Origin of the sequence: Umezawaea endophytica (assembly GCF_025061645.1) — a bacterium.
GTDB classification, from domain to species: domain Bacteria; phylum Actinomycetota; class Actinomycetes; order Mycobacteriales; family Pseudonocardiaceae; genus Umezawaea; species Umezawaea endophytica.
Map to the genome: position 1 here is coordinate 24923 of NZ_JANYMP010000035.1, position 57671 is coordinate 82593.

General features: G+C 71.2%; 50 protein-coding genes (1 of these 50 cut by a window edge). 25 read left to right on the top strand and 25 right to left on the bottom strand.

Going from position 1 to position 57671, the window contains the following annotated elements; genetic code table 11:
* Window positions 1–25: 25 nt before the first annotated feature.
* A complete protein-coding gene (locus tag NZH93_RS42850; protein ID WP_259629076.1) occupies window positions 26–766 on the bottom strand; it encodes a TetR/AcrR family transcriptional regulator in 741 nt (246 codons plus the stop codon).
* A 115-nt stretch (window positions 767–881) separates the two neighbouring features.
* On the opposite strand from NZH93_RS42850, the gene NZH93_RS42855 reads away from it, so the two are divergent.
* The gene (locus NZH93_RS42855) at window positions 882–3056 is read left to right on the top strand and encodes an MMPL family transporter (RefSeq protein ID WP_259629077.1); all 2175 of its coding nucleotides are present in this window, start codon (window positions 882–884) and stop codon (window positions 3054–3056) included.
* A 72-nt stretch (window positions 3057–3128) separates the two neighbouring features.
* Complete coding sequence (locus NZH93_RS42860) at window positions 3129–3644, top strand: VOC family protein (RefSeq protein ID WP_259629078.1); 516 nt, start codon at window positions 3129–3131, stop codon at window positions 3642–3644.
* Here the strand turns inward: NZH93_RS42860 and NZH93_RS42865 are convergent.
* Entirely contained in the window at window positions 3624–4709 is a 1086-nt protein-coding gene (locus NZH93_RS42865; protein WP_259629079.1) for a cytochrome D1 domain-containing protein, read from the bottom strand. The two genes, NZH93_RS42860 and NZH93_RS42865, sit on opposite strands and share 21 nt — an antisense overlap.
* 241 nt (window positions 4710–4950) lie before the next feature.
* Window positions 4951–7188 carry a DUF2339 domain-containing protein gene (locus NZH93_RS42870; RefSeq protein ID WP_259629080.1) on the bottom strand — a complete coding sequence of 746 codons (2238 nt, stop codon included), beginning with the start codon at window positions 7186–7188 and terminating at the stop codon, window positions 4951–4953.
* Between the two features lie 170 nt (window positions 7189–7358).
* Here NZH93_RS42870 and NZH93_RS42875 point away from each other — a divergent pair, with 170 nt between their 5' ends.
* The 7 genes from NZH93_RS42875 to ptsP all read left to right on the top strand — a co-directional run bounded on the left by NZH93_RS42875 (window position 7359) and on the right by ptsP (window position 14645).
* Window positions 7359–8351 carry a LacI family DNA-binding transcriptional regulator gene (locus NZH93_RS42875; protein ID WP_259629130.1) on the top strand — a complete coding sequence of 331 codons (993 nt, stop codon included), beginning with the start codon at window positions 7359–7361 and terminating at the stop codon, window positions 8349–8351.
* Window positions 8344–9795, top strand: a complete 1452-nt coding sequence (locus tag NZH93_RS42880) for a sugar ABC transporter ATP-binding protein (RefSeq protein WP_259629081.1) — start codon at window positions 8344–8346, stop codon at window positions 9793–9795. The genes NZH93_RS42875 and NZH93_RS42880 overlap by 8 nt, the downstream gene beginning before the upstream one ends.
* Window positions 9792–10739, top strand: coding sequence for an ABC transporter permease (locus tag NZH93_RS42885; protein ID WP_259629082.1), 948 nt, complete (start codon window positions 9792–9794; stop codon window positions 10737–10739). The genes NZH93_RS42880 and NZH93_RS42885 overlap by 4 nt, the downstream gene beginning before the upstream one ends.
* A 13-nt stretch (window positions 10740–10752) precedes the next feature.
* Complete coding sequence (locus tag NZH93_RS42890) at window positions 10753–11679, top strand: substrate-binding domain-containing protein (protein ID WP_259629083.1); 927 nt, start codon at window positions 10753–10755, stop codon at window positions 11677–11679.
* Complete coding sequence (locus NZH93_RS42895) at window positions 11676–12536, top strand: ribokinase (RefSeq protein WP_259629084.1); 861 nt, start codon at window positions 11676–11678, stop codon at window positions 12534–12536. Before NZH93_RS42890 ends, NZH93_RS42895 begins: the two co-directional genes overlap by 4 nt.
* The gene (gene rbsD / locus NZH93_RS42900) at window positions 12533–12922 is read left to right on the top strand and encodes a D-ribose pyranase (RefSeq protein ID WP_259629085.1); all 390 of its coding nucleotides are present in this window, start codon (window positions 12533–12535) and stop codon (window positions 12920–12922) included. Before NZH93_RS42895 ends, rbsD begins: the two co-directional genes overlap by 4 nt.
* A gap of 91 nt (window positions 12923–13013) precedes the next feature.
* On the top strand, window positions 13014–14645 hold the full coding sequence (gene ptsP / locus NZH93_RS42905; protein WP_259629086.1) for a phosphoenolpyruvate--protein phosphotransferase: 1632 nt from the start codon (window positions 13014–13016) through the stop codon (window positions 14643–14645).
* Here ptsP and NZH93_RS42910 read toward each other — a convergent pair.
* Together NZH93_RS42910 and NZH93_RS42915 are read right to left on the bottom strand one after the other, a co-directional pair.
* Window positions 14613–15494 carry a LysR family transcriptional regulator gene (locus tag NZH93_RS42910; protein ID WP_259629087.1) on the bottom strand — a complete coding sequence of 294 codons (882 nt, stop codon included), beginning with the start codon at window positions 15492–15494 and terminating at the stop codon, window positions 14613–14615. The genes ptsP and NZH93_RS42910 overlap by 33 nt on opposite strands.
* Before the next feature lie 4 nt (window positions 15495–15498).
* Window positions 15499–16308, bottom strand: a complete 810-nt coding sequence (locus NZH93_RS42915) for a helix-turn-helix domain-containing protein (protein ID WP_259629088.1) — start codon at window positions 16306–16308, stop codon at window positions 15499–15501.
* 102 nt (window positions 16309–16410) lie between these two features.
* Here NZH93_RS42915 and NZH93_RS42920 point away from each other — a divergent pair, with 102 nt between their 5' ends.
* A complete protein-coding gene (locus NZH93_RS42920; RefSeq protein WP_259629089.1) occupies window positions 16411–17310 on the top strand; it encodes an SDR family NAD(P)-dependent oxidoreductase in 900 nt (299 codons plus the stop codon).
* Window positions 17311–17322: 12 nt separating this feature from the next.
* Here NZH93_RS42920 and NZH93_RS42925 read toward each other — a convergent pair whose 3' ends face one another.
* From NZH93_RS42925 to macS, 6 genes are read right to left on the bottom strand one after another with little or no spacing between them, the layout of a single operon-like run.
* Window positions 17323–18501 (bottom strand): glycine C-acetyltransferase, encoded by a 1179-nt coding sequence (locus NZH93_RS42925; RefSeq protein ID WP_259629090.1) that lies wholly within the window; start codon window positions 18499–18501, stop codon window positions 17323–17325.
* Window positions 18501–19532 carry an L-threonine 3-dehydrogenase gene (tdh, locus tag NZH93_RS42930; RefSeq protein WP_259629091.1) on the bottom strand — a complete coding sequence of 344 codons (1032 nt, stop codon included), beginning with the start codon at window positions 19530–19532 and terminating at the stop codon, window positions 18501–18503. The genes NZH93_RS42925 and tdh overlap by 1 nt, the downstream gene beginning before the upstream one ends.
* Before the next feature lie 59 nt (window positions 19533–19591).
* Window positions 19592–21043 (bottom strand): SDR family oxidoreductase, encoded by a 1452-nt coding sequence (locus NZH93_RS42935; RefSeq protein WP_259629092.1) that lies wholly within the window; start codon window positions 21041–21043, stop codon window positions 19592–19594.
* A 36-nt stretch (window positions 21044–21079) separates the two neighbouring features.
* Window positions 21080–21691, bottom strand: a complete 612-nt coding sequence (locus NZH93_RS42940) for a DUF1707 SHOCT-like domain-containing protein (RefSeq protein ID WP_259629093.1) — start codon at window positions 21689–21691, stop codon at window positions 21080–21082.
* A complete protein-coding gene (locus NZH93_RS42945; RefSeq protein WP_259629094.1) occupies window positions 21688–22347 on the bottom strand; it encodes a response regulator in 660 nt (219 codons plus the stop codon). The genes NZH93_RS42940 and NZH93_RS42945 overlap by 4 nt, the downstream gene beginning before the upstream one ends.
* Window positions 22344–23501, bottom strand: a complete 1158-nt coding sequence (gene macS, locus NZH93_RS42950; RefSeq protein WP_259629095.1) for a MacS family sensor histidine kinase — start codon at window positions 23499–23501, stop codon at window positions 22344–22346. Before macS ends, NZH93_RS42945 begins: the two co-directional genes overlap by 4 nt.
* Before the next feature lie 163 nt (window positions 23502–23664).
* Between macS and NZH93_RS42955 the strand changes: the two genes are divergently transcribed.
* From NZH93_RS42955 to NZH93_RS42965, 3 genes are all read left to right on the top strand, one after another.
* Window positions 23665–24861 carry a diguanylate cyclase gene (locus tag NZH93_RS42955; protein WP_259629096.1) on the top strand — a complete coding sequence of 399 codons (1197 nt, stop codon included), beginning with the start codon at window positions 23665–23667 and terminating at the stop codon, window positions 24859–24861.
* Window positions 24862–24983: 122 nt separating this feature from the next.
* Window positions 24984–25391, top strand: a complete 408-nt coding sequence (locus NZH93_RS42960; RefSeq protein WP_259629097.1) for a YciI family protein — start codon at window positions 24984–24986, stop codon at window positions 25389–25391.
* Between the two features lie 8 nt (window positions 25392–25399).
* On the top strand, window positions 25400–26545 hold the full coding sequence (locus NZH93_RS42965; protein ID WP_259629131.1) for an RNA polymerase sigma factor: 1146 nt from the start codon (window positions 25400–25402) through the stop codon (window positions 26543–26545).
* On the opposite strand, the gene NZH93_RS42970 is transcribed toward NZH93_RS42965, so the two are convergent.
* On the bottom strand, window positions 26535–27713 hold the full coding sequence (locus NZH93_RS42970) for an AI-2E family transporter (protein ID WP_259629098.1): 1179 nt from the start codon (window positions 27711–27713) through the stop codon (window positions 26535–26537). The two genes, NZH93_RS42965 and NZH93_RS42970, sit on opposite strands and share 11 nt — an antisense overlap.
* A gap of 76 nt (window positions 27714–27789) precedes the next feature.
* Here NZH93_RS42970 and NZH93_RS42975 point away from each other — a divergent pair, with 76 nt between their 5' ends.
* The 3 genes from NZH93_RS42975 (at window position 27790) to NZH93_RS42985 (ending at window position 33768) form a co-directional block, all read left to right on the top strand.
* Window positions 27790–30003 carry a translocation/assembly module TamB domain-containing protein gene (locus tag NZH93_RS42975; RefSeq protein WP_259629099.1) on the top strand — a complete coding sequence of 738 codons (2214 nt, stop codon included), beginning with the start codon at window positions 27790–27792 and terminating at the stop codon, window positions 30001–30003.
* Window positions 30004–30136: 133 nt separating this feature from the next.
* On the top strand, window positions 30137–30982 hold the full coding sequence (locus tag NZH93_RS42980; protein ID WP_259629100.1) for a hypothetical protein: 846 nt from the start codon (window positions 30137–30139) through the stop codon (window positions 30980–30982).
* Between the two features lie 251 nt (window positions 30983–31233).
* Complete coding sequence (locus tag NZH93_RS42985; RefSeq protein ID WP_259629101.1) at window positions 31234–33768, top strand: hypothetical protein; 2535 nt, start codon at window positions 31234–31236, stop codon at window positions 33766–33768.
* 104 nt (window positions 33769–33872) lie between these two features.
* Here NZH93_RS42985 and NZH93_RS42990 read toward each other — a convergent pair whose 3' ends face one another.
* From NZH93_RS42990 to NZH93_RS43025, 8 genes are all read right to left on the bottom strand, one after another.
* Window positions 33873–34715: a GGDEF domain-containing protein gene (locus NZH93_RS42990; RefSeq protein WP_259629102.1), complete on the bottom strand. Its 843-nt coding sequence runs from the start codon at window positions 34713–34715 to the stop codon at window positions 33873–33875.
* Window positions 34716–34846: 131 nt separating this feature from the next.
* A complete protein-coding gene (locus NZH93_RS42995; RefSeq protein WP_259629103.1) occupies window positions 34847–35737 on the bottom strand; it encodes an exonuclease domain-containing protein in 891 nt (296 codons plus the stop codon).
* 372 nt (window positions 35738–36109) lie between these two features.
* Entirely contained in the window at window positions 36110–38200 is a 2091-nt protein-coding gene (gene dnaB / locus NZH93_RS43000) for a replicative DNA helicase (RefSeq protein WP_259629104.1), read from the bottom strand.
* A 448-nt stretch (window positions 38201–38648) separates the two neighbouring features.
* Window positions 38649–39104 (bottom strand): 50S ribosomal protein L9, encoded by a 456-nt coding sequence (gene rplI / locus NZH93_RS43005; RefSeq protein ID WP_106184953.1) that lies wholly within the window; start codon window positions 39102–39104, stop codon window positions 38649–38651.
* A 25-nt stretch (window positions 39105–39129) separates the two neighbouring features.
* Window positions 39130–39369, bottom strand: coding sequence for a 30S ribosomal protein S18 (gene rpsR / locus NZH93_RS43010; protein WP_106184952.1), 240 nt, complete (start codon window positions 39367–39369; stop codon window positions 39130–39132).
* Window positions 39370–39432: 63 nt separating this feature from the next.
* A complete protein-coding gene (locus NZH93_RS43015; RefSeq protein WP_259629105.1) occupies window positions 39433–39936 on the bottom strand; it encodes a single-stranded DNA-binding protein in 504 nt (167 codons plus the stop codon).
* 16 nt (window positions 39937–39952) lie between these two features.
* Window positions 39953–40297, bottom strand: a complete 345-nt coding sequence (gene rpsF, locus NZH93_RS43020) for a 30S ribosomal protein S6 (protein ID WP_259629132.1) — start codon at window positions 40295–40297, stop codon at window positions 39953–39955.
* A 113-nt stretch (window positions 40298–40410) separates the two neighbouring features.
* The gene (locus NZH93_RS43025) at window positions 40411–41415 is read right to left on the bottom strand and encodes a hypothetical protein (RefSeq protein ID WP_259629106.1); all 1005 of its coding nucleotides are present in this window, start codon (window positions 41413–41415) and stop codon (window positions 40411–40413) included.
* A gap of 150 nt (window positions 41416–41565) precedes the next feature.
* Here NZH93_RS43025 and NZH93_RS43030 point away from each other — a divergent pair, with 150 nt between their 5' ends.
* Together NZH93_RS43030 and NZH93_RS43035 are read left to right on the top strand one after the other, a co-directional pair.
* Window positions 41566–42336: a deoxyribonuclease IV gene (locus tag NZH93_RS43030; protein ID WP_259629107.1), complete on the top strand. Its 771-nt coding sequence runs from the start codon at window positions 41566–41568 to the stop codon at window positions 42334–42336.
* Between the two features lie 2 nt (window positions 42337–42338).
* Window positions 42339–43757 carry a glycosyltransferase family 87 protein gene (locus NZH93_RS43035; protein WP_276025128.1) on the top strand — a complete coding sequence of 473 codons (1419 nt, stop codon included), beginning with the start codon at window positions 42339–42341 and terminating at the stop codon, window positions 43755–43757.
* Window positions 43758–43802: 45 nt separating this feature from the next.
* Here the strand turns inward: NZH93_RS43035 and NZH93_RS43040 are convergent, their stop codons facing one another.
* The 3 genes from NZH93_RS43040 to NZH93_RS43055 all read right to left on the bottom strand — a co-directional run bounded on the left by NZH93_RS43040 (window position 43803) and on the right by NZH93_RS43055 (window position 48838).
* Window positions 43803–45365, bottom strand: a complete 1563-nt coding sequence (locus tag NZH93_RS43040; RefSeq protein WP_259629109.1) for a glycosyltransferase family 87 protein — start codon at window positions 45363–45365, stop codon at window positions 43803–43805.
* Window positions 45366–45493: 128 nt separating this feature from the next.
* Window positions 45494–47923: a transglycosylase domain-containing protein gene (locus NZH93_RS43045; protein ID WP_276025129.1), complete on the bottom strand. Its 2430-nt coding sequence runs from the start codon at window positions 47921–47923 to the stop codon at window positions 45494–45496.
* A gap of 510 nt (window positions 47924–48433) precedes the next feature.
* Window positions 48434–48838 carry a DUF5318 domain-containing protein gene (locus NZH93_RS43055; protein WP_259629110.1) on the bottom strand — a complete coding sequence of 135 codons (405 nt, stop codon included), beginning with the start codon at window positions 48836–48838 and terminating at the stop codon, window positions 48434–48436.
* A 164-nt stretch (window positions 48839–49002) separates the two neighbouring features.
* Here NZH93_RS43055 and NZH93_RS43060 point away from each other — a divergent pair, with 164 nt between their 5' ends.
* The 3 genes from NZH93_RS43060 to NZH93_RS43070 all read left to right on the top strand — a co-directional run bounded on the left by NZH93_RS43060 (window position 49003) and on the right by NZH93_RS43070 (window position 51163).
* Window positions 49003–49548 (top strand): PadR family transcriptional regulator, encoded by a 546-nt coding sequence (locus NZH93_RS43060; RefSeq protein WP_259629111.1) that lies wholly within the window; start codon window positions 49003–49005, stop codon window positions 49546–49548.
* A 50-nt stretch (window positions 49549–49598) separates the two neighbouring features.
* Window positions 49599–50690, top strand: a complete 1092-nt coding sequence (locus NZH93_RS43065; RefSeq protein WP_259629112.1) for an inositol-3-phosphate synthase — start codon at window positions 49599–49601, stop codon at window positions 50688–50690.
* 65 nt (window positions 50691–50755) lie between these two features.
* Window positions 50756–51163: a hypothetical protein gene (locus NZH93_RS43070; RefSeq protein ID WP_259629113.1), complete on the top strand. Its 408-nt coding sequence runs from the start codon at window positions 50756–50758 to the stop codon at window positions 51161–51163.
* On the opposite strand, the gene NZH93_RS43075 is transcribed toward NZH93_RS43070, so the two are convergent.
* Window positions 51160–51897: an SDR family NAD(P)-dependent oxidoreductase gene (locus NZH93_RS43075; protein ID WP_259629114.1), complete on the bottom strand. Its 738-nt coding sequence runs from the start codon at window positions 51895–51897 to the stop codon at window positions 51160–51162. The two genes, NZH93_RS43070 and NZH93_RS43075, sit on opposite strands and share 4 nt — an antisense overlap.
* Before the next feature lie 83 nt (window positions 51898–51980).
* Between NZH93_RS43075 and NZH93_RS43080 the strand changes: the two genes are divergently transcribed.
* Window positions 51981–52562, top strand: a complete 582-nt coding sequence (locus tag NZH93_RS43080; RefSeq protein ID WP_259629115.1) for a hypothetical protein — start codon at window positions 51981–51983, stop codon at window positions 52560–52562.
* A 104-nt stretch (window positions 52563–52666) separates the two neighbouring features.
* Here the strand turns inward: NZH93_RS43080 and NZH93_RS43085 are convergent, their stop codons facing one another.
* Window positions 52667–53302, bottom strand: coding sequence for an HAD family hydrolase (locus tag NZH93_RS43085; protein ID WP_259629116.1), 636 nt, complete (start codon window positions 53300–53302; stop codon window positions 52667–52669).
* 67 nt (window positions 53303–53369) lie between these two features.
* On the opposite strand from NZH93_RS43085, the gene NZH93_RS43090 reads away from it, so the two are divergent.
* The 3 genes from NZH93_RS43090 to NZH93_RS43100 all read left to right on the top strand — a co-directional run.
* Window positions 53370–54587: an MFS transporter gene (locus NZH93_RS43090; protein ID WP_259629117.1), complete on the top strand. Its 1218-nt coding sequence runs from the start codon at window positions 53370–53372 to the stop codon at window positions 54585–54587.
* Between the two features lie 62 nt (window positions 54588–54649).
* Window positions 54650–56686 carry a PhoX family protein gene (locus tag NZH93_RS43095; RefSeq protein WP_259629118.1) on the top strand — a complete coding sequence of 679 codons (2037 nt, stop codon included), beginning with the start codon at window positions 54650–54652 and terminating at the stop codon, window positions 56684–56686.
* Window positions 56687–56795: 109 nt separating this feature from the next.
* Window positions 56796–57671: the 5' end (the start) of a PhoX family protein gene (locus tag NZH93_RS43100; RefSeq protein ID WP_259629119.1), read on the top strand. It continues 1209 nt past the right edge of the window; only the first 876 of its 2085 coding nucleotides appear in the window; the start codon lies at window positions 56796–56798; its stop codon lies off the right edge, out of view.

Genomic DNA, 57671 nt, shown 5'->3' on the forward strand with positions numbered 1-57671 from the left:
GGTGCCCTGGCGGCACCCCGCGCCGTCACTCCTCGATGCCCATGGGGATGAAGATGCTCCCCAGCATCGCGTCGAACATCGGCTCCGGGTCGGACACGGCGAACGGGAAGCGCCCGAACACCTCCAGCGCCACGTGCCCGTAGAGCCGCACCCACGCCTGGAGCAGGTGGAAGATCTCGCCCAGGTGCAGTGATTCCTCGTCCACCGGTACGCCGCGAGCGGTCACCGTCTTGATCAGCACCTGCTGGAACGCCCGCAGGTCGGCGTGCAGCACCTCCGGCGGTTCCGGCGCCGCGAGACCGTGCGGGTGCTCGTGCTTGAGGATCAGCCTGCTGGCGACGTCCAGGAAGACCTTGCCGAACTGGTCGCCGACCCGCGGTTCCCCGTCGGTGTCGCGCCGTCCGATGACGTTCTCGGTCGAGGCGAACACCAGGGAGAACTCCTGCGGGTGCGCCAGCGCCCACCTGCGGAAACCCCGGCACACCGCGTAGACCTGCTCGGTGCCGGCGTCCCCGCCCAGTGGTTCGAGCGCCGAGTTCAGCTCGGCCTCCAGGTCCTGGCAGATGTCGTCGCACAGGTGGCGCAGCAGGTCTTCGCGCGAGTCGTAGTAGCGGTACAGCGCCGGGGCGGTGATGCCGACCTCTCGGGCGATGGCACGCAGCGTCACGGCTTCGCGGCCGTGGTTCACCAACAGGGCGCGTGCCTGCCGTCGAATGTCACGCTCGGTCTCCGCACGGAGCCGTTCGCGGCGAGTGGCCTGGGTCATATGTCACCCCATCGGGTTGTTCACGTCTGTACCGTCGGCCAAGTTCAGTGAACGGTGTTTACGAAGTTGACGCTGTTTGCAGAACCGTAACGCCATTCAGCCTAGGAGGACGAACTTGTTCGCGAAGTGGGGCTCGTTGGCCTACCACCGCCGTTGGGTGGTGTTGGTCGCGATCGTGCTGCTCTCCGTCGGAGGCGGCATCTGGGGACTCGGAGTCTTCGACAGGCTGAGCCAGGGCGGCTACGACGCGCCGGGCAGCGAGGCGGCGCGGGCCACCCAGGTCGCGCAGGACGCGTTCGGCCGCCAGGGCGGTGACGTCATCGTCATCTACACGGCGCCGCAGGGGACGACGGTCGACTCGCCCGAGGTCGCGGCCAAGATCGCCAAGCAGCTCGACGGGCTGCCCAGCGACGCGGTCAAGCAGGTGGCCTCCTACTGGAACACCCAGCTCCCGACGTTCAGCACGGCCGACAAGACCAAGGCGCTGGCCGCGCTCACCCTCCAGGCCGGTGACTCGAACGCCCAGATCAAGCAGTACCAGCAGATCGCCGACCAGCTCGCGGTCGACGGGGTCGAGTCGCAGGTCGGCGGCCTGATCCCGACCCAGAAGGCGATCAACGACATCACCGCGTCGGACCTGACCAAGGCCGAGGCCGTGTCGCTGCCGATCGTGCTGGTCCTGCTGATCATCATCTTCGGCGGACTGGTCGCCGCCACGCTGCCGGTGCTCGTCGGCGGCCTGTCGATCATGGGCTCGCTGGGGGTGCTGCACCTCGTCTCGCTCGGCGCCGACGTGAACTCGTTCGCCGTCAACGTCGCCAGCCTGCTCGGCCTGGGCATGGCCATCGACTACGGGCTGTTCATGGTCGGCCGGTTCCGCGAGGAGTTGGCCGCCGGGCGCACCGTCGAGGACGCCGTGCGCCGCACGGTCACCTCCGCGGGCCGCACGGTGGCGTTCTCCTCCACGATCCTGGTCATCGCGCTCGCGGGCCTGCTGCTGTTCCCGCAGGGCTTCCTCAAGTCGCTGAGCTACGGCGGCATGTCGTCCGTCGCCATCGCCGCGGTCGTCTCGCTCACGCTGCTGCCCGCGCTGCTCGGCATCCTCGGCCACCGCGTCGACAAGTTCGCCATGCCGTGGCGCAAGCGCGCCGCCAAGGGCGAGGAGGGGCGCGGCTGGGAGACCCTCGGCAGGCGCGTCATGAAGCGGCCGGTCCTGGTCGCCGTGCCGATCATCGGTGTCCTGCTCGCGCTCGGCGCGCCGTTCCTCGGCGTGAAGTTCGGCGAGGTCACCGAGAAGGTGCTGCCGGAGGGCAACTCCGCCCGCGTCGCCGCCGAGACGATCAACTCCGACTTCAAGGCGCTGGGCGGCAACGGCTTCAAGGTCGTGATCTCCGGCAACCCGGACGCGGCGGCCGTGCAGGCGTACGCGGCGGAGATCGGCGACGTGCCCGGCGTCGACACCGCCCAGATCACCTCGGAGCCGAAGGACGGCGTCTGGGCGCTGGCCGCGGGCCTCGACGGCGGTGACGCGCACTCCGACCAGGCCAAGCAGGCGCTGAAGGACGTGCGCGCGCTGGCCGTGCCGGACGGCTCCGAGGTGCTCGTCGGCGGTCCGACCGCGCTCGTGTCCGACAGCCTGGACGCCATCGCCGCGAACCTGCCGTGGATGGCGCTGCTGCTGATCGGCGCGACGTTCGTGCTGATGTTCCTGGCGTTCGGGTCGCTCGTCCTGCCGATCAAGGCCATGGTGATGAGCGCGCTGAGCCTGTCCGCCACCTTCGGCGTGCTGGTGTGGATCTTCCAGGACGGTCACGGCGCCTCGCTGCTCGGCGTCACGCCCGCGCCGCTGGAGTCCGGCATCGTCGTGTTGATGGCGGCCATCGTGTTCGGCCTGTCGACGGACTACGAGATCTTCCTGCTGTCGCGCATGGTCGAGGCCAGGAGCAAGGGCGCGAGCACGGAGGACGCGGTCGCGACCGGTCTCGCCAAGACCGGTCGGGTGATCACCGCCGCCGCGCTGCTGCTGAGCGTGGTGATCGGGGCGTTCGCGTTCTCGCAGATCACGATCATGCGGTTCGTCGGGGTCGGCATGATCCTGGCGCTCGTGCTGGACGCCACGGTCGTCCGGATGCTGCTCGTGCCCGCCGTGCTCAAGCTCCTCGGCAACGCGGCGTGGTGGGCGCCCGGTCCGCTGCGCAAGGTCCAGGAGCGGATGGCGATCCACGAGGGCGGCGACGTGGACGACGAGGACGAGCCCGTCCGGGAGCGTGAACCGCAGCCGGTGGGCTGAGGCTCAGGGCGTTGAATCCTCAACTACCACGGGGTATTGTGGTAGTTGAGGATTCAACTATAGGAGCCCGCCATGCCGATCCAGCGCCTGAACCACGCCGTGCTCTACGTCCGGGACGTCCCGAAGGCGGTCGCGTTCTACAGCGACGTGCTCGGCTTCAAGGTGATCACCGAGATGGCGGGCCAGGCGGCGTTCCTCCAGGCCGCGGGCTCCACCAACGACCACGACCTCGGCCTGTTCGCCATCGGCCCCCAGGCGGTCGACTCCCCCGCGGGCCGCACGTCCGTCGGCCTCTACCACCTGGCGTGGGAGGTCGACACGCTCGGCGAGCTGCGGGCCACCCGCGCCAGGCTGGTCGAGCACGGCGCGCTCGTCGGCGAGTCCGACCACGGCACGACCAAGGCGCTCTACGCCCGCGACGTCGACGGCATCGAGTTCGAGGTCTGCTGGCTCGTGCCCGCCGACCGGCTCACCGACGAGCTGAAGGCCTTCAAGGGCTCCCGGCGGCTCGACCTGGACGCGGAGGTCGAGGCGTACGGCGCCGACCGCCGCGGCGGTGTCGGGGTGTCAGTTCCCGCGCTGGGCTGAGTCCGGCGCGAAAGCGACCATCGTCGCCTCGAACTCGGTGGCCGTCCCGGTGATCCCCGGCAGGACGACCTCCTCCAGCTCGAACGTCGCCAGCTCGGCGTCGTCCGACCCGTCCAGCACCGTCGTCGAAGACCCGGTGGCCAGGAAGATCCGCCGGTCACCGGGCGCGTTCGACAGCCCCCGCGCGTCGTACGGCAGCGTCCGCAGCAGCGCGCGGGTCGCCGCGTCCACGACCGCGACGGCCCGCTGCCTGGTCAGCGCCACGTACACGCGCGTCCCGTCCGGCGTGACGGCCACGGCCCCGGCGCCCCTGCCGACCTCGACGGACCCGACCACCTCGCGCGCCTGGGCGTCGATGACCGCGAGCGTGGCGCGCGGCTCCCGGCCGAGGTGCAGGACGCTCGCGTAGACGGTCCGGCCGTCCGGGCTCACGGCGAGGTGCTGCGGCATCCCGCCCACCTCGATGACGGCCTGCCGGGTGAGGGTCCGGGCGTCGACCACGGTCACCGTGCCGTCCTGGCTGCCCGCGACGTACAGCAGCCGCCCGTCCGGGCTGATCGTGATGCCCTGGACCTGCCCGCCGACCCTGATCAGGGCCGTGAGGTGGAACTTCCGCGGATCGACCACGGCGATCACGCCGCCGTCCGAGGCGCCGGTCACGTAGAGCCGCGCGCCGTCCGGGGTCATCACGGCCTGCGCGAGCTGGATGCCGGTGCTCAGCCGGTCCACGACGGCGCCGGTGGCCGAGTCGATCGCGCTGATCACGCCCGTCCAGCCGTTGACCACGTAGACGAGGCGGCCGTCCGGGGCGACGGCGGCACCGGTCGTCCGCCCACCGGTGCTGGCGGTGGCGAGGACCTTCCCCCCGACCGTGTCGACGACCTGGACCTGGCCCTCCCTGCCGACCACGTACGCGTGCGGCGAGCGGCCGCTGGACGCCGGGTCGACGGCGGGCGGGGGACCTTCGGCGAACGCTGCGGGCACCGCGGACACCACGACCAACGCGGCGAGGGAGAAGACCGCCGTACCGAATCGGCGGGGTCCGCCCGTGCTCTGCGCCCACATGGCGCGAATGGGAACACCCGCGGGTGGAGCCGTTCCACTTTCGTCCCTCGTCCGGGTGATTTCACAACCCGGACGAGTGGCGAGGACAGAGGGGTTGGCGGTGCGCCCGACGCCGGTCGCTCGGGGGGCGAAACGACCGACGCCGGACCCCTCCCGATGCGTTGCACCGGTTGGTCGAACCCCGACCAACCGAGACTTACCACCAGGGATGCGGAAAAGTAGGCATTTCGGCGTCGAACGGCTACGAATTCGCCGGAATTCGCCGGATCGCCACCAGTTTGGCGTAACGGGTGCCCGCCGTGAGGAGGACCAGGCCCGCACCGATGAACGCGGCGACCCTGGCGATCCCGTCGAGCGCCGCGAGGTCGAACAGCACCAGCTTCGCGACGGCCGCGCCGACCAGCACCAGGCCCGCGATCCGCAGCGGCAGGACGTCGATCCCCCTGACCAGGAGCACCAGCGCGGCGACCGTCCACGACACGGTCACGACCGTGTGCCCGAACAGGAAACCGCTCGGTGTCTGCGACACCAGCAGCGCGGCGCTGAGCACGAACCCGGCGGCGGCGTAGAGCAGGACCAGGCCCGCGGCGACGAGTGCGACGGGGCTCTTCCCCGGATCGGCGAGCACCCCGCGACGGCTGGCCACCCACGGCAGCGCGACCGCGACGAGCGCGAGGACCAGCGCGGTCAGCATCCCGCCCACCAGCGTGCCCGGCGTGCGGAGGGCGAGCCGCGGAGCCTCGGCGAGCAGGCTCGGCGGGATCGCCTGGCCCGCCAGCAGCAGGCCGAGACCGCCGAACACCGCGCCGCCCAGCAGCGGGCCGCGCGAGGCGGTCCGGTCGGCGAGCACGATCAGCAGCAGCGCCTCGAACAGCACGGTGGCCGCTCGCGCGCTGCCGTCGAGTGCGAGGGCCGTGGTCTGGAACAGGCCGAACACGGCGACGACACCGGCCGCCGTGACGTACGGCGCGGGCAGCGACTTCCGGCCGACCGACCACAGGGCGACCATCAGCACGGTGATCGCGCCCGCCATCGCGGTCGCCCACACGCGGTCCAGCAGCGAGGTCGCGAGCAGCGCGGGCACCGGCGACGCGGCGACCATGATCACCGACACGACGTCCTCGGGGCGGCGCCGGACCGAGATGAGCGAGCTGAGCACGCCGACCACCGCGGTCAGCAGGATGATCGCCGCCGTCGGCGCCTGCTCCCCGGCGGGCACCGCGAAGCCGATCGCCAGCACCGAGCCGATCACCGCGGGCGCTCCCGCGGCGATGGCGAGCCACGGCCAGTTCCGCCGCCACTGCACCGGGGCTGCGGCGGTCTTGAGCACCAGCAGGAAGCCGACCAGCAGCGGGGTGAAGCCGCCTGCCAGTACCGGCGCGAGCACCGCGCAGGCGACCACGACGCCGATGGCGAACGTCGGCGAGTCCCAGCGCATGGCCAGCAGCAGGCCGCCGAGCGCGACCGCGAGGCCGACGGCGAGTCCGGCCCACAACGGCAGGAACGAGTAGATCTTGGTCGCCGCCACCACGTCCAGGTACAGCGCGGCGACACCGGTCGCGGCCAGCGCGAACGCACCCGTGCGCGCGGTCTCCGTGCGGTGCAGCCGCAGGCCGATCCCGATCAGGACGACCGCCAGCGCGGCACCGCCGATCACGCGGGGCAGCGGGCCGAGGTAGTCGCGCTGCACGGCCAGTACCAGCAGCAGCACGACGCCGAGCAGCGTCACCACGCCGCCGACCCAGGCGAGCAGCTTGCTGCCCGCGCCGTCCTCGCCCAGCCGCTCGATCAGCGTCTTGCGGGGTACGGGCGGCGGGGTCGGACGGCCCGGCCACGGCTGCTGCGGCGGCGGCGGCCCGGCTGGTGAACCCCACGGCATCTGGCCGGGCAGCGGCTGAGCGGGACCGGCGAACGCGTACGCCGGTTCCTGGACCGGCTGCACGGGGTGGAACGGCCGCGGGGGCGTTGACGGCTGCGAGGGCACGCCCTGACCAGGCGTGGTCGGCACCTGCGGCTGACCCGGCTGGCCCTGTGGCTGCGGCTGACCGGGCTGGGCCTGCGGCTGGGGTTGACCCGGCTGACCCTGACCCGGCTGACCCTGCGGCTGCGGCTGCGGCTGACCCGGCTGACCCTGCGGTTGCGGCTGACCCGGCTGGGCCTGGACCTGTGGCTGGGCCTGGGCGGGGGCCTCGGCCGGGGTCGCCGTCGCGGGCTGGTCGCCCTGGGCGGGTGTGGTCCGGACCTGACCCGGCACGTACGGGGCCTGGGGCTGCGTGGACGCGGCGAGCGCCGCCTTGGCCGCCTCCAACTGGGCGGCGGCGACCTGGGTCTGCGCCGCCGCGCCGATGCCCTGACCCTCGGGGGCCCCGGTGAGCTCCTTGACCTGGAGCCTGCGGAGCTCCATGCCGACGTCACCCAGCTTGCGGCCGAGTTCTCCCAGCTCATCGGCTAGGCGCAACAGCGGGTCTGGTCCAGTCATGCGCTCAGCTTGAGGCCTGGATGTCCGTTTTTGATCCGTACCTCTACTCATCCTGATGACGATGTGATTACCGAGCTGAATCGATGAACTTGACGAACACCCCTGTGTAACCGATTAACTGGGTCATGTAATCGATTCCAGTGCACGAGGAGGTGCGCAGCGTGACGACGATGAAGGATGTCGCGAGCCACGCCGGGGTGTCCACGGCGACGGTGTCGCGCGTGCTCAACGGTCACGCCGCTCCGACCCAGGAGACCCGCGCCCGCGTGCTGGCCGCCATCGAGGAGTTGGGCTACCGGCCGAACGCGCTCGCCCGGTCGCTGCGGACCACCGCGACCAAGACGTTCGGGCTGGTGATCAGCGACCTGGTCAACCCGTTCTTCGCCGAGATCGCCCGCGCCGTCGAGCAGGAGGCGCGCGCCCACGGCTACTGCGTCGTGCTGGCCAACGCCGACGAGAGCGCCGAGCAGCAGACCACCTACGTGCGCACCCTCCTGGACCGCCGCGTCGACGGGCTGCTGGTCTGCCCGGCCACCGACGACGCGGCGTGGATGGACGAGGTCGTCGCGACCGGCCTGCCGCTGGTCCTGCTCGACCGGTCGGTGCCGGGCGCGGACTGCCCGGTCGTCCGGGTCGACGGTGCGGAGGCGCTCGCCGACCTGGCCGCGACCCTGGTCGGGGCCGGTCACGAGCGGGTCGGCGTGATCGCCGGTCCGTCGGACACCAGCACCGGTCGGGAGCGGTTGGCCCAGTTCGGCTCCGCGCTCGCCGAACTGGGCCACCCCGTGCACCCGGACCACGTGGTGCACGGCGACTTCCGCTGGGAGAGCGGCAAGCAGGCCGCGGCGAAGCTCATGGGGCTGCCGGACCGGCCGACCGCGCTGGTCGCGATGGACAACCTGATGGGCCTCGGCGCGCTGGAGCAGGTCCGCGAACTCGGCCTGTCGGTGCCCGGTGACGTCGGCATCGCCGTCTACGACGACCAGCCGTGGTTCCCGCTGCTCGACCCGCCGCTCACGGTCATCGCCCAGCCGACGGTGGAGATGGGCCGGGCCGCCGCGCGCTGCCTGATCGCGCTGATCGCGGACGAGCAGCCGCCGGACGTCGACCTCACCGCCCGCCTGGTCAAGCGCGGCTCGTGCGGGGAGACCGGTCGTGGCTGAGCTGCTGAGGGCGACCGGCGTCACCAAGCGCTTCACCGGCGCGCTGGCGCTGGACGGCGTGGACTTCGACGTCCGCTCCGGCGAGGTCCACGTGCTGCTCGGCGAGAACGGCGCGGGCAAGTCGACGCTGGTCAAGGTCCTCGCGGGCGTGCACCGCCCGGACTCTGGCGAGGTCGTGCTCGCCGACGGCGTGCGGCTCGCGGTGATCTACCAGGAGCTGACGCTCGTGCCGGAGCTGTCGGTCGCGGAGAACCTGTTCCTCGGTCGCCCGCCGCGCCGGTTCGGCGTGGTCGACCAGGCCAGGATGCGCCGGGACGCCGTCGCCCTGCTCGACCGGGTCGGGCTGGCGGTCGACCCGCGGACCAAGCTCAAGCACCTGGGCATCGCCCAGCAGCAGATGGTCGAGATCGCCCGCGCGCTCGACCAGGACGCGGGCGTGCTCGTGCTGGACGAGCCGACGGCCGTGCTCACCGACACCGAGACGGACCGGCTGCTGGAGATCATGGCCGAGCTGCGCGACCAGGGTGTCGGGCTCGTGTTCATCACCCACCACCTCGACGAGATCCGCCGGATCGCCGACCGCAGCACCGTGCTCCGCGACGGTCGCAGCGTCGGCGTGCTGCCCAGGGGCGCGAGCGTCGAGGAGATGATCGAGCTGATGGTCGGCCGGTCGATCTCCGAGCAGTACCCGAGGCACCGGCAGGACCCCGGCGAGGTGCTGCTGAAGATCGACGGCCTGACCCGTAACGGTGTTTTCCAAGACGTGTCGATCGAGGTCCGCGCCGGTGAGGTGGTCGGCGTCGCCGGCCTCGTCGGAGCGGGCCGCACGGAGGTCGTGCGCGCCGCGTTCGGTGCGGACCGGTACGACTCCGGGCACGTCGAAGTGGGTGGCAAGCGCTTGGCGGGCGGTGACGTCCAGGCCGCGGTGCGCGCCGGGCTCGGCCTGGTGCCGGAGGACCGCAAGGGCCAGGGGCTGGTGCTCACGTCCAGCGTCGGCGAGAACCTCGGGCTGGTGACGCTCGGGTCCGCGACCAGGTTCGGGGTCGTCGACCGCGGGGGCCAGCGCGAGAAGGCCGCCGGGATGGCGTCGGCGCTGCGGGTCAAGACGTCCGGCCTCGGCCAGGAGGTCCGCGAGCTGTCCGGCGGCAACCAGCAGAAGGTCGTCATCGGCAAGTGGCTGCTCGCCGACCCGAAGGTGCTCGTCCTCGACGAGCCGACCAGGGGCGTCGACGTCGGCGCGAAGGTCGAGATCTACGAGCTGGTCAACCGGATGACCGCGGCCGGACGAGCCGTGCTGCTGGTCTCCAGCGACCTCCCCGAGGTGATCGGGATGAGCGACCGGATCGTCGTGATGGCGCACGGCCGCGTGGCGGGCGAACTCCCCGCCGTCGGAACCACCCAGGACCAGGTGATGGCGTTGGCCGTTCAGGAGATCCCCGCATGACGACTTCGATCAACGCCCGCAAGGTCCTGTCCGACAACGGGGCGCTGGGCGGGCTCCTGGTGCTGGTCGTGGCGCTGTCGGTCCTCGCGCCGTCGTTCCTCAGCACCCAGAACCTGCTCAACGTCGGCGTGCAGGCGGCCGTGGTCGCCGTGCTCGCGTTCGGCTCGACGTTCGTCATCGTCTCCGGCGGCATCGACCTGTCCGTGGGCAGCGTCGCGGCCCTGTCGGCGATGGTCGGCGCGTGGAGCTCGACCGAGGCGGGGCTGCCCGGTCCGCTCGCGCTGCTGCTCGGCCTGGCCACGGGCGTGGTCGCCGGTCTCGTCAACGGCGCGCTGGTCAGCTACGGCCGGCTGCCCGCGTTCATCGCCACCCTGGCGATGCTCAGCGTCGCCCGCGGCCTGACGCTGGTCGTCTCGCAGGGCACGCCGCTGGCCACGCCGGACGTCGTCAGCGAGCTGGGCTCCAACCTGACGCCGTTCCTCCCGGTTCCCCTGCTGGTGATGCTGGTGTTCTTCGGCCTCACCGCGTTCGTGCTGACCCGCACCTACCAGGGCCGCGCGATGTACGTCATCGGCGGCAACGAGGAGGCCGCGCGCCTCTCGGGCATCGACGTGCGCAAGCAGAAGCTCGTCATCTACGCGCTGTCCGGCCTGTTCGCGGCCGTCGCCGGGATGCTCCTCGCGGGCCGCCTCGCCTCCGCTGGACCGCAGGCCGCGGTCGGCTACGAACTCGACGCCATCGCGGCCGTCGTCATCGGCGGCGCCTCGCTGTCCGGTGGCGTCGGCAGGGCGTCCGGCACGTTGATCGGCGCCCTCGTGCTCGCCGTCCTCCGCAACGGGCTCAACCAGTTGCAGGTCTCCCCGTTCTGGCAGCAGGTCGTGATCGGCGTGGTCATCGCACTCGCCGTGCTGCTGGACACCCTCCGCCGCCGCAGCACCCGCTAGGAAAGGAACAACCATGGACTTCCCCCGCAAGGTCGCGGTCGCCGCGCTCTCCGCGTCCGCCCTCGCCCTCACCGCGGCGTGCGGATCGGGTGCGACCGGCTCGGGCGGCGATGTCACGATCGGTCTCGCCGTGTCGACGCTCAACAACCCCTACTTCGTCGAGCTGAAGCAGGGCGCCGAGGAGGCCGCCGCCGAACTGGGCGTGAAGCTGACCGTCGTGGACGCGCAGAACGACGCGACGAACCAGGTCAACCAGGTGCAGACGTTCGCGACCCAGGGCCTGAAGGCGATCATCATCAACCCGGTCGACTCGAAGCAGGCCACACCCGCGGCGAAGGCCGCCGAGAACGCGGGCATCCCGCTCGTCGCGGTCGACCGCTCGGTCGACGAGGGCAAGGTGGTCTCCGAGGTCGCCTCCGACAACGTCCAGGGCGGCAGCCTCGCGGCCATCGAACTCGGCCGCGCCACCAGCGGCGAGGTCGTGCACCTCCAGGGCATCCCCGGCGCGTCCGCCTCCCGCGACCGCGGCCGCGGCTTCGAGCAGGGCCTCAACTCCGGCGGCATCAAGGTCGTCGCGAGCCAGCCGGCCGACTTCGACCGGGCCAAGGGCCTGGACGTGATGACCAACCTGCTCCAGGCGAACGCGAGCATCAAGGGCGTCTTCGCCGACAACGACGAGATGGCGCTCGGCGCGATCAAGGCGCTCGGCGACAAGGCGGGCACGCAGGTGCAGGTCGTCGGCTTCGACGGCACGCCGGACGGGCTGAAGGCCGTCGAGGACGGCACGATGACCGCCACGATCGCGCAGCAGCCCAAGGTCCTCGGCCGCAAGGCCGTCGAGCAGGCCGTGAAGGCGGCCAAGGGCGAGGCCGTCCAGCAGGTGGTCGACGTCGAGGTGAAGGTCGTGACCAAGAAGAACCTGGCAGAGTTCAAGAAGTGACCTCGGTACTGGTGCTCGGATCGGCCAACGCGGACCTCGTCGTGGAGGTCGCCCGGCGGCCCGGTGGTGGTGAGACGGTGCTGGGCGGCGACACCGTCGTGATGCCCGGCGGCAAGGGCGCGAACACCGCCGTCGCCGCGGCCCGCGTCGGCGCGTCGGTCGACCTGCTCGGCGCGGTCGGGTCCGACCAGTACGGCGAGCTGCTGCGCTCCTCGCTCGCCTCGTCCGGCGTGCGCACGGCGTTCGTGCGCACGTCAGCCCGGCCGACCGGGATCGCCTACATCACCGTCACGCCGGACGGCGAGAACTCGATCGTCGTGGCGCCCGGCGCGAACGGCGACGTGGCCCCGTCCGACGTGGACGGCGTGTCGCCGGACGGCGTGTCGGTGCTGGTGTGCTCGCTGGAGGTCCCGGTCCCGACCGTTGAGCACGGCGTGGCCTGGGCGGCGCGCCACGGCGTCCGCCCGGTGCTCAACCTGTCGCCGGTCGCGCCGCTGTCGCCGTCGACGCTGGCGCTGCTCGACCCGCTGATCGTCAACGAGCACGAGGCCGCCCAGCTCGCGCCGACGTTCGAGGCGCTGCTCGACCTGGGGCCGCGGTCCGCCGTGGTCACGCTCGGCGCGCGCGGTGCGGCCGTCGTCACGCGCGACGGCGTGGTCGAGGTGCCCGCACCGGCCGTGACGCCGGTCGACACGACCGGTGCGGGCGACGCGTTCGCGGGCGCGCTCGCCGCCCGGCTCGCGGCGGGCGACCAGCTCGTCGAAGCCGCCCGGTACGCGGCGCGCGTGGCCGCGACCTCGGTGACCAGGGCCGGTGCCCAGCCGTCGTACCCGGCCGCCGCCGACGTGCTGCCGTGAAGCGGTCGGGCATCCTGCACGCCGAGCTGAGCGGCGCGCTGGCCCGCCTCGGGCACACCGACGAGCTGGTGGTCGCCGACTGCGGCCTGCCGATCCCGCCCGGTCCGGCGGTCGTCGACCTGGCGTTCACCTTCGGCGTGCCGTCGTTCCTGGAGGTGCTGGACGGCCTGCTGGCGGAACTCGTGGTCGAGCGGGCCCTCGTCGCGAGCGAGGTGGACGACGCGAACCCGCTCTGCGCGGCGGCGATCCTCCAGCGGCTGCCGGACGTGCAGCGGGTGCCGCACGCCGAGTTCAAGCGCCGCACGGCCGCGGCCCGGCTGGTCGTCCGCACCGGTGAGGCGACGCCGTTCGCGAACGTCCTGCTCCGGTGCGGGGTGCCGTTCTGACGTCCGGCTCGGCCGTGCCTGCTGCCGGACACCTGGTGTCCACGTCACACTGGGCGGAATCGCAGCCCACCCGAAGGGTATGGTCTAGACCATGTCGAGCGCGCGCCTGAGCGGTGTCGGTGTCAGTTCCGGTCGGGCTTCCGGCCCCGTTGTCCGAGTCGCCGAACCACTGGGCGAGCCCCCCGCCACTCCCGCGCCCGCCGACGCGCAGGCCGAGGCCGCGCGCATCCGGCCCGCGGCGGACGTCGTGGTGGAACGGCTGCTCGCCCGCGCCGCGACCGTCGAGGGCGACGCGAAGGCGGTGCTGGAGACGACCGCCGCGATGGCATCGGACCCGTCCCTGCTAGCCCAGGCCGAGAAGCTGGTCACCGACGAGTCGCTGCCCGCCGCCCGCGCGGTCCACCAGGCCGCGGGCGGATTCATCACCATGCTCCAGGCCGCCGGCGGGTACATGGCCGAACGCGCCCGAGACGTCCAGGACGTCCGCGACCGCTTGGTCGCCGAACTGCTCGGCCTGGCCGCACCCGGAGTCCCCGACCTGGCGGGCCCGAGCGTGCTGGTCGCCCGCGACCTCGCCCCCGCCGACACCGCCGGTCTCGACCCGACCAAGGTCCTCGCGCTGGTGACCGAGGAGGGCGGCCCCACCTCGCACACCGCGATCCTCGCCCGCTCGCTCGGCATCCCCGCCGTGGTGGCGGTGCGCGGCGTCCTCGCGCTCGACGTGGCCGCGCTCGCGGTCGACGGCGACACCGGCGACGTGCGCGAGTCCGACGGCACCGTCCGATCCGCGGGCAACACCGGCAAGCCCACCTGGAACGGCGTCGGCATCCTCCGCGACGGCCACCGCGTCAAGGTCCTCGGCAACGTCGGCTCCCCCGCCGACGCCGCCGCCGCGGCAGCCGCGGGCGCCGAGGGCGTCGGCCTGTTCCGCACCGAGTTCTGCTTCCTGTCCGCCACCGAGGAACCGACGGTCGAGGAGCAGCGCAAGGCCTACGCGGCCGTGCTCACGCCGTTCGCGGGCAAGCCCGTCGTCGTCCGCACGCTGGACGCGGGCGCCGACAAGCCGCTCGCCTTCCTGGAGCCGGAGCCCGAGCCGAACCCGGCGCTCGGCGTGCGGGGCGTGCGCGTGGCATTCGACCGGCCCGAGGTCCTCGACCGCCAGCTCGAGGCCATCGCGCTCGCCGCGAAGGACAGCGGCGCCGAGGTGTCGGTCATGGCCCCCATGGTCGCCACCGCCGCCGAGGCGTCGTGGTTCGTGGAACGTGCCCGCGCCGCGGGCATCGCACGGGCGGGCGTGATGATCGAGATCCCGGCCGCCGCGATGACCGCCCGCGAGGTCGCCGCCGTCGTCGACTTCGTGTCGATCGGCACGAACGACCTGTCCCAGTACCTGTTCGCGGCGGACCGCCAGGTCGGCGCCGTGGCCGCGCTCAACGACCCGTGGCAGCCCGCGCTGATCCGCCTGATCAAGCTCATCGGCGACGTCGGCGTGGAAACCGGCACCCCGGTCGGCGTCTGCGGCGAGGCGGCGGCCGACCCGCTGCTGGCGTGCGTGCTCACCGGCATGGGCGTGACCAGCCTGTCGATGAACCACACCGCGCTCGCCGGCGTGGGCGCGAAGCTCGCCACCACCAGCCTCGACGTGTGCCAGCTCGCCGCGCGCGGCGCACTGGGCGCGCACGACCCGGCGTCAGCCAAGGTCGCGGCCAGGGCCCCCCACTAGGGCGTCCACCACGGCCTTGATCAGCGGGTGGCCCTCGCTGCCCTGGCGGCAGGCGGCGTAGACCCGGCGCAGCGGCGGCGTCCCCCGGACGGGGACGACGATCGCGCCGGGCACGTCCGCGAGCGCGTTGCGCGGCACCAGCGCGACCCCCGCGCCCGCGGCGACCAGCGCGACCACGGCCCGGAAGTCGTCCGAGGTGTGCACGATCCGCGCGTGCGGCACGGCCACCGTGACGACGTCCCGGCACGGGTTCCCCGGCAACGGCGCCACCCAGTCCTCGTCGGCGAGGTCGCGCAGGTCGATCGTGGTCCGCTCGGCCAACCGGTGGTCGGCGGGCACGACCACGTCGAACGGCTCGGCGTACAGCGGGAACCGGGTCATCCGCACGTCGTCGGGCCGGTAGTCCTCGGTGATCGCCAGGTCGATCTCGCCGTCCAGCAGCAGCGGCAGGCTGGCGTGCCCCTCGACGTCCCGGACCACGATCGTCAGCTCCGGCGCGGTCCGCCGCAGCGAGGCGATGGCGGGTGCCACCACCTGGCTGATCGCCGAGGCGAAACCGGCGATCTTCACCTGGCCCGCGGCCCCTTCGGCGAACGAGGCCAACGACGCCTTCGCCCGCTCCAGCTCCGCTGCGACGGCGTTGGCGTGCCCGACCAGCAGCTCACCGGCGGCCGTCAACGACACCCGACGCCCGCGCCGGCGCAGCAGCTCCAGCCCCGTCTCGGCCTCCAGCGCGGCGAGCTGCTGCGACACGGCGGACGGCGTCAGGTGCAGCGCCCTCCCCGCCGCCGTCACGGTTCCGTGGTCGGCCAGCGCGCGCAGCACCGGCAGCCGTCGAGGATCGATCACCGGCCTATCGTGCCCTGACCAGGGTGCCGAGCAGCCGCAGGCGTTCCTCGGACGTCGATCCGGGGTCGGCGTGGTAGGTGATCAGCACCTGCCCGGACTCGGGCAGCACCAGCTTCTCGTACCGCAGGTCCAGCGGTCCGACCTGCGGGTGCAGCAGTTCCGTCAGCCCGCTCGACTTCTGCCGCACGTCGTGGCGCGCCCACAGGGTGCGGAAGCGTTCGCTGTGCAGGCTCAGCTCGCCGATCAGGGTGACCAGGCGCGGGTCGTCCACGTCGGAGCCGAGCACGGACCGCAGGTAGGGGACGACCTTGGCGGTCATACCGTCCCAGTCGCGGTAGAACGACCGCATCCCCGGTTCCAGGAACGCCGCCCGCAGGGTGTTCACGCCGGGCGCGAAGAACGGTGACAGCGCGGTGGCCAGCGGGTTCGCCGCGAGCACGGTCATGGTCCTGCCCTGGACGTACGCGGGGGTGGTGGTCCAGCCGTCGATCAGGTCCCGCACGCTCGCGCTGACCTTCTCCGCCTTCGGCCGTCGCCGCTTGGCGGGCACGGGGTGGGCGAGGGCGTGCAGGTAGGCCGACGCCTCGGCGTCCAGCCGCAGCGCGCCCGCGATGCTGTCGAGGACCTGGTCGGACGGGTGCTGGTCGCGGCCCTGCTCCAGCCGCAGGTAGTACTCGGCGCTGATGCCCGCGAGCAGCGCGACCTCCTCGCGCCGCAGCCCCGGCACCCGGCGCCGCTCCCCCGCGGGCAGCCCGACCTCGCCGGGCCGGACCAGTTCGCGCCGGGCCCTGAGGTAGTCGCCGAGGTGGACCATGCGGTCGACGGTAACCCGGTCGCGCCCGCTCGTCCTGTCCCCGCCGGTACCGGTGTCGGCAGGAGCCTGGTCGCGCTGGTCGGCCCGGCGCACGATCGGGCCATGACCACTCCTCTCGGCTTCTCCTCCACCACCGACGACGTCCTGCGGGGCGTCGACCTGACCGGACGGCGGGCGGTGGTGACCGGCGCGTCGTCCGGCATCGGCCGCGAAACCGCGCGGGCGTTGGCGGGCGCGGGCGCCGAGGTCGTGCTCGCCGTCCGGCGGAACGGCCCCGAGACGGCCGCGCTGATCACCGAGCAGACCGGCAACCCGCTGGTCAGCGCCCGTCCGCTGGAGCTGGCCGACCCGGCGTCGGTGGCCGCGTTCGTCCGCGACTGGACCGGACCGCTGCACGTGCTGGTGAACAACGCCGGGATCATGGCCGTCCCGGACCTCAGGCTCACCCCGCAGGGCCACGAGGTGCAGTTCGCCACGAACTTCCTCGGCCACTTCGCCCTGACCACGGGCCTGCGCGCGGCGCTGGCCGAAGCCCGCGGCGCGCGGGTCGTGTCGCTCAGCTCCAACGGCCACCTGTTCTCCGACGTCGTCTACGACGACCTCGCGTTCCAGCGCCGCGCGTACGACCCGTGGCTGGCCTACGGCCAGTCGAAGACCGCCGACGTCCTGCTCGCGGTGGGCGTGACCAGGCGCTGGGCGGACGACGGGGTCTTCGCCAACGCGCTCAACCCCGGCGCCATCGCCACCGGCCTGCAAAAGCACACCGGTGGCCTGCGGACACCCGTGGAGAAGCGCAAGACCGTGGCGCAGGGCGCGGCCACGTCCGTGCTGCTCGCGGCGTCACCGCTGGTCGAAGGGGTGGGCGGGCGCTACTTCGAGGACTGCGCCGAGTCGCCGGTGCTGGTCGGCGAACCGGAGGTGTTCGGCGGCGGCGTCGCACCGTGGGCCGTGGACGCCGCCAACGCCGACCGGCTCTGGGACGTGGCCTCCCGGCTGGTCTGAGGCGTGGCCCGGCTACATCCGGGCCCGAGCCGCCACGAAGGCGTCCACGGCCCGGTTCACGTCCGCCGTCGAGTGCCCGGCGGACATCTGGGTGCGGATGCGCGCCTTGCCGTGCGGCACCACCGGGTAGGAGAAGCCGATCACGTACACGCCCTGCTCCAGCAGCAGGTCGGCCATCCTCCCGGCCTCGGCCGCGTCACCGATCATCACCGGGATGATCGGGTGCGAGCCGGGCAGCAGGTCGAAGCCCTCGTCGGTCATCCGCGCGCGGAACAGCGCCGAGTTGTCCCGCAGCCTGGTCAGCAGCTCACCGGACGAGCTGATCAGGTCCAGCGCGGCGATCGACGCGGCGGTGATCGACGGCGCCAGCGAGTTGGAGAACAGGTACGGGCGGGACCGCTGGCGGAGCATCTCCACGATCTCGCGCCTGCCGGACACGTACCCGCCGCTGGCCCCGCCGAGCGCCTTGCCGAGGGTGCCGGTGACGATGTCGACCCGGTCCTGGACGCCGAACAGCTCGGGCGTGCCGCCGCCGTTCGGGCCGGTGAAGCCGACGGCGTGCGAGTCGTCGACCATGACCAGCGCGTCGTGCTGCTCGGCCAGGTCGCAGATCTCGTCGAGCGGCGCGAGGTAGCCGTCCATGGAGAACACGCCGTCGGTCGCGATCAGCCGGTAGCGGGCGTCGGCGGCGTCCTTGAGCTGCCGCTCCAGGTCGTCGAGGTCGCGGTTCCGGTAGCGGAAGCGGCGGGCCTTGCAGAGCCGGACGCCGTCGATGATCGACGCGTGGTTCAGCTCGTCGGAGATCACCGCGTCCTGGTCGGTCAGCAGCGTCTCGAACAGGCCGCCGTTGGCGTCGAAGCAGGAGCTGTACAGGATGGTGTCCTCGGTGCCGAGGAACTCCGCCAGCCTGGCCTCGAGCCGCTTGTGCGGTTCCTGCGTGCCGCAGATGAACCGCACCGACGCCATGCCGAAGCCCCAGCGGTCCAGCGCGTCCTTGGCGGCGTCGACCAGCACGGGGTGGTCGGCGAGACCCAGGTAGTTGTTGGCGCAGAAGTTCAGCACCTCGTCGCCGTCGCCGACCCGCACCTCGGCGTTCTGCGGGCTGCCGATGACCCGCTCGGCCTTGTACAGACCGGCCGCCCTGATGTCCTCGATCCCCGCGAGCAGGTCGTCCTTCATCGCGCCGTACATCAGGCCTCCGTCCAGTCGAGCACGACCTTGCCGCACTTGCCTTCACGGGCTGTCGCGAACGCCAGGGCGTGGTCGCGGTAGCCGAACTTGTGGGTGATCACCGGGGTCAGGTCGAGGCCGCGCTGGAGCAGCACGGACATCGAGTACCAGGTCTCGAACATCTCCCGGCCGTAGATGCCCTTGACGTGCAGCATCTTCAGCACGACGCTGCTCCAGTCGACCGCGAACTCCTCGGCGGGCAGGCCCAGCATCGCGATGCGGCCGCCGTGCGCCATGTTCGCGATCATGTCCCGCATCGCGATCGGCTTGCCGGACATCTCCATGCCGACGTCGAAGCCCTCGGACATGCCGAGTTCGGCCTGCGCGTCGGCGATGGTGGCCGTGGCGACGTTCAGCGCCAGGTCGACGCCGACCTTGCGGGCGATGTCCAGCCGGTGCTCGCTGACGTCGGTGATCACGACGTTGCGCGCGCCCGCGTGCTTCGCGACGGCGGCGGCCATGATGCCGATCGGGCCCGCGCCGGTGATCAGCACGTCCTCGCCGATGACCGGGAACGACAGCGCGGTGTGCACGGCGTTGCCGAACGGGTCGAAGATCGCGGCCACGTCCAGGTCGACCCGGTTGCGGTGCACCCAGGCGTTCTCCTGCGGCAGCACCGCGTACTGGGCGAACGCGCCGTCGACGTGGACGCCGAGGCCGCGGGTGTTCGCGCACAGGTGCCGCCTGCCCGCCTTGCAGTTGCGGCAGGTGCCGCAGACCAGGTGGCCTTCGCCGGAGACCAGGTCGCCGACCCGGACGCCGGTGACGGCCGTGCCGATCTCGATGACCTCGCCGACGAACTCGTGGCCGAGGACCAGCGGCGCCTTCACGTTGCGCGCGGCCCAGTCGTCCCACGAGTCGATGTGCAGATCGGTGCCGCAGATGCCGGTCCGGAGGACCCGGACCACCACGTCACCAGGACGTGCGACGGGGTCGGGGACGTCGACGAGTTCGAGTCCCGGCCCGGAGGCCACCTTGACCAGTGCCTTCATGACGCGCAGTGTCACCCGTTCCAGTTGTGCAGTCCATCAGGACTTCCTGCAATCCCTTGTTAGCCCTTCTTCACAAGGGCGGCGCGCGTGATGTTGCGGACCATGCCGCCGAAGACGACGCCGTGGAACGGCCAGACCAGCCACCAGTACACGTGCCCGGCCAGCCCCTTCGGCGCGAACACCGCGCGCTGCCGGTAAGTGGAACCTCCCCCGGCGGAAGGCGCCACCCGAAGTTCCAACCAGGCGAGCCCCGGCACCTTCATCTCCGCCCGCAGCCGCAGCAGCGAGCCGCGCTCGATCTCCTCGACCCGCCACCAGTCCAGCGCCTCGCCGACGTTCAGCCGTCTCGGGTCGCGCCTGCCGCGCCGCAGCCCGACACCGCCGACGGCCCGGTCCAACCAGCCGCGCACGGCCCAGGCCAGCGGGAACGAGTACCAGCCCGACTCGCCGCCGATGCCCTCGACGACCTCCCACAGGCGTTCCGGCGACGCCTCGGCGCGGACCTCGCGGTCGTCGGTGTAGATCGACCCGCCGGACCAGTCGGGGTCGCTCGGCAGCGGCTCCGCCGCCACACCGGGCGTGGAAGCACCCGACCAGCGGGTCTCCACGTCGCCGTCCTTCACCTTCGCCAGCGCCAGTTCGACGGCGCGGGTGTACCCGGTGGTCTCGCCCGGCAGCAGGTCGAGGATGTCGTGCTCGCGGCACACCACCTCGTGCACCAGCGACTCGATCAGCGGCGCCGCGATCGACCTCGGCACGGGCGTGACGACGTTGACCCAGTGCGACGACAGCCGGGGCGTGAGGAACGGGACCGGCAGCACCCGGCGCTTGGGCAGGCCCGCGACCCGCGCGTAGCCCATCATCATGTCCAGGTAGGTGAGGACGTCCGGGCCGCCGATGTCGAACGTCCGGTTCAGGTCCGCAGGCAGGTCGACGGCGTCGACCAGGTACCGCAGCACGTCCCGCACGGCGATCGGCTGGATCCGGTTGTGCACCCACTTCGGCGTGACCATCACCGGCAGCCGCTCGGTCAGGTACCGCAGCATCTCGAAGCTCGCCGACCCGGAGCCGATGATCACCGCGGCCTGGAGCACCACGGTGGGCACGCCGCTGTCCAGGAACGTCCGGCCGACCTCGGTCCGGGACGCGAGGTGCGGCGACAGCTCCACCCCGGTCGGGTGCAGCCCGCCCACGTACACGATCCGCCCGACGCCCGCCCGCTCGGCGGCCTCGGCCGTGTTCCTCGCGGCCCTGCGGTCGGCGTCGGCGAAGTCCGAGCCGTTCAGCGAGTGCACGAGGTAGTGGACGACGTCGACGTCGGCCATCGCGGGCCCGAGGGTCGGCGCGTCCAGCACGTCGCCGCGCACGACCTCGACCTGGTCGACCCACGGGACGTCCCGCAGCTTGCCGGGATCACGCACCAGGCAGCGGACGTCGTGGCCCTCCGCGAGCAGCCGGGGGACGAGTCTTCCGCCGAGATAGCCGGTCGCACCGGTCACGAGGCAACGCATCCCCCGATCCTGCGGCCGGGGGGCCGATCTCGCAGATCAGGCCTTGCGCACCCGGAACCCCGGCATCCGCACGAGGTACGGGCCGACGCGCACCATGCGGACCTGCTTGATGTGCACCGAGCCCGCGCGCACCGCGCCGGTCATCACGAAGTGCGGCCGACCGGACCCACCGGCCGTCTTGTCGGTCACGCTGCCCGCGGCCATCTCGATCTCCTCGGTGTTCGCGGTCGCGCCCTCGGGCAGCAGGATCGACACCGACCCGGCCGTCACGTCCAGCTCGATCGTCACCACCGCGTGCGGGATGTCCGCCTCGGAGAAGTCGAGGTCGGTGGACCCCATCCGGTTGCGCACGACCAGCTCGCGCGGCACCACCCACCTGCCCTTGCGGGACACCGTCGACATGGTGTTCTTGATCTCGACTCGGTCCCTCGGCGCGACGGCCTTGGGCGCCTGCGCGTTGTGCGTCATGCCGGGCAGGTCGACCAGCACCGCGTTCAGGTCGCCGCGGGTCTTCGCGACCAGCGCCACGTCGGTGCGGGAGGAGAACTCGTCCAACGTGATCAGGCCCTGGCCGATGGCCTTCTGGAGCAGGCCGATCACGTGTTCGCGCTCGGCGTCCGAGACCCTGAAGTCCTTCGGGTCGGTCATGTCTGGGCCTCCGGTTCGGCGTCGAGGCCGTGCTCGATCGCGTAACGGGCCAGCTCGACCCGGTTGTGCAGTTGGAGCTTCCGCAACGTCGACTGCACGTGGTTCTCCACAGTCCGGTGCGAGATCACCAGTCTGGTCGCGATCTGCCGCGCTGTCAGGCCTTTCGCCACAAGTCGGAGGACCTCGGTCTCCCGTTCGGTCAACTGCGGCCGGTCCTCCTCGTCGGGGGTCGCGGCCATTCGGCGGTACTCGCCGAGCACCAGCCCGGCCAGGCCCGCGGTGAACACCGCGTCGCCGACGGCGGTCCGGTTCACCGCGTCCACCAGTTCCTCCGCCGACGCGGACTTCACCAGGTAGCCCGAGGCGCCTGCTTTCACGGCTTGCAGCACGTCGTCGTGCTCGCCGCTGGCCGAGAGCACCAGCACCCTGGTCCCCGGCAGCTCGCCGGTGATCATCGCCGTGGCGTCGACGCCGGACAGCTCGCCGAGGTTGAGGTCCATCAGCACCACGTCCGGCCGCACCGCGCGGGCGATCCGCATCGCCGAGCCCGCGTCCGCCGCCGTCGCGACCACCTCGAAGCCGCGCTCCGCCAGATCCCTCGCCACGCCGTCGCGCCACAGCGGGTGGTCGTCGACCACCATCACCGAAACCGTCACCGGACTCCCCCTACTCGGAACACGCGCACTTCCCACTCCGTGCCCTCGCCGGGCCCCGTCTGGAGTTCGAGGGTGCCGCCCAGCAGCGCGACCCTCCCCCGGATCGACTTGGCGATCCCCATCCTGCCCTCGGCCTCGGCGGAGTCGATGCGGCCCTCGGGGATGCCGGGGCCGTCGTCGCGGATGCTCAGCACGACCTCTTCGCCCAGGTCCTCCAGCAGCACCCACGCCTTGGCGTCGACGCCCGCGTGCTTGTCCACGTTGGACAGCATTTCCCGGACCACCGACGTCAGCTCCAGCGCGACCACGGCGGGCAGCATCACCTGCGTGCCGGGGGTGGACACCTGCACCTTCTGGGTGGCGAGCAGTTGCAGCGCGGGCCGCAGGTCGGCGTCACCGTCCACTGTGGACTCAACGGGCGAGGCGGCGACCAGCGACCGCAGCGCCACCTCCTGCTCGCCCGCCAGCTCGGCCAGCTCGGCGGCCTCGCCACCCAGCTCCAGACCGCGCTTGCGCACCCGCGCCAGCACCTGGAGCACGCCGTCGTGGATGGACCGGGCCAGCCGCTCGCGCTCCGCCGTCGCCGCCTCGGTCCGCAGAGCCTGCGCCAGCCGCACCGCGGAGCGGCGGGCCGTCGACGAGGCCATGCCGACCACGAACCCGGCGCCCGCCAGCAGCACCACGTCCCGCACCAGGTCGATGGTCATCGCGCCGCGGATCAGGTAGGTGGACAGGCCGATGAGCCCGCCCGCCGCCGCGCCCGCGTACCGGCCGGCGAGCGCGCCCGCCGCCACCGCGGGGCCGCACGCCCAGATCGTGGTGATCAGCGGGACGTTCGCGAGGAGCTGCATCGGGGTCATGATCAGCACCGACGTGGCCATCAGCCCGCACGCCACCACCAGGTCCGCGACCACGATCCACGGCAGCCTGCCGGACTCCCGGCTGTACGCCTGGATCGTGAACACCGACCACGCCGCCATCACGCCGACGACCACCCACGCCAGCCACGGCCGGGCGTACCCGCTCGACTGGATGACCGCGTTGCCCAGCGCGAACAGGAAGGTCACTACGCGTAGAGCGACCGTTCCCCGCCACAGGTGCGCGACGGGGTCTTCGAGCACGGATGGCCCCTCGTCGTCCGACTTGATGTGCACGGTGTGCTCCCTTCGGACCCCATCCTGCCGTGCGGGAGTGGTGCAGCTAACCCCCAGGTGGACGTCTACTGCCTGTGAGAACGATGTGCAAGGCTTGCGGCCGAGTCTGGTGGCCCGTTGCCGGGTCACCACGTCGGCACTCCCACGGCGGGGGAGGGATGCGGTGCGCGACTGGCCCTTGTGGACGTTGCGCTGGCCCGCGCTCGTCTACTGGCTCGTGGTCGACTTCGCCGCGCTCGGCGTGGTCACCTTCGTGATCGTCGACACCCCGACCCCCACGCCGACGGACATCGGCCGGTTCGCCGCCGTCGCGGGCACGGCGGGCGCGGTGATCATCGGCAGCTCCATCTACAGCCACCGGCTCGGCGAGACCGAGCGCAACCCGTGGGCGGCGCACCTCTGCTACCTGACCGCCGGGATCATCGCGCTGCCGCCGAACCTGCTGGTGCTGCTGCTGTTCGGGCCCGCGCTGCACGGGGTGCTGACGCAGCGGCCCGAGTCGCACCGGTGGCTGTTCACGCTGTGCGCCACGGCGCTGGCCGTGTTCGCCACCCGGTTCGTGTTCGGCTGGAGCGAGCCGTCCGGCGAGCTGCCGATGATGTTCCTCGGGGCCGTCGTGCTGCTGCTGCTCCGGTCCGGGCTGATCGCGCTGGGGCTGCACCTGCGCCGTCCGACCGCGCCGCGCGAGGAGGTCGTCGGGGAGCCGATCGACGTCATCCTGGGGATCGTCGCGGTCAGCCTCGGCGGGCTGATGGGCTGCGTGGCCGCCACGATGGCCATCCACACGCTGATCGCCGGGCCGCCGATGGCGCTGCTGGAACGCGCGGCCCAGCTACCGCAGTGGCGGCGGTCGGCCCAGCGGGACGCCAAGACCGGGCTCTCCAACGCGGTGCACTGGGACAGCCAGGCGCGGGCCGAACTGGGCAAGGGGAGGTCGGACAACCGGTCCATGGCCGTGATGCTGATGGACCTCGACCACTTCAAGCGGGTCAACGACCAGGTCGGGCACCTCGCGGGCGACGCCGCGCTGGCGGCCATCGCGCTGCTGCTGAGCGCCACGACCCGGCGCGGTGACCTGGTGGGGCGCTTCGGCGGCGAGGAGTTCGTGGTGCTGCTGCCCGAGGCCTCGCCCGAGGTGGCGGAGGCCGTCGCGCAGCGGATGCGGCACGCGGTCGCCGGGCTCACCGTCCCCACCGTGGCCACCGACGGGCAGCAGCACGTGCTGTCCGGGCTGACCGTGAGCATCGGGGTCGCGACCACCGAGCGGTTCGGGTACGAGCTGCCGGACCTGCTGGTCGCGGCCGACGCGGCGCTGCTGGCCGCCAAGGGGTACGGGCGCAACCTGGTCGAGATGGCCTGAGCCACCCCCGCCAAAAAGTTTTCGAGGAACTTCCGCCGGTCGTGTCGAGAACCCCGACCCGGCTCCGTCCCCGCGGTGAAGGCGACCAAGATGGGGTCGCACCGGAACCGAGGAGAACCACGATGGCCAAGTACCTGCTGCTCAAGCACTACCGCGGCGCCCCGTCGGCAGTCAACGACGTCCCCATGGACAAGTGGACGCCGGACGAGGTCACGGCGCACATCCAGTACATGAACGACTTCGCGAAGCGGCTCGAGGGGACCGGCGAGTTCGTCGACGGCCAGGCGCTCGCGCCCGAGGGGACGTTCGTCCGGTACGACGGCGAGGGGCGCCCGCCGGTCACCGACGGCCCGTTCGCCGAGACCAAGGACCTCATCGCGGGGTGGATGGTGATCGACGTCGACAGCTACGAGCGCGCCGTCGAGCTGGCCGGGGAGCTGTCGGCCGCGCCGGGCGCGAACGGCGAACCGATCCACGAGTGGCTCGAACTGCGCCCGTTCCTGACCGCGCACCCCAACACCACCGAGTGACCTCCCCGATCGACGGGGCAGCGCTCCGGAGCCTCACACCGAGCGTGCTCGGGATCCTCGTCCGCCGCGGAGCAGACTTCGCGGCGGCCGAGGACGCCGTGCAGGACGCGCTGGTCGAGGCGGTCCGAGTGTGGCCGTCCGACCCGCCGCGGGACCCGAAGGGCTGGCTGGTCACCGCGGCCTGGCGCAAGTTCCTCGACGCGACCCGCGCGAACGCCGCCCGCCGACGGCGTGAGGACCTCGTCGACGAGGAACCGGTGCCGGGGCCCGCGTCGTCGGTGGACGACACGCTCCAGCTCTACTTCCTGTGCGCCCACCCGTCGTTGACGCCGTCGTCGGCGGTCGCGCTCACCTTGCGCGCCGTCGGCGGGCTGACCACCCGGCAGATCGCCCAGGCCTACCTGGTGCCCGAGGCGACCATGGCGCAGCGCATCAGCCGGGCCAAGCGCACCGTCTCCGGCGTGCGGTTCGACCAGCCCGGCGACGTCGCCACGGTGCTGCGCGTCCTCTACCTGGTGTTCAACGAGGGCTACTCCGGGGACGTCGACCTCGCCGCCGAGGCCGTCCGGCTCACCCGGCAGCTCGCGGCGGCGATCGACCACCCCGAGGTGGCGGGGCTGCTCGCCCTCATGCTGCTGCACCACGCCCGGCGCGCAGGCCGGACCGCGCCGGACGGCAGCCTGGTGCCGCTGGCCGAGCAGGACCGCGGTCGGTGGGACACCGGCGTGATCGCCGAGGGCGTCGAGGTCCTCCAGGCGGCGCTGGCCCGCGACCGGTTGGGCGAGTTCCAGGCCCAGGCCGCCATCGCGGCGCTGCACGCCGACGCGCCCACCGCGGCGGAGACGGACTGGCCGCAGATCGTCGAGTGGTACGACGAGCTGGCGGGCCTGACCGACAACCCGGTCGTCCGGCTCAACCGCGCGGTGGCCGTCGGGGAAGCCGACGGGCCGCGGGCCGGGCTGGCGGCGCTCGCGGAGCTGGACGACTCGCTGCCCAGGTACGCGGCGGTGGCGGCGTACCTGCGCGAACGGGACGGCGACCCGGTCGAGGCGGCGCGGTTGTACGTGGAGGCGGCGCGGAAGGCGTCCAACGTCGCCGAGCGCGACCACCTGACGCGGCAGGCGGCCCGGCTCAACGCCAGGTCTACTCCTTGAACTTCCGGACCTCGTCGTCGAAGTCCTCCACGCGGTCGCCGGACCCGTCCTCCGGGCCGGAGTCCTGCGGGGCGTGGACGTCCACCTCGGACGGTCTGACGTCCGCGTCGGAGTCCGACAGCAGGGAGCGGATGCCGGAGTTCAGCACGGCCAGCAGCGGCACGGCCAGCAGCGCGCCCGCGATGCCGCCGACGACCAGGCCCGCGGTGATCGCGAGGACCACGGCCAGCGGGTGCAGCTTCACCGCGCGGCCGAGCAGCAGCGGCTGGAGCACGTGGCTCTCGAGCTGCATCACGCCGATCAGGACGGCGAACACGATCAGCGCGGCGACCGGGCCGTTCGCCACGAGGGCGATCAGGACCGCCACCGCGCCGGTGATCACCGCGCCGATGATCGGGATGAACGCGCCGAGGAACACCAGCGCCGACAGCGGCACGACCAGCGGCACGCCGACCAGCCACAGGCCGATGCCCACGCCGACGGCGTCCACCACGGCCACCGCGGCCGTGGCGCGCACGTAGCTGACCAGGGAGGCGAAGCCGCGCCTGCCCGCGACGTCCGCGCGCGCCCGGACGTCGCGCGGCACGGCGCGCACGACGAAGCGCCAGATCCCGTCGCCGTCGTGCAGGAAGAAGATGAGGGTGAACAGGGCCAGCAGCAGGCCGGTCAGCAGCTCGCCGACGGTCGCCGCGGTGGTCAGCGCGCCCGAGGTGATCTCGGCCTGGTTCTCCTTGATCGTGTTGAGCGCGTTGTCCAGGTACTGCTGGAGCTGGACGTCGCTCAGGTGCAGCGGGCCGTCCTTGAGCCAGCCGCGGATCGTGTCGAGGCTCGCCGACACCTGCGTCTGGAGCTCCGGCAGGCCCTTGGAGAACTCGGTGATCACGAACGTGAGCACGCCGCCGACCACGGCGATGCCGCCGATCAGCACCAGGCCCGCCGCGAGGCCGCGCGGCACGCGCATCTGGACGAGGCTCGACACCATGGGCGACAGCAGCGCCGCCAGCAGCAGGGCGATGGCCACCGGGATCACGATGGTGGCCAGGAACGACACCACGTTGGCGACCACGTAGAGGGCCGCGACCACCGCGACGAACCGCCAGCTCAGCGCGGCGCTGACGCGCAGCAGCCTCGGCACGCGGTTGCTGATCTCCGATTCCGGTCCAGTCACGCTGGTCACCGTATCCCGCAGACCACTGGTCAGCACCGCAGTCGAGGTGATCAGATCTTGTCGGAGGGGGAGGTCGATGGACGACGAGTTGACCGAGGTGGAGCGCCGGGTGTGCTCGGCGTTCGCGTCCGGCACGCCGATCGACCTGTCCGCGGGCACCAAGGACAGGGCCGAGCGCACCGTCCGCGGGACCGTGCTGACCGACCTGCTCAACGGCGTGTACCGGGTGGCGGGCCCCGGTGTGCCCGCGCTGCGGCTCACCGGCGCGAACGTCGTGGGCCGGTTCGCGTTGGAGGGCGCCCGCCTGCGCACCGTGATCGACCTGCGGGAATGCGTGTTCGAGCAGCCGCCGGACCTGCGCATGGCGTACCTGGTCGGCCTGCGGATGCGCGGCTGCCGCGTGCCCGGCCTGTGGGCGCGCAACCTCCGGGTCGCCAGCGACCTCGTGCTGGAGGCCGGGTTCACCAGCGACGGCGTGGTCGACCTGACCGACGCGACCGTCAACGGCACGCTGCGGCTCGCGGGCGCGGTGCTGCGCAGTCGCGGAGATCACGCCCTGCTCGCCGCGCGCGTCCGCGTGTCCGGCTCGATCCAGGCCATCGCGCTGCGGGCGAACGGCGAGGTGCGGCTGCGCGGCGCGAACGTCGGCGGCAGCGTCCACCTCGGCGGCGCGCGGCTGGTGAACCCCGCGCAGGACGCGCTGGAGGCCACGGGCATCGTCATCGCGGGCAACCTGTTCTGCGACGCCGAGGGCGGCCGGTTCACCGCCGAGGGCAGGGTGCTGCTCGACGGCGCCCGCGTCGGCGGCGACGTCATCTTCTCCGGCGCGCGGCTGCGGTCCACCGTCGCCGTCGACCGGCCGGTGCTGGTGATCCCGCGCGGCACGGCCGACGAGGCCGCGGCGCTCGTCGCCGACCGGATCAAGGTCGACGGCAACGTCGAGCTGGACGACGGGTTCACCTCGTCCGGCGCGGTCCGGCTGCCGAACGCCGACATCGGCGGCTACCTCCGGATGTCCGGCGCGGTCATCGGCCAGCCGGACGTGCTCGAAGAGCTGGAGGACCTGACCGGCGTCGTCGTGCACCGCATCCCGGTCGCGCTGCACGCCGACGGCATCCAGGTGCGCGGCGACGTGGAGGCCCGCGGCGCGGTCAACGGCGGGTTCACGGGTGACGGCGCGCACGAGTCGGCGCTGCGCGCCTACGGGCAGGTGCGGCTGGTCGACGCGCACGTGCGCGGCAGCATGAGCCTGTCCGGCGTGCAGCTCAACGGGCCGGGCATCGACGTCCTGTTCGCCGACCGGCTCCGCGTCGGCGGCACCCTGTTCCTGCGCGACCTCCGGGCCAAGGGCTCGGTGCGGCTCCAGAACGCGCACATCGGCTCCACGCTCGACTGCTCGGGCGCGAAGCTGACCCACCCGCGCCGCCGCGCGGACGGCACGGTGAAGCCGTCGCTGGACGCCCGCGTCTCCAGCATCGGCAAGGACCTCCTGTGCAGCTTCGGCTTCCAGGCGGACGGCGGTGTGCGGATCCGGCTGGCCGAGGTCAGCAAGATGGCGACGTTCGCGGGCGCCAACCTGGGCGGGCCGGGCAGCGACATCGCGCTCAACGCGTACGGCCTCCAGGTGCACCAGTTGGTGCTGCGGCTCTCCGACAAGCAGGTCCCGGTCGGCCGCGTGGTGCTGACCAGGGTCAGGGCGACGTCGGTGTCGGACGGGCCGGGGCTGTGGGCGGCGACCGGCGGCGTCGACGTGGAGGACTTCAGCTTCGACTCGATCTCCGCGTCGCCGGAGGTCGACGTGCGCACCCGGCTGCGGTGGCTGCGGGAGGTGCAGCCGGACTTCGCGCCCGGCCCGTACGAGCAGTTGGCGGCGGTCTACCGGGACGGCGGCGAGGAGGAGTTGGCGCAGCACGTGCAGTTGGAGAAGCAGCACCGGCGCTACTCCGAGCTGGGCAGGGCGGGCCAGGTCTGGGGGTTCCTCCAGCGGTGGACGGTCGGCTACGGCTACCGGCCGTGGCTGGCCATCGCGTGGCTCGGCGTGTTCTGGCTCGGCGGGGCGCTCTGGTTCAACTGGCACGAGATGGTCAGGCTCAACTCCGACGAGGACCCGGTGTGGAACGCCTGGCTGCTGGCGGTGGACCTGCTGATCCCCATCGTCGACCTGGGCCAGGACGGGAAGTGGCAGTTCGTCGGGGCGTCGCAGTGGATCTCCAGCGTGCTGATCGCGGTCGGCTGGATCCTCGCCTCGACGGCGGCGGCGGGCGCGGCGCGGGTGCTCAAGCGGATCTGACGCGCGGTGGATCAGTCACACGATGTGACGAATCATCACGCTGAGACGTGCGGTGCTCCCGTTCTTCCTGGCACGCTCACGACGTCGACTTGACCACTGCGGTCGACGACCCAGTCAAGGTGGAGGTACCCAGTTGTCTGCTGCGGACCAGCGAGCGGGGATGGGGGCGCGCCGTGTTCGGCGTGCCTTCAGCCGTGCTCTCCTGGTCCTCGGCGGCGCGGTGGCAGGCACTGCCGCCGCCTGGGTGCTCTCCACGGCAACGGCGGCCGCCGAGGCGCCGGGCCTAGACGTGGTGACGGCGGTGACCGCCCAGGCGCCGCAGCACTCGCTCACCGAGCTGCTGCCCGCCCCGGTGAGCACCGCGGTCGCCCCGGTGGTCGCGCCGGTCACCCAGACCGTGGCTGAGGTCGATCAGGCACTGCGCGTCGAGCAGGAGAAGGCGCGCGCTGCCACCACCCCGAGCATCGACGCCGTCGCAGGCCAACTCCGCGACGGCCTCGACGGGGTGGGGTCCTGGATCGCGCCGCGTTGGGCGGAAGTCCTCAACCCCGACGCGCCGCTCCCGGTCGGCGGGACCGCGAACACCGTGCCCGAGGCGTCCTCCCCGATCGGCGACAGCGTCGCCCCGGTTTCGGTGGGCACGCCCGTCGTGGAGGCCTCGGCCACGCCGTACTCGCGGTTCGACGACCAGTGGGCGCAGCAGTCCTCTCCCCCGCGCACCGCGCCGGGTGACGACTCGCGCCCCGCTTTCCCCGGAGACCGCTCTCCGGTGCCGTTCGCCCCGTTCGTCCCGCCGGTCAACGTGCCGGTGCACTGCTCTTGCGGTGGCGACGGTTCCGGTTCGGCGGGCAGCAACAACTCGGCCGCTCAGGCCGCGTTCGTCAACGCCTACGACTCCGCTGTGGCTCGGGCGCTCAAGCCCACCACCGAGCGGATCTCCGTGCTTCCGGGAAAGCAGCCCGGCAGCACCCCTGACTGATCTGAGCGCGCGGTCCTAGCAGCGTCCCACGCTGCCTAGGTAATCGACCGGCGCGCTCTTGTTCTGCGCTCCTTTGTTGGTCGAGATGCCCGCGCCTCCAGCCGTCCTCGATCTGGGTGGCCCGCCTTCGACGCCCTCGCGTCCGGCCATCCGCCTCATCCCCCCGCAAGGGAACAAAGGAAAAAGGAGTCTCAATGCAGACCTGGGCAAAGCGCGGAATCCAGTCCGCGCTTGTGACTGGTGGTTTGCTGATGCTCGGAACGGGCATCGCTTCTGCCCAGGAGAACGTCAACCCCGACACTCCGCCGTCGACCATCGACGGCGCGGTCGCGGTGCCGCTCGACATCGAGCAGAACTCGTTCAGCTTCCCCGAGGTCCAGTACTACCTGCCCGAGTTCCACGACGGCGCGGAGTCGGACCTGTACAACGGCACGAACCCGCTGTTCCGCCAGCCGGGTGACCGCGTCGAAACGAAGTACGCCACCCGCGGCACCGCCACCCCCGACTCGGGTGCGCGGAGCCTGGACACGTCGACCGGCTCCCCGAAGGCCGTCGACGCCGACTCGGTTCCGACGAACTGGGCACCGTCCGCGGCCGACGGCGGCACCACCCCCGCGTGGGCGCAGCCCAGCGGCAACCCCGCCACCGCGGCGACCGCGACCAACCCCGCCGCGGGAGTCTCCGCGAACCCGGTCCAGACGTCCGGGTTCGCCCCCGACAAGCCCCAGACGCTGGCGGGTGTCGTGGGCGGCGCACTGCCTGTCCCGCTGGCCGGTGACGCGGCGGCGGCGCTCGGTGACACGGCGATCGAGCAGGTCAACGACGTGGCCGCCGACGCGGCCGACGGTCAGTCGAGCGGTGACGGGTCGGAGCTCGTCGCCAACCCCCTCCAGCTCTCGCCGGAGGAGGAGGTCGAGGACGTCGTCTCGGGCGACGCCGTCCAGGACCCCACCGAGACCTTCAGCCTGGTCGGCGAGATCGCCGAGCCGGTGACCAGCGCGGCGGACGAGAGGGTCGCCGAGACCGACGCCCCGCTGACCGTCGACGACGGCACCACGACGCTGTCGGGCAGCATCTTCGAGGTCCCGACCTCGAACCCCACGCAGGTGTTGGACAACGCCTCGTCGAACGTCGAGTCCGCGGTGGACTCCACGCCCGACGAGGCCGAGATCAGCGACGGCGTCGAGAGCGCCGCCGCGGAGGACGCGATGCCGATCCTGGAAGCGTCGATCGCCCAGGCCTTCGAAGCGCTCGTCGCGGGCGGCGAGGCAGCGGGCGGGTACAGCTCGATCCCCGGTGGTGACCTCACGACCATCACCGACGGCGCGGCCGACGCCCCGCTGTCCGGCGACCTGGTCGAAGCCCCGGCCGACCTCGACGCGCGGGCACTGGGCGACCCGGTGCCCGCCGAGACCCTGAACACCGGCGACGTCACCGCGAGCGACGTCACGGCCCCGGTCCAGTCCGCCGTGCAGGTCTACGACGTGCCGGGCAACGTGCTGGGCGACTCGCTCACCAACGTCTACACCAGGGCTCCTCAGCTCACGCCCGAGGAGACCGAGGCGGCCAACCTGGCGCGCGGTGTGCAGATCCCGAAGAGCATCGACAGCCTGCTCGAATCGACCGACCTGCCCGGCCTGAGCGGTCTCGGCAGGTTGCCGATCCAGCGCGACACGCTGGCGCCCCGCAACCTCCAGCAGGCGGAGGTCGCCCAGTTCCCGGAGATCCCGTTCTCCACGATGCGGGGCGGCGTGCCGGTGCCGTCCGACGTGCTCGACTCCGTGCTCCGCACCGCCACCGCCAAGGCCGTCCAGTTGACGGCCGAGGAGACCGAGGCGGCCAACCTGGCCCGTGGCGTGCAGATCGCGAAGAGCATCGACAGCCTGCTCGAATCGACCGATGTGCCCAACCTGACCGCGTTCGAGGTCCCCGCTCCGCGCGGTCCTCTGAGCCCCCGAGTGGAGGCCACGATTCCCGACGCCCCGACGGTGAACGGCGTGCCCGTGCCGGTCGGCCAGACCGCGGGCCAGGCGTCCGACGGTGTCAACCAGACCGCCGGTGGCGTGAACGAGGTTTCCGGTGGCGTCGGCCAGGTGTCCGGTGGCACGGGCAAGCTCGCCCGCGGCATCGGCGAGGCCGACCTGTCCCCGTCGACCCCGCCTTCCGGCCAGTCGATCAGCACCCGCGGTGTGTCCATGACCGGTGACGCCCTGCCCGTCACGCCCCAGTTCGCGGTCGACCGCGCGTCGGACGCCGCGGCGCTGACCAAGATGGGGCTGCCGACCGGCAGCTACTTCGAGAAGGTCTCCGACACGACCGGATCCGACCCGGCGGGTCAGGCCGAGCGTGCGGCCAACACCCTGTCCGACACCGCGGCCTCGGTCGCGCCCGCCGTGCCGAACCAGCACGTCAACCTGACCGAGGAGCGTTCCTTCAGCGGCTCGCTGCCCGCCGAGGGCGACGCGGGCTTCGGCACGGTCCCGGTCCTCAAGAGCCTGATCCCGCTCGGCTCGTCCGGTCGCAACCTGACCTCGACGCCGCGGCTCCCGGTGACGGCCCCGGCCGCGCCCGCCGTCGTGCCCGCGGTGCCGGTGTCGCAGCCGCGCGCGATGTCCAGCGGCGTCCCGCTGGAGGACATCAAGCTCAACCCGACGAGCAGCTACGCCGACGTCCCGATCATCCCGGTCGGGCAGCGCAACTTCCCGGCCTCGGCTCTCGCAGGCCTGGACACCAGGACGATGTTCGGTTCGCTGGACGACACCGTCCAGTTCGAGCGCGTCAAGTGATCGACGTCAAGTGATCGCCGTCGAGTGATCGACTGAGTCCTCCTCGGAGGAAGACCTGGGCCCCCGGCGCACTCGCGTCGGGGGCCCAGGCCCGTTTCCGGGGGTCATCCGCGCAGCCGTTCCTCCACGTTCGCGATGACCGAGTGCATCGGGGCGGCGCCGTCGCTGGTCACCCAGCAGACCCGCACACCGGGCCGGACGCGGGTGTGGGCCATCCGCACGGCCCGGCCCGCCAGTTCGCGCACGCGTTCCGCGACCGCCTCGCCCGACCCGCACGGGTGCTCGGCGATGACGGCGAACTCGTCGCCCCCGTACCTGGCCACGGTGTAGTCCTCCCGCAGGCCTTCCCGCAGGCGGCCACCGATGGTGGTCAGCAGTTCGTCGCCCCGGTGGAAACCGTGCTCCGCGTTGACCCCGGCCAGGTGGTGCACGTCGACCAGCACGAGCGTCACCACCGTTCCGTGGGTGCGCGCCCTGGCCAGGGCCTGGTCGAGCCGGTCGTGCAGGAGAGCCCGACCGGGCAGGCCGGTCAACGGGTCCACCAGCCCCCGGCTGTGCGGCACGTCCGTGTGCACCGGCTGGAGGAACGCCACCACCCGCGACTCGCCGCGCACCTCCAGCGGATGGCACTCGGCCCAGAGTTGGACGTGCGGCAGCCCGGCCCGCACGACGGCGACCGGCAGCGTCAGCACGGACCCGGTCCGCAGCACCTGCGACGCGATCTCCCGCCGGTTCGGCAGCGGCGCCCCGGAGTCGTCCCGCACGGACCACCCCAGCGGGCGGTGGCCCGACACCAGTTCCTCGGAGCGCAACCCCAGCAGATCAGCGGCCAACCGATTTCCCGCCAGCACGTCCCCGAGCGCGTCCATCAGCACGACGCCGACGGGCAACTCGGCGATCAAGTCGTCCCACACCGGGCGGGTGGGGGCTGTCTGCGCGGTACGCATGGGGCTCGTGCCTCCCGCTGGCTGCCATGGCCTGTTCGTGAAGAGCTTCCCCGCAGGTAGCAGCCATTTCAATAGGCCCAATGACACCCAGTTCGGTGATCTTTTGGTCCTGGACGCAGGGGTGTGAGGCGTTAGGTCAACCGGGTGAGCATGGAGTCGAAGGCCTGTTCGGTCACGATGGGTATCTCGTAGGCGCGGGCTCGGCGGGCCTTGCTGGACAGGGTGAAGGGGTCGGCGGCGACGAGGACCCTTGTTGCTTTGGTGACGTAGCCCTGGATGACGCGTAGGCCTGCGGCTGATGCGCGGTCGATCCAGACGTCTCGTGGGGATGACATCTGGCCGGTGAAGACGACCGTGTCGCCTCGGGTCAGGGGGATTGTTGTGGTGGTGATCGGGGGGAGGGTGGCTGGTTGGCCTCGGCGGACGGGGAGGGCGGTGGGGGCTGCGGATGTCGGCCACGGGTCGTTGGTGGCCGAGTTGATCAGGTGTTGCCAGGGGGTGGGGTGGCCCGCTGTGCGGAGGTAGGTGGTGAAGAGGTGTGCTGCGGCTTGGGCGTCGTGCAGTGCCGAGTGGGCGTTGTGCGGTGGGATTCCGGCGGCGTCGCAGCAGGCCTGTAGGGATCGGCCGGTGCGGTGGGGGAGGTACTGGTCGGACAGGCGCATCGTGCACAGGCCGGTGGTGGGCCAGTCGATGCCGAGTCTGCCGAATTCCGCTGAGAGGAAGCGGGCGTCGAAGCTGAGGTTGTGGGCCACTAGTACGCGGTTGCGGAGTTGGGCGGCCAGGGCTCCGCTGATCTCGGCGAAGGTGGGGGCGTGCCAGATCTCGGCCGCGGTGATGTGGTGGATGTGTTGGGGGCCCAGGTCGCGGGCCGGGTTGATCAGCGTGCACCACTCGTTGGTGATGGTGCCGGTTTCGTCCAGGTGGACGACGGCTACTTCGACGATCCGATCTCGGCCGCGGGCTGCGAAGCCGGTCGTTTCGGTGTCCACGACCGCGTATCCAACACCCACCAGGTGATCCACTCCGCCGATGACGATGCCGATGACGATACCGATGACGATCTTCGGAATGTACTCGGATGATCTCGGTGGGGTGGGGGTGGGTTGGGGGGCCGGTTGGGTGCCGGGGGTGCGTTGGTGGGGTGGCCGATTTGACTTGGGGCCCCTAGATTTGCCCCTTGGTCGGACGAAAACGGCGGGGAGGTGAAGCCGCCGTCCGACTCGAGTTTAAGGGGCAAATCCCCCAAGTAAAATCGGCCACGGTTGCGTAGGCGGCGTGGCGGATCGTAGGTGGTTGGTGGGTCCGGCTGCCGGATTCGTAAGTGGTCGCTGGTCCGGCTGCCGGTTTGGTGGTGGTCGCTGGGTGGCTGCCGGTTTGGTGAGTGGTCGCCGGTTCTACGTGTGTGCTAGGTCGGTGAAGCGGCTGTAGTGGAGTTGGTGGGCCACCACGATTGTTGCTGTGGGGCCTGCGCGGTGTTTGGCGATGATGAGGTCTGCTTCGCCTGCTCGTGGGTCGTCTCGTTCCCAGGCGTCTGGGCGGTTGATCATGATGACCATGTCCGCGTCCTGTTCCAGGGAGCCTGATTCGCGGAGGTCCGAGAGCATTGGCTTCTTGTCGGTTCGTTGTTCCGGGCCGCGGTTGAGCTGGCTGATGGCGATTACCGGTACCTCCAGCTCCTTGGCGATGAGCTTGAGGTTTCGGGAGAACTCGGAGACTTCCTGCTGGCGTGATTCGGTGCGTTTGCCGGATGACATGAGCTGGAGGTAGTCGACCACCACTAGCTTGAGGTCGTGGCGTTGTTTTAGGCGCCTTGCCTTGGCTCGGATTTCCATCATGGTGAGGTTTGGTGAGTCGTCCACGAAGATGGGGGCTTCGCTGATCTCGCTCATGCGCCTGGCCAGGCGGGTCCAGTCGTCGTCGCTCATGCGGCCACCGCGCATGTCGCCCAGGCGGATCTTGGCTTCTGCGGAGAGCATGCGCATGACGATTTCGGTGCGGCTCATTTCCAGCGAGAAGATGGCGCTGGTCAGGCCGTGCTTGATGGAGCACGACCTGGCGAAGTCCAAGCCCAGGGTGGAGTTGTGCGTGGGGATCATGGTTGGGCCGGCCAGGTACATGTGGTCGTGGTTGTCGACCTCCACGCAGCGCACGGGGATGCTCGTCGTTTGGCGGATGGTGGTGATGTCGACGCGGTCGCCGCCCATGGTTCGCAGCAGTTCGGCGATGTCCCTTGCCAGGCGGACGAATCGTGTTCCCGAGTGGCCTTCTGCCAGTAGGGCGTTCAGCAGTTCCTGGCGCTGTGCGCGGCTCGCGCGCAGGTATTCGACGGGGATGTGCGGGTCGTCGGCGAGGCCGAGGTCCTTGGCGGTGTGGATCTCGTCGTCCGACAGTTCGTCCGACACGGGGCCCAGTTCGCCGACGCCCGCCAGGAACACGCCGAGTGCGCGAGGGGGCAGTGGCAGGGTGGCGGGGGGCAGGTGCCAGCCGGAGGACAGGCGGACTGAGTGTCGGGCGGTGCTGCGGTGGAGTTGTTCGGTGGTGCGGATCGCCCAGAAGCCGCCGGTGGCGCTGCGCGACTCGGTCAGCCACTGGTGCTGCGCGTCGGCGGTGATCACGGTGCCGTCGCTGAACTCCACGTCGAAGCACGGGCGGTCGGTCATGACCTCGGTGGCGGCGACGACCCTGGTGGGCCTGCCGTCGGCGCCCAGCAGGCGGTCGCCGACGCGCACGTCGCCCATGGTCGTCCAGCCGGTCGGCGTGGGCAGCGGGGTGTCGAGCGCCAGCGCCTTGCCGACACCGGGGCGGGCCGCGACGATGATCATCTGGCCGGGGTGCAGGCCGTTGGTCAGCTCGTCGAGGTCGGCGAAGCCGGTCGGGATGCCGCTGGAGTTGCCGCCGCGGGAGGCGATGGCGTCGATCTCGTCCATGGTCGGCTGGAGCAGGTCTTCGAGTGCGACGTAGTCCTCGGTCGTGCGGCGGTCGGTCACCTCGTAGATGGCGGCCTGGGCGCGGTCGACGACCTCGTCCACGTCGGCGCCCTCGGCACCGTTGTAACCGAGCTGCACGATGCGCGTGCCCGCCTCGACGAGCCTGCGGAGGACGGCCTTCTCGGCCACGATCTCCGCGTAGTACCCGGCGTTGGCCGCCGTCGGCACGGTCGCGATCAGCGTGTGCAGGTACGGGGCGCCGCCGACGCGCAGCAGCTCGCCCCGGCGCTCCAGCTCCGCGGACACGGTGATCGGGTCGGCGGGCTCGCCGCGGCCGTACAGGTCGAGGATGCAGTCGTACACGGCCTGGTGCGCGGGACGGTAGAAGTCCGTCGGCGCGAGCGCTTCGATGACGTCGGCGATGGCGTCCTTGCTCAGCAGCATGCCGCCCAGGACCGACTGCTCCGCGGCCAGGTCCTGTGGGGGCTGCCGTTCGAAGCTGGGTTCGGCCATCCCTCGGTCGTCCACCAGCGCCACCGCGCCCTCACCTCCACGCATCGAGCTGTCCAAGGTCCGTTGTACCCCGAGGCACCGACAATTCCTCGCAGCACGGGCTGCAACTCACAGCGAGCACCGGGGTGTGCCACGGACGCTAGAGCCACCCGACTGGAGCAAGCAAACCTGCCTGTGGACAAGTCGGTGGACAGGTTGTGGATGAATCGCGGTATCTGACCACACAGGGTCGAGAAGGTGGGGGCAACCTGTGCACAACTTGGTGTGTGACAGAAGTAGTCCCAGGTCAAACCCTGTGTACAACTTGTGGAAAAACTTGTTGACCACGGGTGCGGCGTGTCGCGTGTAACTGGCTTTTCGGCGTGTCGCGCGGCACGTGTCACAGCGGCTGTCCACAGGCTGGTGATTACACCGGCACTACGTCAAACGAGCGACAGCGCCGCCTCCCCGGCCAGCCGGGGGGACGGCGCTGTCAGCGGTCGATCTGCGGTGCTCAGCTAGCGGAGGACACGTCCACCGAGAGCGAGACCGTGACCTCCGGGTGCAGCCGGACGGTCACCGCGTGCTTGCCGGTCGTCTTGATGTGACCGGCCAGCTCGATGGCGCGCTTGTCCAGCGTCGGACCACCGGCGGAACGGACGGCGGACACCACGTCGGACGTGGTGACCGAGCCGAACAGCTTGCCGGAACCCTTCGCGGACTTGGCCTTCAGCGCCACGGCGCCGAGGCCCTCAAGCGCGGTCTTGATCTCCTTGGCGTGGTCCAGGTCGCGCACGCGGCGCGTCTCCTGGGCACGGCGGATGACCTCGACCTGCTTGGCCGCACCCTTGGTGGCCACGATGGCCAGACCGCGGGGCAGCAGGTAGTTGCGTCCGTAACCGTCCTTGACCTCGACGATGTCGCCGGGGCCACCGAGGCCGCTCACGTCAGCAGTGAGGATGAGCTTCATGTTCTGGGCTCCGTCTCTCTCTGAGTTAGCGGGCGGTCGAGGTGTAGGGCAGCAACGCCATCTCGCGCGAGTTCTTCACGGCGATGGCGACGTCGCGCTGGTGCTGCGAGCAGTTGCCCGTCACGCGGCGCGCGCGGATCTTGCCGCGGTCGGAGATGAACTTCCGCAGCATGGTGGTGTCTTTGTAGTCGATCTGAGTGGCGCTCTTGTCCTTGCAGAAGGCGCAGACCTTCTTCTTGGGCTTGCGCACAGGCGGCTTGGCCATGTGTTAGCTCCTGGGTAAACCGGAATGAACGCGGTGTGGGTTTCTGGGTGACCGGTGCGCGGTCTAGAAGGGGGGCTCGTCGGCGAAGCCGCCGCCGCTGTTGCTCGCCGCCGGGGCGGAGCCCCAGGGGTCGTCAGCGGGAGCGCCGCCACCACGGGGTGCGGAGGAGCCGCCGCCGAAGCCGCCGCCCTCACCCCCGCCACGGCTGACCTTGTTGACCTTCGCGGTCGCGTAGCGCAGCGAGGGGCCGATCTCGTCGACCTCAAGCTCCACGACGGTGCGCTTCTCGCCTTCCTTCGTCTCGAAGGAACGCTGGCGCAACCGCCCGGACACGAGCACACGCGAACCACGGGTGAGCGACTCGGCCACGTTCTCCGCGACCTGGCGCCACACGTTGCACCGCAGGAACAGCGCGTCGCCGTCCTTCCACTCGCCCGACGCCTTGTCGAACGTGCGGGGAGTGGACGCCACGGTGAAGCTCGCCACCGCGGCGCCGGACTGGGTGAAGCGCAGTTCGGGATCGGCGGTCAGGTTTCCGACCACCGTGATCGTCGTCTCGCCAGCCATGTCGGGAGCCCCTGCCTCAGACCTTGGCCTTGGCGGCGTTCTTGGCCGCCTTCGCCGAAGCCTTGGTGGACTTCGGGGGGTGGCGCCGCATGACCTTGGTCCGCAGCACGGTCTCCTGCAGGCCGAGCTGGCGGTCCAGTTCCTTCACCGCGTCGGGAGTCGAGGTCAGGTCGAGGACGGCGTAGATGCCCTCGCTGCTCTTGTTGATCTCGAAGCTCAACCGGCGCTTGCCCCAGACCTCCACCTTCTCCACGTTCCCGCCAGTGGTGCGGATGACGTTGAGAAAGTTGTCCAGCGACGGTGCGACAGTGCGCTCGTCGAGACTGGGGTCAAGGATGACCATCACTTCGTAATGACGCATGAGGACCACTCACCTCCTGTGGACTCGCGGCCACGGACTATCCGTGGCAGGAGGGTCGTCGCGTCAGCAACCTGTCCAGGGTAACAGCGAGTAGCAGCGGTCCTCGACCGGGGTCAAGCCGCTGAACGGCGGAGCACCCACGTGCGCACGAGCGCGCCGGTCACGCACGAGAGCGCGAGCACCGCGAGCAGCACCGGGGCGGCCACGCCGCCCATCTTCCCGGTGCCGGGCAGTGCCTGGGCGCGGCCCGCGGTCTGCACGGTGCCGGTGTCCGTCGTGGGCAGCCCGTAACCGGGGGCGTAGCCGGGCACCTGGCCGCCGTAGCGGACGCCGGGCGACGGCGAGAACAGGCCGGGCGTCGCGAACGGCAGCGAGCCGTAGCCGAACAGCGGGACGCGGCCGAAGTTCGCGCCGAGCCCCTGCGGGCCGTAGAGCGGCACGTCGCCGGGGCCGACGCCGCCGACCGGGCTGAAGATGCTGCCGGGGCCGGGTTGGCCGGGGGTGGTGCCGGTTCCGGTGCCGGGCGTGCCGGTGCCCGGCTGCCCCGTGCCCGGCTGGCCGCCGGGCGGGACCTGCGGCTGGTTCGCGCCGGGGACGACCTGCTCGACGATGCCCTCCGAGGCGTCGGCGATGGCGCTGGTGCCGTCCTGCACGGGGGCCACGACGGCGTTGACGGCCTTCACCGTCACGCCGCAGGTGGCGGACAGGGTCTGCTGGACGGAGGCGCCCAGGACGCCGATCACGGGGCCGAGCAGCGGGAGCTTGGACAGCTCGGCGACGACCTTGTTCGCGATCTCGCCGCCGGTGATGACGCCGGTGCCGGTGGGGATCGCGCCGATCGGGATCGGTGGCAGCGAGGTGAACGCCTGGCGCAGCGGGTCCGCGAGGGGCGGGCCGAGCAGCGGGATCGCGCGGACGAGGTTGACGACGGGGTCGACCACGGCGCCGGGGCTCAGCGCGACCGGCGTGCCCGGCGCACCCTCGACGGTGGTGCTGCAACTGCCCACGACCACCGGTTCAGCGGCGGCGGCAGTGCCCTGACCTGCGATGGCGCCCGCGGCGCCGATCACGAGTGCCACGAGTGCCGCTCCGAGCAACCGGGTGGGTCGGGTGCGCATGTCCTGCCTCCCCCTCGTTTCCTACTTTCAAGTAACGAGCGTAGGTCCTGGTGGTGACGCAGTCCACGGCTGTTTGCCGATCGTCTTCCCGACCCCCGTATCGACGGTGGGGCGGCAGGGCCTCACCGAAGCCGACTACCCTGCACGGTCATGCGCATCGGGGCTCATGTCCGCGACGACGACCCTCTCGGCGCCGCGGCGGACCGTGGCGCGGAAGTCGTCCAGTTCTTCCTGGCCGACCCGCAGGGCTGGAAAGCGCCCAAACCGCACCCGCAGACCGCCGAGCTGCTCGCCTCGGACATCGCAGTGTTCATCCATTCGCCGTACGTGCTCAACGTGGCGTCCCTCAACAACCGCATCCGGATCCCCTCCCGCAAGGGGGTCGCCCAGCACGCCGAGGCCGCCAAGGCCGTCGGCGCGCAGGGCCTGGTCGTGCACGGCGGCCACGTCACCAAGGGCGAGGACCCCGCCGAGGGGTTCTCGAACTGGCGCAAGCTCTTCGAGCGCCAGGCCGAGTCCGGTGGCTTCGCCGTGCCGATCCTGATCGAGAACACCGCCGGTGGTGACAACGCCATGGCTCGCCGGTTCGACGCGCTGAAGCGGCTGTGGGACGAGGTCGGCGACTTCGGCGCCGGGTTCTGCCTCGACACCTGCCACGCGTTCGCCGCCGGCGAGGACCTGGTCGACATCGTCGAACGGGTCAAGGCCATCACCGGCCGCATCGACCTCGTGCACCTCAACAGCTCGCGCGACGAGTTCGGGTCGTCCCGCGACCGGCACGCGAACATCGCGTCCGGCACCATCCCGTCCGACCAGTTGGTCGCCGTTCTGGCGGCCGCCGACGCCCCCGCCGTGGTGGAGACACCCGACGAGGGCCAAGCCGCCGACATCGCGTTCCTGCGCGAGCACGTCGGCCGGTGAGCATGGCTCAGGAAGTGGTGGCCGCAGTGCCCGAGCACGTCGACGGGCCTCGGTCCAACCACTTCGGGCGTTCCGCCATGGCCGTGCTCGTGCTGCTCTGCGGGCTGACCCTGATGGTCGGCTTCGCGAACAAGGACCGCTGCACGGGTCCGTCGTTCGACCAGTGGGGCCGCAGCGAGCCGCACTACGAGCAGCGCAACAAGCAGGAGGTCTGCTACTCGGACATCCAGCACCTGTGGATCGGCCGCGACGTCGACCGGCACGTCTTCCCGTACGTGCACGGCGACATCAACGCCAAGGGCGTGCTGATCGGCGGCAGCGTCGAGTACCCGGTGCTGACCGGTCTGCTCATCTGGGCGGGCGCGATCTTCACCGACACCGACGCGGGCTTCCTGCTGTTCTCGGCGCTGCTGATGGCGCCGTTCGGCCTGGCGACGGCGTGGCTGCTGGGCAAGCTGTCCCGGTGGCGGGCCCTGCTGTGGGCGATCGGGCCGCCGATGGTGCTCTACGCGTTCCACAACTGGGACCTGCCGGTCGTGCTGTGCGCGGTCGCCGCGGTCTACGTGGTGCACCGCGGGTGGGGGAAGCGCGGCGCCGACCGGCCGTTGGTCGACCGGGCGCTGGCCGCGTCCGTGCTGCTCGGCGTCGGGTTCGCGTTCAAGATCTACCCGGCGTTGTTCGTGCTGCCGCTGATGCTCTACGTCCTCACGGGCGGCTGGCGCGGCCAGGAGATGCCGGCGGGCAAGCGGTACGACTGGTCCGGGATGGTCAAGGTCGCGTTCGCGTCGATCATCACCGTGGTGCTGGTCAACCTGCCGTTCGCGCTCTTCGGCTACAAGGGCTGGCTGGCGTCGTTCGAGTTCCAGGGCCAGCGCCGGGTCGACATCACGACCAACTCCATCTGGTACTGGGGCATGCGGCCCTTCATGACGGACGACACGATGCAGTCGCTGGTCAGCGTCCTGTCGCCGGTGTGCATGGCCCTGTCGTTCGCCGCCGCCGCGTGGATCGGCTGGCGCCGGTACCAGCGCGAGGGCGTGTACCCGTGGATCCCGGTGTCCGCCGCGATGCTGTGCGGGTTCCTGCTGCTGCACAAGGTCCACTCGCCGCAGTACACGCTGTGGCTGGTGCCGATGTTCGTGCTGATGCGCATCCCGCTCGGCTGGGCGTTCGCGTACTTCGCCGCGGACCTGGCGATGGGGATCGGCATCTTCCGCTGGTACTACGCGATCGAGTTCGGCCAGCCCGCGGGCATCTACGACGGTTTCTCCGCGCAGGCGGTGGTGATCGGCGTCTGGGGCCGGGCCGCGCTGCTCGTGGTGCTGTTCTACGTCTTCCTGCGGTCCCGCGACACGGTCACGGACGACGAGGACGCCCCGGTGTTCGACCGCACCCCCGTGCACGGCGGCCGTCAGACCTGACGCGTCCGGCCCCGGCGGTGCTCCCGCCGGGGCCGGACGACGTGGTCAGGACTTCATCTGGTGCGCGGGTTCGCGCGCCTTCGGGAGCTTCAACACCCTCCGGTCCGGTGCCCCGTCGAGGAACCCGCCCGCGGGGTCGTCCTCGCCCGCCCGGCGGACCAGGTCGAGCGACGGCCGGTAGATCTCCCGCACGACCAGCACGCACAGCAGGACCACCGCGACGTCGCGCAGCACGACCGTGCCGAGGAACCAGTCGATCGGCAGTCCCTTGTGGTCGGTGCCCAGGTAGAAGTACATCCGCGGCACCCACACCAGCGCGTCGACCGCCATCCACGCGAACAGCAGCTTCCACCGCGGGATCGCCAGCACCGCCAGCGGCACCAGCCACAGCGAGTACTGCGGGCTCCACACCTTGTTCGTCAGCAGGAACGCCGCCACCACCAGGAAGGCCAGTTGCGCCAGCCGGGGTCTCGTCGGCGCGGACAGGCCGATGAACCCGACGCCCGCGCAGCAGAGCACGAACAGCACGGCGCTCACGGTGTTCAGCACCTCGGGCACCTGGCCCTGCACCAGACCGGGGTCGAAGCCCTGCCAGCCGGTCCACTGCGCCACCACGTTGTACAGCGAGTCCGGGTCGACGCCGCGCTCGGCGTTGAGCCGGAAGAACTCCTGCCACCCCGGCCGGTAGAGCAGCGCGATCGGCAGGTTCACCGCGGCCCACGTCGCCAGCGTCGCCGCCACCGTCGTCATGCCCTCGCGCACCCGGTCCGACCGCCAGCACAGGATCAGCAGCGGTCCCAACAGGAACAGGGGGTACAGCTTCGCCGCGCCGCCCAGTCCGAGCAGCACGCCCGCGAGCACCGGTTTCTTCTTCGCCCAGGCCAACATCCCGGTCGTCGCGAACGCTGCGGCGATCGTGTCGAAGTTCGTGAACGCGTGCACGATCACCAGCGGCGACAGCGCCACGACCGCCGCGTCCCACACCCTCCGCCTGGCCAGCCTGGCGACCGCCCACGCCGTCGCCAGCCACGCCAGCGCCAGCCACAGCGCGGTCATGTTGAAGTAGACGATCACCGTCATCGGCGCGGGCAGCCACCCCGACTGCGCCAGGGCGATCCACCCCTGCGCCATCCGCGCGTTCACCCACTGGAACACGCCGGTGAGCACCGGGTACTCCATGTACCGGATGTGCGCGGTCGGCTTGCCCTCGTCGTCGATCCACGACGTCCGGTACGGGAACGTGCCGGGCTGGTCCATCCGCTCGGCCGTGTACAGCGGCACGATGTCGGAGTAGCAGAGCGCCACGAACTGGCGGCTGCCCCGCCAGTCGAGCTGCACCTGGCCCTTCTCGTCCACGTACTGCTGGATGCACGGCGACTTCTGGAGCCACGCCAGCGACAGCGTCACGACCGCCAGCAGCAGCACCACCCGCAGCGGTGTCCAGAACCAGTGCCGCCCGATCGCGGCGTGCCGACCGACCGGACCGCCGAACGGGCGGCTGGCCTGTTTCGCCAGCGGCTCCGTCCACGTCGGCACGACGCGGTCGTCCGGACCGAGCGAGTCCGTGTCGTCTGCGTTGGAGTTCTGGACATCCGATGGGCTGGACACCCGCCGGATGCTACGGGTTGCCTGATCACGTCGGGGTCAACTCGCGGCGACTGCCGCGGTGGGTCTCCCCGGTACGACGAAGGGCCCGACGCCAGTGCGTCGGGCCCTTCGTCAGATATCGGGGTGGATCAGGGGTCGTTGGGATTTCGCCCGTTGCCCGGTCCAGGTCCCGCGTTCGTCCCGGTGGGCGAGGAGGGCCCGGTGGGCGGGCAGAGGGCGGGGAGGCAGCCCGGCGGGTTGCGGGAGGAGGTCGTCTCGGACGTCTCGGACGTCTCCGTCGGCTTCCCCGTCGTCGTCGTCGGCTCGGTCGTCGTCGGATCGGTCGTCTTGGTCGTGGTCGTCGTCTGGGTGGACGGCTTGGGCGGCTCCGACTGGCCGATCATCTTGGCCTTCTGGAACGCGTCCTTCGGTGCGTTCTCCAGCGCGAGGTCCATGAACCTCTTCCAGATCTGGCCGGGCAGACCGGAACCGAAGACCGGGGTGTCCTCGGCGTTCCGCAGCGGGACGTTGCCCGCCTCGGTGCCCATGTAGACGCCCGCCGCGAGGGTCGGCACGTAACCGACCATCCACGCCTTCGAGTTGTCGACGCCGTCGAGCTCGTGCGTGCCGGTCTTGCCCGCGCACTCGCGCCCGTTCGCGCACTTGGTCCGCTCGGAGGCCTTCGGGATGTCCTTCAGCACGTCGGTGACGTTGTCCGCGATCTGCTCGCTCTTCGCCGGGTCGGCGTCGAACGCGGACCGGGACTTGTCGGCGTGCTGGTGCAGCAGCTTCCCGTCCGGGCCCTCGATCTTCGTGATGAAGTACGGCTCGTGGTAGGTGCCCCTGGCCGCGAAGGTCGCGTACGCCGACGTCATGTCGAACGGGCGCACGAGCGTCTTGCCACCGCCGATGGAGATGTTGCCGTCCGGCGCGTCGCCGTTCTCACCGACGAGGAGCTTCTGCGGGTCGCCACCGGCGATGGCGACCTCCTCGGGGATGCCCGCCTGGTGCGCGGCGTCGGCGACCTTCTGGGTGCCCACCTCGTTGACGGCCATGTCGTAGAACACGGTGTTCACCGACTTGACCATCGCCTCGCGGACGCTGCACTGCTTGGGGACGGCGCAGGCGACGCCCTGGGCGTTCTTGACCGGGTTGTTCTCACGGCCGGGGAACTTCCGCGGTGAGCTGCCGTCGTAGACCTCGCCGACGCCCTTGCCCTCCTGGAGCGCGGCGACCAGGTCGAACGGCTTGAACGAGGAGCCCGGCTCCTGGAGCGTGCCCCGGTTGTAGTCGATGCCGAGGCCGTCGGTGCCCGCCCAGTAGGCGCGCACCGCTCCGGTGCTGGGGTCGATGGCGGTCAGCGAGTACCGCAGGTTGTCCGGCTGGCCCGCCATGACGTCCTGCACGGCGGTCTCGGAGGCCTGCTGCATGGCGGGGTCGATGGTCGTGTGGACCACGATGCCCAGTTTGAGGGCCTTCTCCTCGGTCATGCCGATCTCCGGGCTCGCCATCTCGGCCTCGACCTGGGCCTGGATGTGGGCGCGGACGCCTTCCAACGCGTTCTGCTGGACGTCGGCCAGCGGCACGGGCGTCGGGTAGGTCTGGGTGTCGTAGTACTCCTGGGAGATCCACTTCTTGTCGAGCATCTGACCCATCACGAACTTCCAGCGCTTGACCGGGTACTCGGCCTCCTCGGACCGGCTGGGGTTCTGGATCATGCCCGCGATGAGGGCCGCTTCGGACGCGGAGAGCTGGTTGAGCTCCTTGTTGTAGTACATCTTCGCGGCGGCCTTGATGCCGAACGCCGAACGCCCCTGGTAGATGGTGTTCAGGTAGGCCGCGAGGATCTCGCCCTTGCCCTTCTGGTTGCTCATCTTGTAGGCCTTGACGACCTCGGTGAACTTCCTGGAGAGCGTGGGCGCCTCGTTCTCGGTCGCCTTCTTGATGTACTGCTGGGTCAGACCGGAACCACCGCTCTCACCGCCGCTGACCTGGATCCAGACGGCGCGCCCGATGGCCTTGAAGTCGAAGCCGGGGTTCGTCTCGAAGGTGGCGTCCTCGGCCGCGAAGATCGCGTGCTTCACGTCTTCGGTGAGCTGGGGGTCGTCGACCGCGAGGAGTTCCCGGTTCGAGCCCTGCGGCGCGATCTTCGTCATCTCGTCGCCGTTGGCGTAGAGGATCGTGACGGCCTTCTGCTGGCCGTCGGCGACCACCGCCGGGTCCGGGACGTCGACGACCTGGTACGCGATGGCGAAGGCGACGACGGGCGTCAGGATCATCAGGCCCGCGGCGACGTAGGAGATGCGGCGGACGCGCCGCCAGATCTTCTTCTTGCGCAAGCGGCGCTCCTCCTCGTCCGTCAACTCCTCCTCGTCGTCGTAGTCCTCCTCGAGGGCTTCGTCGCCGTAGAAGATCGCGGGCTCGTCGGGTTCCCGGTGCGTGAGCAGGTCGGGTTCGCGCTTCGTCGAGGGCTGGACCGGCTGGAGCAGGTCCGTCAGCTCGTCGGGCTTCTTGACGGGCGGCGGCGGCACGCCGGGACGTCCGCCGGGCCCACCGGGGCGTTGGCCGCCGGGGGGCATGGGGGGACGACCACCGGGCGGCGGCGGTCCGCCCGCGCCGGGGGGCACGGGGGGCCTGCGCGGGCCGCCGGGGGGTGGCACGGGAGGACGGCCGCCAGGGCCGCCCTGGGGACCGCGCGGGGGCGGGCCCTGGTTCATCGCGCCGGGCGGGGGGCCCTGCGGTGGACGGCCGAAGCCGCCCGCGGGCCCACCGGGACGCGGTGGGACGCCGCCCTGCGGTGGGCGCGGGAAGCCACCGGGCGGTGTGCCCGGTCGAGGGGGCCGGTTCTCGCCTTGCGACGGGTTCCGAGCGCCGGTTCGATCATCCGGCTGATCCTGGGCACCGTGACGCCTACCCGCCGCGCCACCGTCCGGGTCGTCCCCGGTCGGCCACTGCGGCTCTCCGCCACGCTGCCTGTCGTCATGCTGGTCGTTCACGAAAAGGCCCTCCCAGACCGGCGCACGCGCGTGCGCGGTTCGGTGGTCATACACCGCCTGTGTTCGGTCACGGCGATCAGCCGCGGAACGGGTTCACTCCGCGGCGGTCCTCCGGCGTGGCTTCTGAGTTTTCAGACCACGCGTTCCCAGGACGTATGACTGCACCAGGTGGTTCCAACTACATGTGCGGCAGACTTCTACGACGTACACGGTGAATTCCTCGTAGAGGTTCGACATCCGTCCGAGCTCTTCGGCGGTTCTCGCTGATCCCGCCGCGTGCTTGAGCTCTTCGCCGTAGACCCAGGACACCAGAGTCAGCGGTTCCTTGCGGCACACCGGGCACGTGACGTCGCTCGGCTGGCCGTGGAACTTCGCAGCTCGGAGTAGGTATGGACTCGCATCGCAGACTTCCATCGTACCCACACGACCCGAGTGCACGTCAGCGAGCAGCGCACGGCGCTGCAACGCGTAGTCCACGACCTGTCGCTGGGTCACCACCCGACAAGAGTACGTGGCGACCGCCCGCCACCGGTGGTCCGTTCAGGGCAGCGTCGGTGAATCCGATATCACGGTGTGCCACAGCACACACTCAACAGGAGGTGCAGATGTATCGGGCCGATATACTGAGATCACCCATCGGGGCTCAGGTAGGGAGGTGACTCGTGCTGGACTTCGCCATCCTCGGTCTGCTGCACGAGGCACCCATGCACGGCTACGAGCTCCGCAAGCGCCTGCACGAGCTGCTGGGCGCCTTCCGGGCGTTCTCCTACGGGACGCTGTACCCGACGCTGGGGCGTCTCCAACGCGCCCACCTCATCGTCGAGGAAGCCCCCGAGGACGACGTCCGGGCCTGGGGACGGCGGGCCAAGAAGGTGTACAAGATCACCGCCGACGGCAAGGAGCGGTTCGCCGAACTCCTCGTCGACGCGGGGCCGCAGACGTGGGACGACGACTCGTTCGGCGTCCACATGGCCTTCTTCTCCCGCACCCCCGCCGAGATCAGGATGCGGATCCTGGAAGGCAGGCGCAGGCGCGTCGAAGAACGCCGGGAAGGCCTGCGCACCACGTTGGGGAGCGCGAGCGACCGGATCGACCGCTACACCCGTGAGCTGCACCGCATGGGGCTGGACACGACCGAGCGCGAGGTGCGGTGGCTCAACGAGCTCATCGCCCACGAGCAGGCGGAACAGCGGAAGAACGAAGAGTGACCGCTGCCATCAGGGGCAAAACCACAGCAGAACCAGAAGGAGGACTCGGCATGGGCGCACAACGCCGCACTGTTCGGGTGGCCATCGTCGGGGTTGGCAACTGCGCGGCTTCGCTGGTGCAGGGAGTCCAGTACTACCGCGACGCCGACCCGGCCGCCAAGGTGCCAGGGCTGATGCACGTCCAGTTCGGCGACTACCACGTCCGCGACATCGAGTTCGTGGCCGCGTTCGACGTGGACGCCAAGAAGGTCGGCCACGACCTGTCCGAGGCGATCGGCGCGAGCGAGAACAACACGATCAAGATCGCCGACGTGCCGCCGCTCGGCGTGCCGGTGCGGCGCGGCCACACCTACGACGGTCTCGGCCGGTTCTACCGGGAGACCATCGAGGAGTCCGACGAGGAGCCGGTCGACGTCGTCCAGGTCCTCCGCGAGACCGAGGCGGACGTGCTGGTCGCGTACCTGCCGGTGGGCTCCGAGGACGCGGACCGCTTCTACGCCCAGGCCGCGATCGACGCCGGTGTCGCGTTCGTCAACGCGCTGCCCGTGTTCATCGCCTCCGACCCGGTGTGGGCCGAGAAGTTCCGCGCCGCGGGCGTCCCGATCGTCGGTGACGACATCAAGTCCCAGGTCGGCGCCACCATCACGCACCGCGTGCTGGCGAAGCTCTTCGAGGACCGCGGTGTCCAGTTGGACCGCACCATGCAGCTCAACGTGGGCGGCAACATGGACTTCCTCAACATGAAGGAACTGGAGCGCCTGGAGTCCAAGAAGGTCTCCAAGACGCAGGCCGTCACGTCCCAGGTGGACCGCGACCTCGGCAAGCGCAACGTCCACATCGGACCGTCGGACTACGTGGCGTGGCTGGACGACCGCAAGTGGGCGTACGTCCGCCTCGAAGGCCGCGCCTTCGGCGACGTGCCGCTGAACCTGGAGTACAAGCTCGAGGTGTGGGACTCGCCGAACTCGGCGGGCATCATCATCGACGCCGTGCGCGCCGCGAAGATCGCGCTGGACCGCGGCATCGGCGGCCCGATCCTGTCGGCGTCCTCGTACTTCATGAAGTCGCCGCCGGAGCAGTACTCCGACTCCGAGGCGCACCTCGCCGTGGAGGCGTTCATCCGCGGCGACGTGGAGCGCTAGTCGCACGTTCTCGGTACACCCCCTGCGCCGCGGGCCACTAGCCTGCGGCGCAGGGGGTATTTCTCATGCTGAAGCCATTGCTGGTGGCCGTGTTCCTGACCGGCCTGCTCACGCCCGCCGCCACCGCCGTCCCCGCGCCGACGTGCCTGGAGCCGCCGACGTCGGACAAGACCGAGCTGTGCGTCGAGCTGGTGTCCTACGAGGGCAAGGAGTTCGCCGCCGACGGCCGCTTCGCGTCCGCCACCCCGACCGCGCCCGCGACGCTCCGGGTCTTCGTGCAGCAGCGGATGGACATGCTGCCGCGCCCGATCACCATCACCGAGAAGACCGTGACCGGGACCGGCGAGCTGAAGGCCCTCACCGATCCCGGCCGGTCCATCCCCGACGTGCGCACCGTGCGGGCCTGCGCGTACGGCTGGACCGACATCGGCGCCCAGCGCCACGAGGTGTGCACGCCCTGGCAGGGCGTCTAGCGCTTCGACAGCCGCAGCGACTGCCACGACCCGTCGGCGGTCCACCCGCCGTCGACGGGCAGCGCCACCCCGTTGACGAAACCGCTGCGCTCGGGGTCGGCGAGGAACGCGACGGCCTGCGCGATGTCGTCCGGCACCGCGAACCGGCCCGCGGGCACGTGGTCGGTGATGTCCTGGTCGACGTAGTGGCCGCCTGCCTGGGACTCGACGTCCATCTCCGTCTTGACCCAGCCGGGGCACACCGCGTTGACCCGCACCCCGCGCCCGCCCCACTCGACGGCGAGCGTCCTGGTCATCCCGATCAGGCCGTGCTTGGTGGTGTTGTACGCCGCGCGGTCGGCCACGCCGGTCAGGCCCGCCACCGAGGCGATGTTGACGATGGACCCGGCGCCCTTGGCGAGCATCATCCGGCCGAACGCCTGGCTGAGCAGGAACGGGCCGGTGAGGTTGACCTCCATGACGCGCTGCCAGAGTTCGAGCGAGGTGTCCTCGAAGGGCACGATGCCCGCGATCCCCGCGTTGTTGACCAGCACGTCGACCCGACCGTGGCGTTCGTGGACGTGCTCCGCCAGCCGCGCCACGTCGGCGGCGTCGGCCACGTCGCCCGCGACCCCGCCGTCGGTGTCCTGGAGGTCGAAACCGACCACCACGCACCCCTCGCCCCGCAGCACCTCGGCGATCCGCCGCCCCATGCCCTGCGCCGCGCCGGTCACCACCGCAACTCGATCAGTCATGGTCCGGACACTAGGTGGGTGGAGGTCCTTTCGGGAGTGTGACGTCTCGAGGTTCCGGGCTCGTCGGCCACTAGCGTGGGTCGATGCACATCCGCACCGCGTTGGTCGCGCTGCCAGGACTGGTCCTCGCCGCCGTCGGGCTCACGCACCCGCAGTTCCTGGACGCGTCCACCGCCCACCACTGGCGGGACATGCACATCGCGTTGGCGTTCGTGTTCCCGCTGCTCGCCGCGGCGGTGTGGGTGTTGTTGGACTCCAGCCCGCCCCTGATCCGGTGGGCGGGCCGGGTCGCGGCGTTCGCCTACGCGGTGCTCTACGGGGCGTTGGACACAATCGCCGGGGTCGGTGGTGGGGCGATGGCGATCGCGCAGAACGGGAGGACGGCGGTGGTCGACCCGTTGTTCGACGTCGGCAACGCGTTGGGGACGCCGGGGGCGTGGTGCTTCCTCGTGGCGTCGGTGCTGCTCGTCGTCGGGGTCGCCCTGCGGGTCGGGTGGAAGTCGGCTCCGGGTGGGGTGGTGCTGGTGTTCGGGGCGTACCTGTTCCTGGACAGCCACATCTACTGGCCCAAGGGGGTCGTGGCCATGACGTGCTTCGCCGTGGGGTTGGCGGCGTTGAGCTTCGTGGACCCGAAACCGCGGGCCGGAGCCACTCCGCGTAGGTGAGCTGGGTCGGGCACCGCGTCGCGCACGAGGTGCCCGAGCCGATGCACGTGTGCGGACCGGCGGTTTCACGTGGAACCACGACAACCACCACCGGGTCGAAAGATCTAGCCCAGGGCGTCCGGCAGGGCGGTGATCGAGGCGACCACGGTCACGGTCGCGAGCACCGCCGGGTCCGGTGGGAAGTGCGGGTTGGGGATGGCGTAGACGGTCATGCCCGCGGCGATGGCCGAGCGGAGGCCGTTGGTGGAGTCCTCGACGGCGGCGCAGGCGGTGGGGGCTACGCCCAGTGAGCGGGCGGCGGCCAGGTAGACGTCGGGGGCTGGTTTGCCCGCGCCGGTCTGTTCGCTGGACAGTGCTACCGGCACCAGGCTGGACAGGCCGGTCGCTTCCAGGAAAGCCCTGATCAGGACCGGTGGGGACGAGCTGGCGATGGCGACGGGGTAGCGGGCCGCCACGGCGCGGACGGCGGCCACGGCGCCGTCGACCACCGGTGGGCCCTGGGCGTAGCGGGCGGCCATCTCGTCGACCACGCCGGACGCGGTCTCGTCCGGGGTGAGGCGCACGCCGACCTCGGTGACCAGGTAGGACGCCCATTCGGGGGTGCTCATGCCCTGCATGGCCCGTGTCGAGTCGGGCAGCCACGTGCCGCCGTGCGCGGCGGCGAACGCCTGCCGCACCTCGTCCCACACGCGTTCGGAGTCCACGAGCACGCCGTCGAGGTCGAAAACCACTGCTTCCACAGCCAGACCGTACCTGTGAGCCACTATACTTAGCTTGGCGAAGTAAAAAGGGCTAACGTGGTCGAACGTGAGCGAACACCCGAAACTCCTCGACGCGATCAAGGGCCAGCCCCGCCCGGTGTGGATCACCGCGTTCGCCGCGGTGATCGCCTTCATGGGCATCGGCCTGGTCGACCCGATCCTGCTGTCCATCGCGGAAGGCCTGCGCGCCACGCCCTCCCAGGTGACCCTCCTCTTCTCGTCGTACCTGGGCGTGCAGGTGCTGGCGATGCTGGTCACCGGCGCGGTGGCCGCCCGGTTCGGCGCCAAGCGCACCGTCCTGACCGGCCTCGTGCTGATCGTCGTGGCGACGCTGGCCTGCGCGCTGGCCGGGTCGATCGGCCAACTCGTCGGCCTGCGGGCGGTGTGGGGGCTCGGCAACGCGTTCTTCATCGCGACCGCGCTCTCGGTGATCGTCGGCGCCGCGTCCGGCGGCCAGAAGGGCGCGATCCTGCTGTACGAGGCCGCGCTCGGCATCGGCCTGTCGGTCGGGCCGCTGCTCGGCGCGCTGCTGGGCAGCATCTCGTGGCGCGGCCCGTTCTTCGGCACGGCCGCGCTGATGGCCGTGGCACTGGTGCTCTGCGCGACGATGCTGCCGTCGGACGCCGCCGAGCAGCGGGCCAGGGTCGGGCTGCTCGACCCGTTGCGCGCGCTCGGGCACGGTGGCCTGTTCCGCACGTCCGCGGGCGCCGCGCTGTACACCGCCGCGTTCTTCACCGTCCTGGCCTGGTCGCCGTTCGTGCTGCGCTGGGGTGCCGTCCGGATCGGCCTGATCTTCTTCGGCTGGGGCCTCTGCGTCGCCGTCGCGGGTGTCGTACTGGCCCCCCGCCTCGCCGCGCGGTTCGGCGAACGGCGCGCGACGGTGTTCGCGGTCGTCGGCTTCGCCGTCCTGATGCTCGTGATGAGCGTCGACAGCAAGGCCGTGCTGGTCGTCGCCGTGATCCTCAGCGGCGTCGTGTCCGGTCTGCTCAACACCCTGTTCACCGGTACCGCGATGAGCGTCAGCCCGGCTCCGCGCCCGGTCGCGAGCGCGGGCTACAACTTCCTGCGCTGGCTCGGAGGGGCCGCCGCCGCGACGCTCGTCGGCCACGTCGCCGAGTGGTTCGGCTCGGACCACGCGCCGTTCATCGCCGCTGCCGCCCTGTGCGCGGTCGCCGCCGGGCTCCTGTCCCTCGGTGAGGAGCGGCCGGACGTCCAGGCGCTGCCCGCCGAAGCCGTTCTGGTCGGGGACGAGGCGATGGGTTAACAAAAGGTGAACGGCCCCTTACGGTCAGTGGGTTCTCAGGACTGACCGTAGGAGGCGTTCGAGTGCGACACCTACCCCTGCTGTCCAACCACGCGAGTAACCGCGCGGCGTTGACGTGCGAATACCGGTGCGGCGACGCGTGTTTCCACGACGTGCCCAACACGTCGGCCAACGACTACCTCGGTGACGTGGTCCGGCAGCTCATCAGCAGGCGGACCGCGATGAAGGCGGGCGCCGTCGTCGCGTTCGGCGCCGCGGCGGGCCTGCCCGCCGTCGCCGTCGCGGACCCGGTCGACCGCGGCGGGAAGGCCCCGCGGGGCCTGGACTTCACCCCCGTGGCCCCGAACCAGCTCGACGCGGTGGTGGTGCCCGAGGGGTACCAGCAGCACGTCGTGATCAGGTGGGGCGACCCGCTGTTCCCCGGCGTGCCGGAGTTCGACTTCGACCACCAGACCGCGGCGCTCCAGGAGAGGCGGTTCGGCTTCAACTGCGACTTCGCCGCGCTCCTGCCGCAGGACCCGCTCGGGCTGGTCAACCTGCTGGTGACCAACCACGAGTACACGACCGAGCCGATGATGTTCCGCGGGTACAGCGCGGACAACCCGACCGAGGAGCAGGTCCGCATCGCGTGGGCGGCGCACGGCCTGTCGGTGGTGATGGTGAAGCGGACCCCGTTCTCCGGGAAGCTCACGCCGTCGTTCAGCCGGTACAACCGCCGGTTCACCATGACCACGCCGTTCGAGGTGCGGGGGCCCGCCGCGGACAGCGACCTGCTCAAGACCTCGGTCGACCCGACCGGCAAGCGCGTGCTCGGCACGCTGAACAACTGCGCGGGCGGCGTGACCCCGTGGGGCACGATCCTGTCCGGCGAGGAGAACTTCAACCAGTACTTCGGCAACGCGGCCACCCGCAACGATCCGAGGCTGACCCGCTACGGCGTCACCGGAACGGCCACCACGCGCAAGTGGGAGCGGTTCGACAAGAGGTTCGACCTCGCCCAGGAGCCCAACGAGGTCAACAGGTTCGGCTGGGTCGTCGAACTCGACCCGAACGACCCGGACTCCACGCCGGTCAAGCACACCGCGCTCGGCCGCTTCAAGCACGAGTGCGCCAACATCCGCGTCGCCGACGACGGCCGGATCGTCGCCTACTCCGGTGACGACGAGCGGTTCGAGTACATCTACAAGTTCATCTCCAACGGCAAGATGCGCAAGGGCGGCAGCAAGGCCGCGCGGCGGCACAACATGACGCTGCTCGACGACGGCACGCTCTACGTCGGCCGCTTCACCGGCGACAGCCCGCCCGCCGAGATCGACGGCACCGGCAAGCTGCCGTCCGACGGCAACTTCGACGGCTCCGGCGAGTGGATCCCCCTCGCCGCGGGGAACAGGTCGTTCGTCCCCGGCATGACCGCCGAGGAGGTCTACGTCTTCACCCGGCTCGCGGGCGACAAGGTCGGCGCCACCAAGATGGACCGGCCGGAGGACATCCAGGCGCACCCGAAGACCGGGGTCGTCTACTGCGCGTTGAGCAACAACGTCGACCGCGGCAAGCCGGGCAGCAAGGAAGGCGCGACCGAGCCGAACCCGCGCGTCCTCAACAAGCACGGCCAGGTGCTGGAGCTGACCGAACGCCGGGGCGACGCGCTCGCCCTGACGTTCTCCTGGAACCTGTTCCTGGTGTGCGGCGACCCGGCGGCGCCGGACACCTACTTCGCGGGTTTCCCGAAGGACCAGGTGTCGCCGATCTCCAGCCCGGACAACGTCGCGTTCGACCCGCACGGCAACCTGTGGATCTCCAGCGACTCGGGGGCCGCGCTCAACGGCAACAACGACGGCCTGTTCGGCGTCCCGGTGTCCGGTCCGCAGCGCGGCCACCTCAAGCAGTTCCTCACGGTGCCGCGCGGCGCGGAGACGTGCGGGCCGGTCATCACCGAGCGCGTGGTGACGGTGTGCGTGCAGCACCCCGGTGAGGTGGACGGGGCGACGGCGGACAACCCGGCGTCGCACTGGCCGGACGGCGGCACGAGCCAGCCGAGGCCGTCGGTGGTCGCGGTGTGGAAGCAGGGGCGGCGCCAGCCGGACGAGATCGGCTCCTGAGGTGCCCTGATCGGCGGGTGTTCGTCCTGCGTTCACCTCGATGTCCACTGGACAACCGCTTCTCCTCTTACGGTCGGCCGGTTCCCACCGATCCACCACGGAGGTCCGCGTGTCCGCACCCGCCGATCGGGCTCGTCGCCTGCTCCCACTGCTGCTGCCAAACCACCCGCTGGGTCGGTCGGAGACGACCTGCCTCTACCGCTGCGGCAACGCCTGCGCGCACGACGCCCCGAACACCTCGGAGAACGCCTACTTCGGCGACGTCGTCCGCGAGGTCGTCAGCCGTCGTGGCGTGCTGAAGGCGGGCGCCGTGCTCGCGGTGGCGGGTGCGGGCGCGACCGCGCTGGGCACGGGTACCGCCGCCGCCGCTCCGGACGTCACGATCGACGCCGACCTGGGCGGCGGCCGTCGCAAGGACGGGCTGAACTTCACCGCCGTCGCCCCGAACACCGAGGACCGGATCGTCACGGCCGACGGCTACGAGTCCGCCGTCGTGATCCGCTGGGGCGACCCCGTCCTGCCGGGCGCGCCCAAGTTCGACTTCGACAACCAGACGCCCGAGGCGCAGGCCGCGCAGTTCGGCTACAACAACGACTTCTGCGGCCTGGTCCCGCTCGACGGCTGGAACCGCTGGCTCATGGGCAGCAACCACGAGTACACGACCGAGCCGCACATGCACAAGGGCTACGACGCCAACAACCCCACCGAGGCGCAGGTCAAGATCGGTTGGGCCGGGCACGGCTTCTCCGTCGTCGTGGTCGAGCAGGACCACCGCAGCGGCAAGCTCGTCCCCAAGGTGGACCGCAAGTACAACCGCCGCATCACCGTGACCACGCCGTTCACCGTCGACGGTCCGGCCGCGGGCAGCAAGTTCCTCAAGACGTCGACCGACCCGACCGGCAAGCGCGTGCTCGGCACGTTCGGCAACTGCGCGGGCGGCGTGACGCCGTGGGGCACGATCCTGTCCGGCGAGGAGAACTTCAAC

Bases quoted from the DNA above. Each gene is read 5' to 3' on its own strand.
- NZH93_RS42850 (WP_259629076.1), bottom strand. From the start codon at position 766: ATGACCCAGGCCACTCGCCGCGAACGGCTCCGTGCGGAGACCGAGCGT.
- NZH93_RS42940 (WP_259629093.1), bottom strand. From the start codon at position 21,691: ATGACCGACCCGAAGGACTTCAGGGTCTCGGACGCCGAGCGCGAACAC.
- rpsR (WP_106184952.1), bottom strand. From the start codon at position 39,369: ATGGCCAAGCCGCCTGTGCGCAAGCCCAAGAAGAAGGTCTGCGCCTTC.
- NZH93_RS42860 (WP_259629078.1), top strand. From the start codon at position 3,129: ATGCCGATCCAGCGCCTGAACCACGCCGTGCTCTACGTCCGGGACGTC.
- NZH93_RS43035 (WP_276025128.1), top strand. From the start codon at position 42,339: ATGGCTCAGGAAGTGGTGGCCGCAGTGCCCGAGCACGTCGACGGGCCT.
- NZH93_RS42935 (WP_259629092.1), bottom strand. From the start codon at position 21,043: ATGCGTTGCCTCGTGACCGGTGCGACCGGCTATCTCGGCGGAAGACTC.
- rpsF (WP_259629132.1), bottom strand. From the start codon at position 40,297: ATGCGTCATTACGAAGTGATGGTCATCCTTGACCCCAGTCTCGACGAG.
- tdh (WP_259629091.1), bottom strand. From the start codon at position 19,532: ATGAAGGCACTGGTCAAGGTGGCCTCCGGGCCGGGACTCGAACTCGTC.
- NZH93_RS42870 (WP_259629080.1), bottom strand. From the start codon at position 7,188: ATGACTGGACCAGACCCGCTGTTGCGCCTAGCCGATGAGCTGGGAGAA.
- NZH93_RS42975 (WP_259629099.1), top strand. From the start codon at position 27,790: ATGGACGACGAGTTGACCGAGGTGGAGCGCCGGGTGTGCTCGGCGTTC.
- NZH93_RS42925 (WP_259629090.1), bottom strand. From the start codon at position 18,501: ATGTACGGCGCGATGAAGGACGACCTGCTCGCGGGGATCGAGGACATC.
- NZH93_RS42885 (WP_259629082.1), top strand. From the start codon at position 9,792: ATGACGACTTCGATCAACGCCCGCAAGGTCCTGTCCGACAACGGGGCG.
- NZH93_RS43015 (WP_259629105.1), bottom strand. From the start codon at position 39,936: ATGGCTGGCGAGACGACGATCACGGTGGTCGGAAACCTGACCGCCGAT.
- NZH93_RS43080 (WP_259629115.1), top strand. From the start codon at position 51,981: ATGCACATCCGCACCGCGTTGGTCGCGCTGCCAGGACTGGTCCTCGCC.
- NZH93_RS42990 (WP_259629102.1), bottom strand. From the start codon at position 34,715: ATGCGTACCGCGCAGACAGCCCCCACCCGCCCGGTGTGGGACGACTTG.
- NZH93_RS43045 (WP_276025129.1), bottom strand. From the start codon at position 47,923: ATGCCCCCCGGCGGCCAACGCCCCGGTGGGCCCGGCGGACGTCCCGGC.
- NZH93_RS42875 (WP_259629130.1), top strand. From the start codon at position 7,359: ATGAAGGATGTCGCGAGCCACGCCGGGGTGTCCACGGCGACGGTGTCG.
- rplI (WP_106184953.1), bottom strand. From the start codon at position 39,104: ATGAAGCTCATCCTCACTGCTGACGTGAGCGGCCTCGGTGGCCCCGGC.
- dnaB (WP_259629104.1), bottom strand. From the start codon at position 38,200: ATGCGTGGAGGTGAGGGCGCGGTGGCGCTGGTGGACGACCGAGGGATG.
- NZH93_RS42960 (WP_259629097.1), top strand. From the start codon at position 24,984: ATGGCCAAGTACCTGCTGCTCAAGCACTACCGCGGCGCCCCGTCGGCA.
- NZH93_RS43030 (WP_259629107.1), top strand. From the start codon at position 41,566: ATGCGCATCGGGGCTCATGTCCGCGACGACGACCCTCTCGGCGCCGCG.
- NZH93_RS43025 (WP_259629106.1), bottom strand. From the start codon at position 41,415: ATGCGCACCCGACCCACCCGGTTGCTCGGAGCGGCACTCGTGGCACTC.
- ptsP (WP_259629086.1), top strand. From the start codon at position 13,014: ATGTCGAGCGCGCGCCTGAGCGGTGTCGGTGTCAGTTCCGGTCGGGCT.
- NZH93_RS42890 (WP_259629083.1), top strand. From the start codon at position 10,753: ATGGACTTCCCCCGCAAGGTCGCGGTCGCCGCGCTCTCCGCGTCCGCC.
- NZH93_RS42915 (WP_259629088.1), bottom strand. From the start codon at position 16,308: ATGGTCCACCTCGGCGACTACCTCAGGGCCCGGCGCGAACTGGTCCGG.
- NZH93_RS43070 (WP_259629113.1), top strand. From the start codon at position 50,756: ATGCTGAAGCCATTGCTGGTGGCCGTGTTCCTGACCGGCCTGCTCACG.
- NZH93_RS43075 (WP_259629114.1), bottom strand. From the start codon at position 51,897: ATGACTGATCGAGTTGCGGTGGTGACCGGCGCGGCGCAGGGCATGGGG.
- NZH93_RS42985 (WP_259629101.1), top strand. From the start codon at position 31,234: ATGCTCGGAACGGGCATCGCTTCTGCCCAGGAGAACGTCAACCCCGAC.
- NZH93_RS42920 (WP_259629089.1), top strand. From the start codon at position 16,411: ATGACCACTCCTCTCGGCTTCTCCTCCACCACCGACGACGTCCTGCGG.
- NZH93_RS42865 (WP_259629079.1), bottom strand. From the start codon at position 4,709: ATGTGGGCGCAGAGCACGGGCGGACCCCGCCGATTCGGTACGGCGGTC.
- NZH93_RS43065 (WP_259629112.1), top strand. From the start codon at position 49,599: ATGGGCGCACAACGCCGCACTGTTCGGGTGGCCATCGTCGGGGTTGGC.